Annotated in this window: 47 protein-coding genes (2 of these 47 cut by a window edge); 17 read left to right on the top strand and 30 right to left on the bottom strand. The window is 64.8% G+C overall.

Annotated features, from left to right (window positions below; translation table 11 throughout):
* Positions 1 to 1054, bottom strand: partial view of a sensor histidine kinase gene (locus MLE42_RS03835; protein ID WP_243286564.1) — the 5' portion only. 2003 nt of this gene lie to the left of the window's left edge; only the first 1054 of its 3057 coding nucleotides appear in the window; it begins with the start codon at positions 1052 to 1054; its stop codon lies off the left edge, out of view.
* Positions 1055 to 1128: 74 nt separating this feature from the next.
* On the opposite strand from MLE42_RS03835, the gene MLE42_RS03830 reads away from it, so the two are divergent.
* The 3 genes from MLE42_RS03830 (at position 1129) to MLE42_RS15990 (ending at position 4654) form a co-directional block, all read left to right on the top strand.
* Positions 1129 to 1908, top strand: a complete 780-nt coding sequence (locus tag MLE42_RS03830) for a TatD family hydrolase (RefSeq protein WP_243286563.1) — start codon at positions 1129 to 1131, stop codon at positions 1906 to 1908.
* Positions 1884 to 2579, top strand: a complete 696-nt coding sequence (locus MLE42_RS03825; protein WP_243286562.1) for a hypothetical protein — start codon at positions 1884 to 1886, stop codon at positions 2577 to 2579. Before MLE42_RS03830 ends, MLE42_RS03825 begins: the two co-directional genes overlap by 25 nt.
* 101 nt (positions 2580 to 2680) lie before the next feature.
* Complete coding sequence (locus tag MLE42_RS15990) at positions 2681 to 4654, top strand: DUF6600 domain-containing protein (protein WP_275975699.1); 1974 nt, start codon at positions 2681 to 2683, stop codon at positions 4652 to 4654.
* A gap of 73 nt (positions 4655 to 4727) precedes the next feature.
* Here MLE42_RS15990 and MLE42_RS03815 read toward each other — a convergent pair whose 3' ends face one another.
* On the bottom strand, positions 4728 to 6512 hold the full coding sequence (locus tag MLE42_RS03815) for an acyl-CoA dehydrogenase family protein (protein ID WP_243286561.1): 1785 nt from the start codon (positions 6510 to 6512) through the stop codon (positions 4728 to 4730).
* A 134-nt stretch (positions 6513 to 6646) separates the two neighbouring features.
* Between MLE42_RS03815 and MLE42_RS03810 the strand changes: the two genes are divergently transcribed.
* Positions 6647 to 7339: a class I SAM-dependent methyltransferase gene (locus MLE42_RS03810; protein ID WP_243286560.1), complete on the top strand. Its 693-nt coding sequence runs from the start codon at positions 6647 to 6649 to the stop codon at positions 7337 to 7339.
* Here the strand turns inward: MLE42_RS03810 and MLE42_RS03805 are convergent, their stop codons facing one another.
* From MLE42_RS03805 to pyrR, 7 genes are all read right to left on the bottom strand, one after another.
* Complete coding sequence (locus MLE42_RS03805; RefSeq protein ID WP_243286559.1) at positions 7340 to 9085, bottom strand: acyl-CoA dehydrogenase family protein; 1746 nt, start codon at positions 9083 to 9085, stop codon at positions 7340 to 7342.
* 90 nt (positions 9086 to 9175) lie between these two features.
* Positions 9176 to 9724 carry an AAA family ATPase gene (locus tag MLE42_RS03800; protein WP_243286558.1) on the bottom strand — a complete coding sequence of 183 codons (549 nt, stop codon included), beginning with the start codon at positions 9722 to 9724 and terminating at the stop codon, positions 9176 to 9178.
* Positions 9721 to 11334, bottom strand: coding sequence for a PAS domain S-box protein (locus tag MLE42_RS03795; RefSeq protein ID WP_243286557.1), 1614 nt, complete (start codon positions 11332 to 11334; stop codon positions 9721 to 9723). The genes MLE42_RS03800 and MLE42_RS03795 overlap by 4 nt, the downstream gene beginning before the upstream one ends.
* Positions 11335 to 11343: 9 nt before the next feature.
* The gene (gene gpmI / locus MLE42_RS03790) at positions 11344 to 12879 is read right to left on the bottom strand and encodes a 2,3-bisphosphoglycerate-independent phosphoglycerate mutase (protein ID WP_243286556.1); all 1536 of its coding nucleotides are present in this window, start codon (positions 12877 to 12879) and stop codon (positions 11344 to 11346) included.
* Positions 12876 to 13370: an ORF6N domain-containing protein gene (locus tag MLE42_RS03785; protein ID WP_243286555.1), complete on the bottom strand. Its 495-nt coding sequence runs from the start codon at positions 13368 to 13370 to the stop codon at positions 12876 to 12878. Before MLE42_RS03785 ends, gpmI begins: the two co-directional genes overlap by 4 nt.
* Positions 13370 to 14329, bottom strand: a complete 960-nt coding sequence (locus tag MLE42_RS03780) for an aspartate carbamoyltransferase catalytic subunit (RefSeq protein ID WP_243286554.1) — start codon at positions 14327 to 14329, stop codon at positions 13370 to 13372. Before MLE42_RS03780 ends, MLE42_RS03785 begins: the two co-directional genes overlap by 1 nt.
* Positions 14329 to 14871, bottom strand: a complete 543-nt coding sequence (gene pyrR, locus MLE42_RS03775; protein WP_243286553.1) for a bifunctional pyr operon transcriptional regulator/uracil phosphoribosyltransferase PyrR — start codon at positions 14869 to 14871, stop codon at positions 14329 to 14331. The genes MLE42_RS03780 and pyrR overlap by 1 nt, the downstream gene beginning before the upstream one ends.
* 168 nt (positions 14872 to 15039) lie before the next feature.
* On the opposite strand from pyrR, the gene MLE42_RS03770 reads away from it, so the two are divergent.
* Both MLE42_RS03770 and asnS read left to right on the top strand, forming a co-directional pair.
* Positions 15040 to 15396 (top strand): response regulator, encoded by a 357-nt coding sequence (locus MLE42_RS03770; protein ID WP_243286552.1) that lies wholly within the window; start codon positions 15040 to 15042, stop codon positions 15394 to 15396.
* A 58-nt stretch (positions 15397 to 15454) separates the two neighbouring features.
* Positions 15455 to 16756, top strand: coding sequence for an asparagine--tRNA ligase (gene asnS / locus MLE42_RS03765; protein ID WP_243286551.1), 1302 nt, complete (start codon positions 15455 to 15457; stop codon positions 16754 to 16756).
* Between the two features lie 540 nt (positions 16757 to 17296).
* On the opposite strand, the gene MLE42_RS03760 is transcribed toward asnS, so the two are convergent.
* Positions 17297 to 17566 (bottom strand): DUF493 family protein, encoded by a 270-nt coding sequence (locus MLE42_RS03760; RefSeq protein WP_243286550.1) that lies wholly within the window; start codon positions 17564 to 17566, stop codon positions 17297 to 17299.
* 45 nt (positions 17567 to 17611) lie between these two features.
* Between MLE42_RS03760 and MLE42_RS03755 the strand changes: the two genes are divergently transcribed.
* A complete protein-coding gene (locus tag MLE42_RS03755; protein WP_243286549.1) occupies positions 17612 to 19048 on the top strand; it encodes a pyridoxal phosphate-dependent decarboxylase family protein in 1437 nt (478 codons plus the stop codon).
* 44 nt (positions 19049 to 19092) lie between these two features.
* On the opposite strand, the gene MLE42_RS03750 is transcribed toward MLE42_RS03755, so the two are convergent.
* Positions 19093 to 19368: an HU family DNA-binding protein gene (locus MLE42_RS03750; RefSeq protein ID WP_243286548.1), complete on the bottom strand. Its 276-nt coding sequence runs from the start codon at positions 19366 to 19368 to the stop codon at positions 19093 to 19095.
* Between the two features lie 48 nt (positions 19369 to 19416).
* Positions 19417 to 20658, bottom strand: coding sequence for a type IV pilus twitching motility protein PilT (locus MLE42_RS03745; RefSeq protein ID WP_243286547.1), 1242 nt, complete (start codon positions 20656 to 20658; stop codon positions 19417 to 19419).
* A 142-nt stretch (positions 20659 to 20800) separates the two neighbouring features.
* Here MLE42_RS03745 and typA point away from each other — a divergent pair, with 142 nt between their 5' ends.
* From typA to rsmI, 5 genes are all read left to right on the top strand, one after another.
* Positions 20801 to 22627: a translational GTPase TypA gene (typA, locus tag MLE42_RS03740; protein ID WP_243286546.1), complete on the top strand. Its 1827-nt coding sequence runs from the start codon at positions 20801 to 20803 to the stop codon at positions 22625 to 22627.
* Between the two features lie 203 nt (positions 22628 to 22830).
* The gene (locus MLE42_RS03735) at positions 22831 to 24243 is read left to right on the top strand and encodes a hypothetical protein (RefSeq protein WP_243286545.1); all 1413 of its coding nucleotides are present in this window, start codon (positions 22831 to 22833) and stop codon (positions 24241 to 24243) included.
* A gap of 32 nt (positions 24244 to 24275) precedes the next feature.
* Complete coding sequence (locus MLE42_RS03730; RefSeq protein ID WP_243286544.1) at positions 24276 to 24977, top strand: YdcF family protein; 702 nt, start codon at positions 24276 to 24278, stop codon at positions 24975 to 24977.
* Positions 24978 to 25097: 120 nt separating this feature from the next.
* Positions 25098 to 25220, top strand: coding sequence for a hypothetical protein (locus MLE42_RS15985; RefSeq protein WP_275975696.1), 123 nt, complete (start codon positions 25098 to 25100; stop codon positions 25218 to 25220).
* A gap of 57 nt (positions 25221 to 25277) precedes the next feature.
* On the top strand, positions 25278 to 26126 hold the full coding sequence (gene rsmI, locus MLE42_RS03725; protein WP_243286543.1) for a 16S rRNA (cytidine(1402)-2'-O)-methyltransferase: 849 nt from the start codon (positions 25278 to 25280) through the stop codon (positions 26124 to 26126).
* A gap of 223 nt (positions 26127 to 26349) precedes the next feature.
* Here the strand turns inward: rsmI and MLE42_RS03720 are convergent, their stop codons facing one another.
* Both MLE42_RS03720 and MLE42_RS03715 read right to left on the bottom strand, forming a co-directional pair.
* Positions 26350 to 26745 carry a SprT family zinc-dependent metalloprotease gene (locus tag MLE42_RS03720; protein ID WP_243286542.1) on the bottom strand — a complete coding sequence of 132 codons (396 nt, stop codon included), beginning with the start codon at positions 26743 to 26745 and terminating at the stop codon, positions 26350 to 26352.
* A 213-nt stretch (positions 26746 to 26958) separates the two neighbouring features.
* Positions 26959 to 28191 carry a phospholipase D-like domain-containing protein gene (locus tag MLE42_RS03715; protein WP_243286541.1) on the bottom strand — a complete coding sequence of 411 codons (1233 nt, stop codon included), beginning with the start codon at positions 28189 to 28191 and terminating at the stop codon, positions 26959 to 26961.
* Between the two features lie 718 nt (positions 28192 to 28909).
* On the opposite strand from MLE42_RS03715, the gene MLE42_RS03710 reads away from it, so the two are divergent.
* The 4 genes from MLE42_RS03710 to MLE42_RS03695 all read left to right on the top strand — a co-directional run bounded on the left by MLE42_RS03710 (position 28910) and on the right by MLE42_RS03695 (position 38515).
* Positions 28910 to 33466, top strand: coding sequence for an RHS repeat domain-containing protein (locus MLE42_RS03710; RefSeq protein WP_243286540.1), 4557 nt, complete (start codon positions 28910 to 28912; stop codon positions 33464 to 33466).
* Between the two features lie 18 nt (positions 33467 to 33484).
* Complete coding sequence (locus tag MLE42_RS03705; RefSeq protein ID WP_243286539.1) at positions 33485 to 35854, top strand: RHS repeat-associated core domain-containing protein; 2370 nt, start codon at positions 33485 to 33487, stop codon at positions 35852 to 35854.
* On the top strand, positions 35851 to 36039 hold the full coding sequence (locus MLE42_RS03700; protein WP_243286538.1) for a DUF4926 domain-containing protein: 189 nt from the start codon (positions 35851 to 35853) through the stop codon (positions 36037 to 36039). Before MLE42_RS03705 ends, MLE42_RS03700 begins: the two co-directional genes overlap by 4 nt.
* 259 nt (positions 36040 to 36298) lie before the next feature.
* A complete protein-coding gene (locus MLE42_RS03695) occupies positions 36299 to 38515 on the top strand; it encodes an AAA family ATPase (protein ID WP_243286537.1) in 2217 nt (738 codons plus the stop codon).
* Between the two features lie 611 nt (positions 38516 to 39126).
* Here the strand turns inward: MLE42_RS03695 and MLE42_RS03690 are convergent.
* The 4 genes from MLE42_RS03690 to MLE42_RS03675 all read right to left on the bottom strand — a co-directional run bounded on the left by MLE42_RS03690 (position 39127) and on the right by MLE42_RS03675 (position 41020).
* Positions 39127 to 39387 carry a hypothetical protein gene (locus MLE42_RS03690; protein WP_243286536.1) on the bottom strand — a complete coding sequence of 87 codons (261 nt, stop codon included), beginning with the start codon at positions 39385 to 39387 and terminating at the stop codon, positions 39127 to 39129.
* Between the two features lie 204 nt (positions 39388 to 39591).
* Positions 39592 to 40050 (bottom strand): SRPBCC family protein, encoded by a 459-nt coding sequence (locus MLE42_RS03685; RefSeq protein ID WP_243286535.1) that lies wholly within the window; start codon positions 40048 to 40050, stop codon positions 39592 to 39594.
* 180 nt (positions 40051 to 40230) lie between these two features.
* The gene (locus MLE42_RS03680; RefSeq protein ID WP_243286534.1) at positions 40231 to 40575 is read right to left on the bottom strand and encodes an ArsR/SmtB family transcription factor; all 345 of its coding nucleotides are present in this window, start codon (positions 40573 to 40575) and stop codon (positions 40231 to 40233) included.
* Entirely contained in the window at positions 40562 to 41020 is a 459-nt protein-coding gene (locus tag MLE42_RS03675) for an SRPBCC family protein (protein ID WP_243286533.1), read from the bottom strand. Before MLE42_RS03675 ends, MLE42_RS03680 begins: the two co-directional genes overlap by 14 nt.
* Positions 41021 to 41147: 127 nt before the next feature.
* On the opposite strand from MLE42_RS03675, the gene MLE42_RS03670 reads away from it, so the two are divergent.
* Positions 41148 to 41678 carry a flavin reductase family protein gene (locus tag MLE42_RS03670; RefSeq protein ID WP_420843074.1) on the top strand — a complete coding sequence of 177 codons (531 nt, stop codon included), beginning with the start codon at positions 41148 to 41150 and terminating at the stop codon, positions 41676 to 41678.
* Between the two features lie 11 nt (positions 41679 to 41689).
* Here MLE42_RS03670 and MLE42_RS03665 read toward each other — a convergent pair whose 3' ends face one another.
* From MLE42_RS03665 to MLE42_RS03610, 12 genes are all read right to left on the bottom strand, one after another.
* Positions 41690 to 42145 (bottom strand): YbhB/YbcL family Raf kinase inhibitor-like protein, encoded by a 456-nt coding sequence (locus tag MLE42_RS03665; protein WP_243286531.1) that lies wholly within the window; start codon positions 42143 to 42145, stop codon positions 41690 to 41692.
* A gap of 108 nt (positions 42146 to 42253) precedes the next feature.
* On the bottom strand, positions 42254 to 43348 hold the full coding sequence (gene amrS / locus MLE42_RS03660; RefSeq protein ID WP_243286530.1) for an AmmeMemoRadiSam system radical SAM enzyme: 1095 nt from the start codon (positions 43346 to 43348) through the stop codon (positions 42254 to 42256).
* A gap of 4 nt (positions 43349 to 43352) precedes the next feature.
* Positions 43353 to 43934, bottom strand: a complete 582-nt coding sequence (gene amrA, locus MLE42_RS03655; protein ID WP_243286529.1) for an AmmeMemoRadiSam system protein A — start codon at positions 43932 to 43934, stop codon at positions 43353 to 43355.
* Complete coding sequence (gene amrB / locus MLE42_RS03650) at positions 43909 to 44733, bottom strand: AmmeMemoRadiSam system protein B (RefSeq protein WP_243286528.1); 825 nt, start codon at positions 44731 to 44733, stop codon at positions 43909 to 43911. The genes amrA and amrB overlap by 26 nt, the downstream gene beginning before the upstream one ends.
* Positions 44734 to 44815: 82 nt before the next feature.
* The gene (locus MLE42_RS03645; protein ID WP_243286527.1) at positions 44816 to 46141 is read right to left on the bottom strand and encodes an SMP-30/gluconolactonase/LRE family protein; all 1326 of its coding nucleotides are present in this window, start codon (positions 46139 to 46141) and stop codon (positions 44816 to 44818) included.
* Positions 46142 to 46306: 165 nt separating this feature from the next.
* Positions 46307 to 48286: an aspartate--tRNA ligase gene (gene aspS / locus MLE42_RS03640; RefSeq protein WP_243286526.1), complete on the bottom strand. Its 1980-nt coding sequence runs from the start codon at positions 48284 to 48286 to the stop codon at positions 46307 to 46309.
* Between the two features lie 103 nt (positions 48287 to 48389).
* Positions 48390 to 48923, bottom strand: a complete 534-nt coding sequence (locus tag MLE42_RS03635) for a hypothetical protein (protein WP_243286525.1) — start codon at positions 48921 to 48923, stop codon at positions 48390 to 48392.
* Positions 48924 to 48930: 7 nt separating this feature from the next.
* Entirely contained in the window at positions 48931 to 52023 is a 3093-nt protein-coding gene (locus MLE42_RS03630) for a multidrug efflux RND transporter permease subunit (RefSeq protein WP_243286524.1), read from the bottom strand.
* Positions 52020 to 55109, bottom strand: coding sequence for an MdtB/MuxB family multidrug efflux RND transporter permease subunit (locus tag MLE42_RS03625; RefSeq protein ID WP_243286523.1), 3090 nt, complete (start codon positions 55107 to 55109; stop codon positions 52020 to 52022). The genes MLE42_RS03630 and MLE42_RS03625 overlap by 4 nt, the downstream gene beginning before the upstream one ends.
* Before the next feature lie 4 nt (positions 55110 to 55113).
* Positions 55114 to 56307 carry an MdtA/MuxA family multidrug efflux RND transporter periplasmic adaptor subunit gene (locus MLE42_RS03620; protein ID WP_243286522.1) on the bottom strand — a complete coding sequence of 398 codons (1194 nt, stop codon included), beginning with the start codon at positions 56305 to 56307 and terminating at the stop codon, positions 55114 to 55116.
* A gap of 173 nt (positions 56308 to 56480) precedes the next feature.
* Positions 56481 to 56972 (bottom strand): MarR family winged helix-turn-helix transcriptional regulator, encoded by a 492-nt coding sequence (locus MLE42_RS03615; RefSeq protein WP_243286521.1) that lies wholly within the window; start codon positions 56970 to 56972, stop codon positions 56481 to 56483.
* 76 nt (positions 56973 to 57048) lie between these two features.
* On the bottom strand, positions 57049 to 57671 hold the 3' portion of the coding sequence (locus MLE42_RS03610; protein WP_243286520.1) for a DEAD/DEAH box helicase. Its footprint extends 682 nt past the window's final position; the window shows 623 of its 1305 coding nt (coding positions 683-1305); its start codon lies off the right edge, out of view — the gene reads right to left on this strand; it ends in the stop codon at positions 57049 to 57051.

Genomic DNA, 57671 nt, shown 5'->3' with positions numbered 1-57671 from the left:
GGTATCTCTGGGGATCGAGCTCGAGGATGCCCGAGACCGCGGCCAGATCCTTGCCCAGGATCACGTTGGAGCTGTCGATGGTCAGCAGCTCCGGCAGCGCCTGGGCCGCCAGCCCGTCGCCGTCGGAACCGACCCAGAGCACGCCCCGGTGGTCGCGCATGGCGACGAAGATCCGGTCCCGGGGAAGGCCGGTATCAGAGGTGAGGATACGGGTGCGCCCATCGGGTTCCCGCACCAGCACGCCATCGCCGCCCAGGGAGATCTGGAATCCCTCGCCCTGGGCATTGAACCGGAGGCTGACCATGCGGGGAACGCGGGGAAGGCCGGACAGCGGCTCGTTCACCCATCGGCCCCGGTCCATGCGGAGCAGCGCGCCGTCGAGCAGCACCCAGGCCTGTCCGTGGACATCCACCTGGAGGTCGCGGACCCGGCCGCCCGGATGCTTGGGGGACAGGGAATACATGCGGAGGCCCTGCGGGTCCCAGCGGGCCACGGCGCCGTCCTTGCCGAGGATCCAGATGCCCTTGGCGTGGTCCCGGGCCAGGCGCCGGATCGGTCCGCCGGGCCAGGGCGCCGGCAGCTGGACCGGAAGGAACCTCCCCTCCTCCAGCCGGAACAGCCCCTGGCGGTTGCCCACCAGGACGCGATCCCGGTCATCCAGGCCGAGGGCCAGACCCTCGAAGACGCCTTCTCCCTCGGCGAGGCCGTAGTTCAGGACCGTGTCGCCGCGGATCTCGGAGACCCCTTCCTGGCTGCCCACCCAGATGCTTCCGGAGGGGGACTCCATGAGGGCGTAGACGAAGAGGGCCTTGAGTCCCTGGGGCGCCGCGAAGGTCCGGAAGCCCGAAGCGCCCAGGCGGGCGACGCCGCCGGTGTTGGTGCCCACCCACAGGAATCCGTGCTGGTCCTCGATCAGCGCCGTCACCTGGCTCTGCGGCAAGCCATCCCGCAGTCCGAAACGCCGGAACGCGGGCTGCTGTCCCGCCAGGGGCAGGATGGCTCCGACCAGTCCCAGCCAGAGCCAGGCGATGAATACGAGGGGTGTTGAGCGCATGAAACCGAGGCCAAGAGAGTCATCGGCGCGGAAGCGCGCAACGTGATTCTTGGATGGCATGGGACTATGAAAGCATGCTTGTGGACGCTCACTGCCATCTCACGGGAACCCACCTGGCCGAGGGCCAGGTGGAGGCCACCCTGGCCCGGGCACGCGCGGAGGGGGTGACCGGCTTCATCGCCGTTGGCACGGAGTTGGAGGATTCCCGCGCGGTGCTCGACCTCGCGCGGCGCCTTCCAGGCGTCCAGGCCAGCCTGGGCGTGCATCCCCACGAGGCCAAGACCTGGTCTCAGGATACGGAACCAGCCCTAGCGGCCCTGGCGGCCGACCCCGCCGTGCGCTTCGTGGGTGAGACAGGCCTGGACTGGCATTACGACCTGAGCCCGAGGGACGAGCAGGAGGCGGTGTTCCGCGCCCAGATCCGCCTGGCGAAGGCTCTGCGGAAGCCCCTCATGATCCACACCCGTTCCGCCCCCGAGGCCACGCTGAGGATCCTCGAAGAAGAGGGCGCCGACGCCGTCCGGGGCATCATCCACTGCTTCAGCGAGGACCGGCCGTTCGCCGCGAAGGCCCTGGACCTGGGCTTCTACCTGAGCTTCTCGGGCATCGCCACGTTCAAGAAGGCCGAGGCGGTGCGGGACGTGGCGGCCTGGGCCCCGGAGGATCGCATCCTCGTGGAGACGGACGCGCCCTTCCTGGCGCCGGTCCCCTACCGGGGCAAGCCGAACGAACCGGGCTTCGTGCGGTACACCGCCGAGGCCGTGGCCGGCCTGCGGGGGATCTCCTCCCTGAAGCTGGCCGAACTGACCACCCGCAACCTGGAGGCCCTGTGCGGCTGGGCACCCTCTTCCTGACCGGCGCGGCGCTGGCCGCCGCCACCCCCCAGCTTCCCCCCGCTGCCGCCCTGGGAGCGCAGAGCCACCTGCGCCTGCCCTGGGAGCAGTCCTCCCCCCTTGCCTGGCAGGCGGAACCCTGGGCGCCGCCGGCGGACGTGCCGGGTGTTCCCGCGGCCTCGCAGGGGCCCATGACCGTGCACCTGAGTGGGGATGGCACCCTGCGGGTCAGTGACGCCCGGGGCCTGATCCTTCTGCAGGCGGGGCTGCCGGGGCGGCCCCTGCGGGCCTGGCGGGATGGTGGCGTGCCGCTCGCCTCGGCCTGGGGCGTCTGGGGCTTCCCCACGGATTCGCCGCTGACCCAGGGGCTGGGCGGCCTCCGCTGGGCCGCCGATGATTTCCGCCCTTTCCTGCGGGGCCTGCTCTGGGTGCTGGAGGATGGCGAAGGCTTCCTGACCGTGGTGCATCCCGCCACGGCACGGGTGGTCCACCTGCCCCTGCCGCCCGGGCGCGACCTGAGGATCCGGTTCCTCCCGGATCGCCTCGAAGTGGCCGCCGGGGACGTGGAAAAGGGTGCCCCGCGCCAGTGGTCCATCCCCTGGATGGGCCTGCTGCCGAGGTTGGCGGCCCTGGGACCCCATGCCGAAGCCCCCAAGCTGGGCACGGCCCTGGCTCCCTTCCCCAAGGATTGAAAAACTGAAAAGAGTCGGGCTTTCAAAACTGGCACGCCCCTGGCTCAGTAGTCCCCGGAACCGACCCTATGGGAGTCGGCATCCAATCCAGCGGAGGTCCCATGAACGCGTCCTTCACCCATTCCCGTTACGCCGCGGCCCTGTTGCTTCCCGCTGCCCTCCTCAGCGCCGCTCCGCAGGCGCCGGCGGACGATGAAACCTACCAGGGCGAGGCTCCTGAACGCTATGCCATGGTCCGGGCCCTGGAAGGCGAGGTCCGCATCCGCAAGGGCGATGTGGACGAGACCCTGAGCCGCGGCACGCCCGTCGGGGAGGGCGATGTCGTGGAAAGCCGCGGTCGTGGCGTTCTGCAACTGGGCGATGGCACCCGCATCGCCTTCGGGGGCGCCACCCGGTTCACCGTCGCGGCCCTCTTCACCAACCAGAAGGGCGAGAAGCAGGTCCTGCTGCGCCTGGACTACGGCCGGATGCGCGTGCTGCTGGGCGGGCAGTCCGATGCGCGCTTCCGGGTGGACACGCCTTCGGGCACGGCCACCTGCTTCGACAGCGGCTCCTTCACCATCGAGGCCGAGCGTGACAACCTGGTGCGGCTCAAGGTCCACAGCGGCCGGGTCTCCTTCGCCAACGAGCGGGACGAGAACCGGATCGCCGCCGGCGAGCGCCTGACCGTCTACAGCCCCCAGGACCGCCTGGACCGCATTCGCGACTTCAACACCTACGACGGCGACGACTTCGACCGCTGGAGTGAGCGGGCGGTGGTCATCCGGCGCGGCGAGAGCTGGGACCGGGTGCCCCCGGAGATCCGCTACTACGCCGACGAGCTGGACGACCATGGCCGCTGGGTCCACTCCGACGAGTTCGGCTGGGTCTGGCAGCCGGCGGGCGTGGCCGAGGACTGGCGCCCCTACTACGATGGCCGCTGGGCGCCCTACTCCGGCGGCATGACCTGGGTCTCCGACGAGCCCTGGGCCTATGTGGCCTACCACCACGGCCGCTGGCACTGGAGCCTCGGCGTGGGCTGGTTCTGGATCCCCGGCATCTACTACAGCCCCGCCTGGGTCGCCTGGAACTACACGCCCGGCTACTACGGCTGGGCGCCCCTGGGCTACTACAACACCCCCTGCCACTGGGACTACGGCGCCTGGGGCGGCGGCTACGCATGGAATGTGGTGTCCGTGAACTACATCAATGTCGTGAACGTCCGCGGGCGCATCTACTCCGATGCCAACGTCCTCCGGACCTTCAACGGCCCCACCGGCAGCACCACCTGGACCGGTGGCGGCCGGGACCTCCGGGCGCCCTGGCAGCGGTCTCCGCTGGTGGTGTCTCCGAACGAGTTCCGCAACCCGTCCCAGATCCAGCCGGTCTTCCAGCGCGACGTGAACCGCCAGCGCCTTGCGGCCTATGAGCGCCAGGCCCAGGCCGCCACCGGCCGGACCATCATCCGCCGGGAGCTGCCCCCCGCCGCGGCTGGTGCCCGGCCCGGCACCACCGGCGCCCCCGGGGCTCCGGGAGCGGCTGTCACCCGCGTGCCCTTCGAGGACCGCGGCCGGAGGGTCCAGCAGGGGGCCGATCGCCCCGCCGCCTCCCCCCGTGAACGGGGCTTCGAGGACCGGCCGAGGGACCGGGCGCGCGAGCTGCCCGCCACTCAGGACCGCAAGGCCGATCCCGCTCCCAGGGAGCGCGGCGCGGACCCCCGCGGACGCGTCGAGGATCGGCGCCAGGAGCCCGTCACGCGGGAGCGCCCCGCGGAGCCCAGGCCCCGCGTGGAGGAGCGGCGTCAGGACCCCCAGCCCCGAGAACGCGGCTACGAGTCCCGGCCTTCCAGCCCGGATCGTCGCCCGGAGGCCGCTCCTCGGGAGCGCCCCGTGGAACCGCGGCCGCGGATCGAGCGCGAGGAACGCCGCCCGGACCCTTCGCCTCGGCCCGCAGAGCGGGAATCCCGGCCCGCGCCGCGGGTCGATCCGCCCCGCGAAGAGCGCCGAGAGTCGGCTCCCGAGTCCCGTCCCACCCAGGCGCCCTCCCGGCCTTCCGGCGGTGAAGGACGGGGCGGCGGCCGCGAGGTCCGGCGCTGAACCGACCCCTTGAACGCAGAATGGGCCCCGGTTGGGGCCCATTCCGTGCTCGCCGCCGCGATGCAGCGCCGGTTCAGATCACTTCGACGGGATAGCAGCCCTTCTGGATCAGCTCCGAGGCGATGCGGCCCCGCAGGCGGGCGCTGCTGGTGGGGTGGAACTCGGTGAAGGCCTTCACGCCGGCCAGGGCGTGGCGCAGGGCCTCGCCTTCCACCACGTCGGCGCAGAGCATGCGGGCGTCGCCGTGGACCTTGTGCCAGCTCTCGTTCACGTAGAGCTCGGTCATGTCGCGGGCGATCTGGGCCCAGCGGTGGCCGGACTCCACCATGCGCTCGGCGCGCACCACGGCGCTCTCCATGGCGTAGATCTCCATGAGCATGTTGCTCATGCGGGCCATGACCTCCTGGTTGTCCACGAGCTTCTGGCCCAGCACCTGCACCGCCAGGCCCGCGGCCAGCATGCACTGGCGCTTGCTGAGCTCCACGCCATGCTTCAGGCGGGCGAGGGGGCCCGTGAAGCTCTCAGCCTTGATGGGGTTGGAGATCTCCTTGGCCACCTGCTGGCCGAACTGCATGAGCGGCAGCTCGCCCTTCATGGCGCGCTTGAGCAGCGTGCCGGCGATGAGGAGGCGGTTGATCTCGTTGGTGCCCTCGAAGATGCGGTTGATGCGGCAGTCGCGCTGGGCCTTCTCGGGCGGGTACTCGGCGCTGAACCCGTAGCCGCCGAAGGCCTGCACGGCCTCGTCCGCCACGGAGAACAGGGCCTCGCTCGCCCACACCTTCGAGATGCTGCACTCGATGGCGTACTCGTCGATGGCGGCCATCTTGTCGGCGCCGGCCGTGGGGCTGTCCCAGCTGGTGGCGTGGAGGGCGTCATCCAGGTAGCCGATGGTGCGGAAGTTGAGCGCTTCGGCCACGAAGATCTTGGTGGCCATGTCCGCCAGCTTCTGCTGGATGAGGCCGAAGGAGTTGATGGGCTTGCCGAACTGCTGGCGCTCGCCGGTGTACTTGATCGTGTATTCCAGGATCCGCTTCATGCCGCCCTGGCTTCCCACGCCCAGCTTGAAGCGGCCGATGTTCAGGATGCCGAAGGCGATCTTGTGGCCCTTTCCGATCTCGCCCAGCAGGCGATCCTTGGGGATGCGGCAGTTCTCCAGGATGACGGTGCGGGTGGAGCTGCCCTTGATGCCCATCTTCTTCTCTTCGGCGCCGGTGCTGACGCCGGGATCCGTCTTCTCGACGATGAAGGCGCTGAAGTCCTTGCCGTCCACCTTGGCGAAGATCACGAAGACATCGGCGAAGCCGGCGTTGGTGATCCACATCTTGGTGCCGTTCAGCACCCAAGCGTCCCCGTCCAGCACGGCGGTGGCCTTGGCGCCCAGGGCGTCGGAGCCGCTGCCGGCCTCGGTGAGGGCATAGGCGGCCAGCCACTCGCCCGTGGCCAGCTTGGGCAGGTAGGCCTTCTTCTGGGCCTCGGTGCCGAAGTAGACGATGGGCAGGGTGCCGATGCCGGTGTTGGCGCTGTAGCTCACGGCGAAGCTGCCCTGCTTGCTCATCTCCTCGAGCACGAGCATGGCGGTGCGCTTGTCCACGTCCATGCCTTCGTAGGCCTCGGGGATCTCCAGGCCCAGAAGGCCCAGCTCGCCGGCCTTCTTCATGAGCTGGATGGTGAGGGGGAGGTCGAGCTTGTCGATCTCCTCGTCCCGGGGGATGACCTCGCCCTCGATGAAGTCCCGGGCGGCCCGGGCGAACTCCTTGGCGTCATCGCCGAACTCCTCGGCGGTGAACTGGGGCAGGGCCCCGATGGGGGTCAACAGGAAACTGCCTCCCTTGACCTGCTCTGCAGCGGCGGTGCTCATCTCTGTCCTCCAGATTGGGTAGGGATCACGATGGGGGTCCGCGCGGCTCTTGACTAGCCTCTACCTCCGGTCAATGCCTGGGATACCTCAGGTAGGTCTCCTCTCTGGTTCAATGGAGGTTCCCAGGAGGTTGGATGCCGGAAGGCCGTCATGTGCAGCAGATGTTTTCGGCCATCGCCGGGAAGTACGACCTCCTGAACCACGTGCTGTCCGGAGGTGTGGACTTCTGGTGGTGGTGGCGCATGGCCCGCCGCGCCGGGGCGGCGCCCGGGAAGCGCTTCCTGGACGTGGCCGCCGGCACCGGGGATTCCAGCGTGGCCCTGGCCCGCCGCGGCGCCGAGGTGGTCAGCACGGACTTCACCCACGCCATGCTGCGCCTGGGGCCCGTCAAGTTCCAGCGCAAGGGCCTGGCGGACCGGATCTGGGCCTCCAGCGACGCGGATGCCCAGCGGCTGCCCTTCAAGGACGCCACCTTCGACGGCATCACCATCTGCTACGGCATCCGCAACGTGGAGGTCCGGCCCCTGGCCTACGCGGAATTCCTGCGGGTGCTGAAGCCTGGGGGCCAGCTCACCATCCTGGAGTTCAGCACGCCGGTGGTGCCCGGGCTGAAGGCCGTCTACGACTGGTACAGCCTCCGGGTGCTGCCGCGCATCGGCGCCTGGATCAGCGGCGACGCCTCCGCCTACACCTACCTTCCCGAGAGCATCCGGGGCTTCCCGGACCAAGGGGCCCTGGCCGCGGAACTGACTGCCGCGGGCTTCCGCCAGGTGGTGTGGACGAACCTCACGGGCGGCATCGCCGCCCTGCACACGGGGATCCGCTAGCTATCCGATGGGGTACCGCCCCTGGTCCATGAGGGCGAGGGCGATGCGGTTCCGCAGCGCGGAGAGGGGCGCAGGAGCCGGCGCGCGCATGGCGAGCAGTTCCGCCATGAGGGCGTCCAGGGCCTCGCCGGAGGCCAGCTCGCCCGCCAGCATGCGGGCCTCGGCCTGCACGCGGTTCCAGGCCTCCTGGGCATAGACCTCGGCCAGGTCCCGGGCCAAGGCGGCCCAGCGGTGGCCGGCGGTGGCCATCTTCCCTGCCCGCACCACGGCGGACTCCATGGCATAGAGTTCCAGCAGGAGATTCGCGATGTGGGCCGCGGCCTCCTGGTTGTCCAGGATCTTCGGCCCCTGCTCGGCCTGGGCCCGGGCGATGACCTTCAGGGCCCGAGCCTTGGCCAGGGCCACGGTGGCCAGGAGGGGATCGGCAGGCAGGTTCAGGGCCGCCGCCGAGGCCTCGGCCAGAGGCAGCCCATCCGTGCCGCTGCAGCGCTTGAGGAAGGTGCCGGCGACGAGGAGGCGGTTGATCTCGTTGGTGCCCTCGAAGATGCGGTTGATGCGGCAGTCGCGGTAGATCTTCTCCGCCGGGTACTCGGCGCTGAAGCCGGCGCCGCCGAAGGTCTGCAGGGCGTCGTCGGCCGTGGCGAAGAGGGCCTCGCTGCCCCAGACCTTGGCCATGGAGGCCTCCACCGAGTACTCCTCGATAGCCTTCATCTTGTCCGCGCCGCCGGTCTCGCTGTCCCAGCTGGTGTGGGCCAGGGCCTCGTCCAGGTAGCCGATGGTGCGGAAGTTCATGCTCTCGCCCACGAAGATCCGCACGGCCATGTTGGCCAGCTTCTGCTGGATGAGGCCGAAGGCGGTGAGCGGCTTGCCGAACTGGGTGCGCTCTCCGGCGTATTTGAGCGTGTACTCCAGCACGCGCTTGCCGGCCCCGGCGGAGCTGGCGCCCAGCTTGAAGCGGCCCACGTTCAGGATGCCGAAGGCGATGCGGGCGCCCTTACCCTTGCCTCCCAGCAGCCGGTCCTCGGGGATGCGGCAGTTGTCGAGGATGACCGTGCGGGTGGAGCTGCCCTTGATGCCGAGCTTCTTCTCCTCGGCGCCGGTGCTCACGCCGGGATCGGTCTTCTCGACGATGAAGGCGCTGAGGTGGGTGCCGTTGACCTTCGCGAAGACCACGAAGACATCGGCGAAGCCCGCGTTGGTGATCCAGGCCTTGGTGCCGTTCAACACCCAGTGGCCGTCCTCCAGCACCGCGGTGGCCTTGGCGCCGAGCGCGTCGGAGCCGCTGCCGGCCTCGGTCAGCGCGTAGGCCGCCACCCATTCGCCGCTGGCCAGCCTGGGCAGGTACTTCGCCTTCTGCGCGTGGTTCCCGAAGTAGACGATGGGCAGGGTGCCGATGCTGGTGTGGGCGCCGTAGCTGGTGGAGAAGCTGGCCTGCTTGGCCATCTCCTCCAGCACCAGGAGGGCGGTTTTCTTGTCCAGATCCAGGCCGCCGTAGGCCTCGGGGATCTCGATGCCGAGGATGCCCAGCTCGCCGGCCTTGCGCAGCAGCTCGCGGTTCAGCTCCAGGTCCAGGTGGTCGATCTCTTCGTCCCGGGGCATGACCTCGCCGCTGACGAAGTCGCGGGCGGCCTCGGCGATGGCGAGAGCCTCCTCGCTGCTCTCCTCGGCAGTGAACTGGGGCAGGGTGCCCGCGGGGTGGAACATGAAACTGCCGCCGCGCACGAGCTGAGTGTCATTCAGGGCCATGGACGCCTCCCGGTCCATGGATGATCTACCCGGAGTCAGGAGCGGCTCCAGTCCAATCGGGGCGATCTGGATCACAAATGACCAAATGGTCTATAACAACCGCTTCTGCCCCTTGGGGTGGTGCAGGACCACGTCCTTCACCCGGTGGATCCAGCCCGGCCGGTCCTCGGGGTCCAGGCGCTCGTGGACCAGGCTCCGCTCGTCCAGGAGCTTGTCCACGAGCTTGTCGATGGACTCGGCGAAGAACGTGTCCGTGTCGCGCACGCCATCCGCCGCCAGGTGGCCGGAGAAGGGCACCTTGAACAGCAGGTCGTAGCTCTTCATCCAGTGGTGCATGAAGCGCTCGATGGGCAGCTGCCGGCCGAAGGCCAGCATCATGTAGGCGTAGTTGTCCAGCACGCTGCGGTCGCACACCACGACATCATGCTGGCTGCCGGACCGGATCTCCTCGGCCATCTGCGTGAAGAAGATCCAGGTCTGGGCTTCCAGCGAGGTCTTCTGATTGATGGGCAGGGGCGAGAGCCGCGCGACCTCCTTCACGATGTCCACATGGACGCCCTCCCGCTTGAGGGCCGCGGCCAGCTCATAGCAGAGCGTGGTCTTCCCCACGCCATGCGTGCCGATGAAGGCGATCTTCACGCTTCCCCCTCGGTTCTCTGGGCGCGGCGCGCCTGGATCTCTTCCCGGAACTTCTGGGCGCAATCGGGGCAGACGCCGTGGGTGAAGGTGGCTTCCGTGTGCTCGGACAGGTAGGTCTCGATCTGGCTCCAGTAGCCGTGGTCGTCGCGCACCTTCTTGCAGTTGCTGCAGATGGGAAGCATGCCGCTGAGCTGCTTCACGTCGGCCAGCGCATGGGTGAGGTCCTGGATCAGGCGCTCGCGCTCCACCTCCATGCGCTTGCGTTCGGTGATGTCCCGGGTGACGCCCTGGAAGCCGAGCAGGCTGCCCCCCTCGCCCCAGACGATGCGCCACTGGGCCTCCACCTGGATCTCCCGGCCATCCTTGCGCTTCACGGTCGTCTGGAGCAGGTCGTGCTCGAACGGCTGGGAGCCGGGAGGAAGCTGACGCGCCTTGTCCATCCGTTCCCGGAACACCTCGCTCCCCTTCCGGGACAGCGCCCGTTCCTCGGAGCTGAGGGCCATGAACTCCTCGGCGGTCCATCCGCGCTGGCGGAAGATGGAAGGGCTGATGTAGGTGAGCCGGCCATCCGGATCCATGGACCAGATGACATCCGTGGCGTTCTCCGCCAGCAGGCGGTATCGGGCTTCCTGGGCGGCCAGGCGCTCCTGGTCCGCCAGCTGCCGGGTCCAGGAGGCCCGCGCCTGCCAGCCCAGCGCCAGCGTGAGGGAGGCCAGTCCCAGGATCGCCAGGACGGCGAAGGCGACCTGGTGGCGCCAGGTGCGGAGGTACTCGACCTGGGCCAGTCCCACCAGAATGTAGAACCGTGGATCATCAGTCTTGCGCAAGGTATAGGTGCGTAGGGCCCCATCGAGGCTCGACCGTTCCGTGAAATGGGTGGAGGGGCTCTCGGAACGCACCGCCTCCAGGTAGCCGCCCTGGATCCGGGTGTCGCCCGTCATCTTCTGCTGGCCCTCGAAATCGGGGTACCTGGCGAGCAGGCTGAGGTCCGTTCCCCTCAGGGACACGGATCCCTTCATGCCCACGTCCAGGCGGGACATGGTCCGGGCCAGTTGTTCAGTGGGCAGGACGGCCAGGACCGCGCCGGCGAAACCGCCACCCTTCCTTTCGAGAGGGCGGGCCAGGATGATGCCCCAGGTCCCCCCCTGATCCTGCACCGGGCGAGAAATGGAGAGGGTGTCCAGGGGCGCTTCCCTGAGTTGCAGAAAGAAGGCTGGGTCGACCGTATTGACCGCGAGTCCGGATGGAGCCGCGTGGATGATGCGCCCACCGGCATCGACGATCTGGATGGAGGCGAGGATGCCCATCCGGCGGAGCTGGGTCTGGGCGAGGGCGTTCACCCTCCGGCCGGTGGGGTCGTGGCGGGCCTCATCCTGGATGGACCTGATGGCCAGGTCGATTCTCTGGATGGTGTCCTCCACGTTGTCTTCCAGTACCTGGGCCAGGTTCTGGGTGGTGGATTCCGCCCGTTCCACCTGGTGCCGGTGGCTCAGGGCCAGCACCCAGATGGCAAGGGCCAGGGCCAGCAGGTTGAACAGGGCCAGCAGCGCGCCCATCACCTTGATGAAGGTCGAAGGCGTGATCCGTGATGGGGGTGACGTGTGGCTCATGCGGCCTCGTCAGAACAGGCTCTTCCCGTCCATGACCTCGGGCTGGGGGAGGCCGAACAGCTTCAGCAGGGTGGGCGCCACATCGTTGAGGGCGCCGCCGCTGCGGAGCTGCCGGGCCTCGAAGCCCCGGGCCACGAGGACCGCGGGGACCGGGTTCAGGGTGTGCGAGGTGTGGGGATTGCCGCCTTCGTCGCGCATGCACTCGCAGTTGCCGTGGTCGGCGGTGATGAAGAGGGCGCCGCCCGCAGCCAGGGTGGCGTCCACGATGCGGCCCACGGCCGCGTCCACGGCCTCGCAGGCCGTGATGGCCGCCTTCAGGTCACCCGTGTGGCCGATCATGTCCGGATTGGCCAGGTTGCAGACCAGGAGCCGGTACTGGCCGGAGCGGATGGCGGCCTCGAGGCCCTGGCTCACGTCCGGCAGGCTCATCTCGGGCTGGAGGTCGTAGGTGGCCACCTTGGGGGAGGGCACCAGACGGCGCTCCTCGCCTTCGAAAGGCGCCTCCCGCCCGCCGTTGAAGAAGTAGGTGACATGGGCGTATTTCTCGGTTTCGGCCGTGCGGAACTGGCGCCAGCCCTGCGCGCTGACGAGCTCGCCCAGGATGTGCTCCAGGCTCTGGGGCGGGTAGGCCACGGACACGTACGGGGCCAGCTCGATGTCGTAGGCGGTGAAGGTGACGAGCTCCACCTTGGGGCGATGGTCCGGGGCGAAGCCCTTGAAGTCCGGATGCACCAGAGCGTGGCACATCTGGCGCGCGCGGTCGGCGCGGAAGTTGAACCAAAGCACACCGTCGCCGTCGGCGATCGGGTGGAAGGCGTCGAGCTTCGTGGGGGCCACGAACTCGTCCGTCTCGCCCCGGGCGTAGGCCGCGGCGATGGCGGCCAGGGCGTCCGGCGCGGCCTGAGGGGCGTTGCCGTCCACGTAGAGCTTCCAGGCCTGCTCCGTGCGTTCCCAGCGCTTGTCGCGATCCATGGCCGTGTATCGCCCGCATACCGATCCGATGGTCACCAGCGGTGTGTTGCGCAGCTGAAAGGTCAGCCACTGGAGGTAGCCGTCGGAGCTCTTCTGACCCGTGTCGCGTCCGTCCGTGATGGCGTGGATGGTGGTGGGCACGCCCTCGGCCTGGGCCCACTGGGCCAGGGCCACGAGGTGGTTCTGGTGGCTGTGGACGCCGCCGTCGCTCACGAGGCCCATGAGGTGGAGACGCTTGCCCGAGGCCTTGAGGCTGGCCAGCAGGGCACTCATGGCGGGGTTCTCCCGGAAGGTGCCCCGCCGGATGGCGGCATCGATGCGGGTGAGCTCCTGCCAGACCACCCGGCCGGCGCCCAGGTTCATGTGCCCCACTTCCGAGTTGCCGAACTGCCCATCCGGCAGGCCCACGGCCTCGCCGCTGGTGAAGAGCTGCGTGGTGGCGTAGGTCTTCCGCAGCGCATTGAAGCGCGGCATGGCCGCCACGAACGTGGCGTCAAAGGCGTTCCGCGGCCCGTCGCCAAAGCCGTCGAGGATGAGGAGCGTGATGGGGCCGGGGATCATGGAGGGCGTCATCTCTTTTTGTCGTTGCGTTGCTGGGTCTTCAGCCCGTGGGGCAGGTCCTCCTCGGTGACGAACCCGATGGGTCGCACCTTGGGGGCGCCCTCGACCTCCTCGCCCTGGATGATCTTGATGAGCGTGTCCAGCTTCTGCTCCAGGGCCGTCACGCGCAGGGACAGCTCCGCCTGGGCGGTGATCACGTGCCGGGCCTCGGCGAAAGCAGGCAGGAGCTTGAGCAGGGCGGGCTCGTGGCCGGGCACCAGGCCCGCCAGCAGGGCGGCTCCGGCCTCGGTGAAGGCCAGCACCGGCGCGTCGGGGATGCGCTGGCGCTCCTCGGCGGTCAGGTGGAAGACGAGGGCCTCGGGGAACCGGTCGGCGTGCGAGGTCACCAGGGCGGCGAGGGCCTTGGGCTCCAGCCCCAGCTGGTCCGCCAGGGCCTGGTCCGGCAGGGCCGCGGCGTCGCGGACCCAGAGCAGGCGGGAGAGGATTTCGACGGGGGCGGCCATCAGGGCACCTGCTCGCCATGGGGATGGGACAGCAGGTAGAGGACGGCCATGCGGACGGGTACGCCGTTGGTGACCTGGTCGAGGATGAGGTTGTTGGGGCCGTCGGCCACGTCGCTGGTGATCTCCAGGCCGCGGTTGATGGGGCCCGGGTGCAGGACCACCACATCCTTCTTCGCGCGCGTCATGCGGGCGGGGTTGAGCTGGAAGAAGCGGCTGTACTCGCCCTGGCCGGGGATGTAGGCGCCGGTGCCGCGCTCGAACTGGGCGCGGAGCATCATGATGGCGTTCTGCTCGGGGATCACGGCGTCGAAATCATGGCTGATCTTGATGCCGGGCCAGGTGGCGGCCATCTCCTGGGGCACCAGCGTGGGAGGTCCCACCAGGGTGACCTTGGCGCCCATGCGGGTGAGCAGCCAGAGGTTGGAGCGCACCACGCGGCTGTTGCGGATGTCGCCCACGATGGCCACCCGCAGGCCCTCCAGGCTGCCGAAGTGCTTGCGCAGGGTGTAGGCGTCCAGCAGGGCCTGAGTGGGGTGCTCGTGGGCGCCGTCGCCAGCGTTCACGATGCTGGCCTTCATGTGCCGGGCCAGGAGGGCGTGGGCCCCGGGGGCGCTGTGGCGCATGACGATCAGGTCCGGGTGCATGGCCTCCAGGTTCATGGCCGTGTCGATGAGCGTCTCGCCCTTGTTCAGGCTGCTGGTGTCGGCGTCGAAGTTGATGATCTCGGCCGACAACCGCTTTTCGGCGATCTCGAAGCTGTTGCGGGTGCGGGTGCTGTTCTCGAAGAAGAGGTTCACCACCAGCTTCTTGCGGAGGGCCGGCACGATCTTGATGCTGGGGCGCTCGCAGACCTCCTCGAAGGCCCGGGCCTGGTCCAGGATCGCTGTGATGTCCTGGGGGCTGAGGGGCTCGATGCCCAGCAGGTGCTTGTGGGGAAAGACGTAGCGCTCGGACGTCATCAGCAGGCCTCCACGGTCACGCCGTCTTCACCATCGATTTCCTTCAGCCGCACTGCCACCCGGTGGCCCGGCGGCACCTCCACCCGCAGGCCGGCGAGGTCCGCCTGGATGGGCAGCTCCCGCCCGCTGCGGTCCGCCAGCACCAGCAGCATCACCCGGCGGGGCCGGCCATGGTCCAGCAGGGCGTCCAGCGCCGCCCGGACTGTCCGGCCCGTGTAGAGCACGTCGTCCACCAGCACCACCGTGCGCTCCTTCAGGGTGAAGGGGATCTCCGTGGGCCGGACGATGGGGCTGCCCACCATCTCGGTGAGGTCGTCCCGGTAGAGGGTGATGTCCAGGGCGCCCACGGGGACGTGCGCCCCGGTGGCGGCGCGGAGGTGAGCGGCCAGACGCTCGGCCAGGGGCAGGCCCCGGGAGCGGATGCCCAGGAGGACGACCTCCTCCTCGGGCCGCAGGCGGGCCAGCAGATCCTCGGCCAGGCGCCGGAGGGTGGCTTCCATCTGGCCGGGGTCCATGGGGCAGGGGCCTTGGGCTTCGGGCATGGAACCTCCGGGGTGCGCCCCCGCGGGGCGCGCGCACGGGACCCAGTCTATCCCAGCCCGGTCCCGGACCGGGGGCCGCCGGGGCCAGATTTGACGACGTTCCAAACCGCCCTGGTTGGGAGACAATGCCGGGAGCGCCCCGGGCGCCTCCCCTTCCCTGGAGCCTCCGTGAAGATCCTCGTGGTGGACGACTCCCCGACCATGCGGCGCATCATCATCGGCAACCTCGTCCGCATGGGCCACGCGGAGGTGCTGGAGGCCGAGGACGGCCTCGCCGGCCTGGAAAAGCTCGACCAGGGGGGCGTGGACCTCATCATCACCGACTGGGACATGCCGGAGATGGACGGGATCGCGTTCGCCCGGGCCGTGCGGAGCCGGGGCGCCACCATGCCCATCCTCATGGTCACCACCCACGCCGCCACCCAGGACATCGTCCAGGCCCTCGAGGCCGGCGTGAACACCTACGTGGTGAAGCCGTTCACCCAGGAGTCGCTCAGGGAGAAGATCGACTCCCTTCTGGGCTAGGACCCTGGAGCCGGCACCTTTCCCCGGGCACAATAGAGGTTTAGGCCCAGGAGCCCCCGTGACCAGCCAGCCCTTCACCGAAGTCCGATTCCTCGCCGGCCAGGTCGGCGAGACCGTCCGGCTGCGGGGCTGGGTCCGCAATGCCCGCACCAGCAAGACCCGCTTCATCGAGCTGCGGGACGGCTCCGGTTTCGTCCAGTGCGTGGTCGGCGCCGCCGAGGCGGACCCCGAGAGCTACGAGCTGGCCGGGAAGCTCACACAGGAATCGGCCATCACGGTGACGGGCATTGTCCAGCAACACCCCAAGACCGGCCAGCCGGAGCTGCTGGTGAAGTCGCTGGAGCTGGTGGGCGGAAGCACGGACTTCCCCATCACGCCCAAGGAGCACGGCACCGAGTTCCTGATGGAGAACCGCCACCTCTGGCTGCGCAGCAAGCGCCAGTGGGCCATCCTCCGCATCCGCCACACGCTGGTGAAGGCCATCCGCGACTTCTTCGACGGCGACGGCTTCACCCTGCTGGATGCGCCCATCCTCACGCCGAGCGCCTGCGAGGGCACCAGCACGCTGTTCGGCACCGAGTACTTCCACGAGGGCATGGCCTTTCTCAGCCAGTCGGGCCAGCTCTACCAGGAGCCCGGCATCGCCGCCTTCGGCAAGACCTACTGCTTCGGCCCCACCTTCCGCGCCGAGAAGAGCAAGACCCGCCGCCACCTCACGGAATTCTGGATGGTGGAGCCCGAAGTGGCCTTCGCCCACCTGGACGACGTGATGGCCCTGGGCGAGCGCATGACCAAGTTCCTGATCCAGCGCGTGCTGGAGACCCGCCAGGAGGAGCTGAAGATCCTCGAGCGCGACCTCGCACCCCTGGAGACGGCCCTGACCACCACCTTCGACCGCATGACCTACACCGAGGCCGTGGAGAAGCTGAAGACGCTGGGCAGCGACATCAACTGGGGCGAGGACTTCGGCAACGACGACGAGACCATGCTCATGAACGCCACGGACAAGCCGCTGTGGGTGCATCGGTTCCCGAAAGCCTTCAAGGCCTTCTACATGGAGCCCGATCCCCAGGACCCCCGGCTGGCCCTGGGCGCCGACCTGCTGGCCCCCGAGGGCTACGGCGAGGTCATCGGCGGTGGCGAGCGCGCCTCCAGCCTCCAGTACCTCCTGGACCAGATCGAGCACGAGGGCCTCAGCCGCGCCGACTACGAGTGGTACCTGGACGTCCGCAAGTACGGCAGCGTCCCCCACGCCGGCTTCGGCATGGGCCTCGAGCGCGCCGTGGCGTGGATCTGCAAGCTGCCGCACGTTCGCGAAACCATTCCGTATCCCCGCATGATGGGGACGCTCAGGCCGTAGCGCTCGGCCACGAGTCCGCTCCCGCTGCGCGATCGCGGGCGGCAGCCTCCGCAGGGCTGCGCCCTGCTCCGACTCGGGCCGGCGGGTCCCCGCGCCGCGGGCTGCCGATACAGCCCGCTCTGCGACCCGCTTCGTCCCTCGCCGCACGTTCGCGAAACCTCCGTATCCCCGCATGATGGGGACGCTCAGGCCGTAGCACTCGGCCACGAGTCCGCTCCCGCTGCGCGATCGCGGGCGGCAGCCTCCGCAGGGCTGCGCCCTGCTCCGACTCGGGCCGGCGGGGCCCCGCGCCGCGGACTGCCGATGCAGCCCGCTCTGCGACCCGCTTCGTCCCTCGCCGCATGTCCGCGAAACCATCCCGTACCCCCGCATGATGGGAACCTTGAGGCCGTGGGGTTCGGGCGGGGAAAAACTCTCGCGGAGGGCCGCGGAGAAAGCGGAGGTTTGCAGAGGAAAGCTTCTCTATGGCTTTGCTCTGCATTCTCTGTGGCCTCTGCGTCCCTCTGCGAGAGTCGTGTCTTTCGACCAGCCTCGCGGGCCCTACAGCTGCATCACCACCCCCGGCAGCTTCTGAATCGCCTCCCGCAGGGGCGTTTCGGCCTGGCCGTGGGGCAGGGTGACCCAGAAGGTGTAGCTGATGAAGGCGCCCTTGCAGGCGGCGGTGTGCTGCTCGTCGCCGTCGGCCTGGGGGCCCAGGTGGGCGAGGATCAGCTCCATGACCATGTCGGGGCGCAGTTCCTCCTGGCGCCCGATGATCTTCATGGGGATGCGGGTGGGGTAGGTGACTTCGGGGCGACGGCAGGCTTCCATGGCCTCCATTCTACCGTTTGCTAGGCTGAAGGGTCGGAGGGACCCGTGCTGGAGCGTCTGAAGGACCTGGAAACGCAGTCCCGGAGACTGGATCCCGGCCCGGAAGGCCGGGCGGCCCTGTGGGAGGCCACCCGGGCCTACGGCGAGACCTACCTTGAAGCCCTGCCGGAGGCTCCCGCGTTCGTGCAGAAGGACCGGCCCGGGGCGGGCCTGGCGGACTTCCCCATCCCCGAGGCGGGGCGGCCCTTCCCCCAGGTGCTGGGCGCCTTGGGTGAGCATGTGGATGGCGTGGGGGCCAACGGGGCCTCCGGCCGCCACCTGGCCTTCATCCCGCCCTCCTCCCTCTTCACGGGGGCCCTGGGCGACCTGCTGGCAGCCCTCACCAACCGCTATGCGGCCTACTTCTTCGCGGGGCCCGGCGCCGTGCGGATGGAGAACCAGGTCCTCGGCTGGCTGGCCCGGGAGATGGGCCTGCCCGAGGGCAGCTCGGGGAACCTGGCCGCGGGCGGCAGCATGGCCCACCTGGTGGGCCTCTGCACGGCCCGGGAGGCCGCGGGCCTCAAGGCGGCGGATTATCCGAACGCCTGCGTGTACCTGTCGGACCAGGCCCACCACTGCCTCGTGAAGGCCCTCCGGGTGGCGGGCATGGGCGAGACGCCCGTGCGGGAGATCCCCACGGACGCCGACTTCCGCCTGCGGCCCGAGGCCCTGGAGGCCGCCATCCAGGCGGATCTCCGCGCGGGCCTGCGCCCCTGGCTGCTGGTGCCCACCGCCGGCACCACCAACACCGGGGCGGTGGACCCCCTGGAGGCCTGTGCCGACCTGGCCGCCCGCCATGGCCTCTGGATGCACACGGACGGGGCCTACGGGGCTTCCTTCGCCCTGACGGGCCTGGGGAAGGCCGCGCTCCGGGGCCTGGACCGCAGTGACAGCCTGGTGCTGGACCCCCACAAGGGCCTCTTCGCGCCCTTGGGCCTGGGAGCCCTGCTGACGCGCCACCTGGAGCCCCTGCGGAAGGCCCACGCCTTCCAGGCCGACTACCTGCCCTCGCCGCCGGAGGACCTGGAGGAGCTGAGCCCCTCGGAGACCACCCTGGAGTTCAGCAAGCACGCCCGGGCCCTGCGCCTGTGGCTGCCCTTGCAGGTCCACGGCGTGGCGGCCTTCCGCGCCGCTCTGGAGGAGAAGCTCCTGCTGGCCCGGTACGCCCACGGGCGGCTCCAGGAGATGCCGAGCGTGGATCCGGGCCCCGCGCCCCAACTGAGCGTCCTGGCCTTCCGCTTCCTGCCCAGGGCCGGCGACGCGGACGCCTTCAACCAGGCCGTGCTCCAGCGCCTCACGGCCGAGGGCCGCATCTTCCTCAGCGGCACGAAGCTGAACGGCGCCTTCCACCTGCGCCTGGCCATCCTCGCCGCCCGCACCCACAAGGACCAGGTGGACGAAGCCCTGGACCGGCTCCAGGCCGCGGCAACCTCGCTGACCTGAGGCCCTGACCTTTTCTCATGCTCTCGGCGTGCCAGCGTCGAGAGCTACCCGACCTCGATCTCCCGCAGGTCCTTCCCCGGCTTGAAGCGGATGCTCTTGCCCTTGGGGATCTGGACGCTGGCGCCGGTCTTGATGTTCCGGCCCATGCCCCGCTTGCGGGGGCGGGGTTCGAAGACGCCGAAGCCCCGGATCTCGATGCGGTGGCCGTTCAGGAGGGCATCCTTGAGGCGCTCCGTGAGGAGGTCCACCACCTGGAGGGCGGTGGCGCGGGAGCAGGGGTGAACCTTCATCAGCGAATTGGCGATGTCGATCTTGATCATCGGCGACCTCGGTTCAGGGTGGGAGGGCCAGGATAAGGGGAAGGGCGGTCAGCGTGCCAGGGTGATTTTCACGTCCGTGCCCGGAGGCATGGCCATGGGCATGCCCGGGGCGGGGGGCTGGATCTGGGGCGGGGCCGACGGTGTGCCGGATTCCCGGCCTCCGCCCTGGGCGATGGACATGCCGCGCTCCATGTTGGCCCGGGCCATGTCGGCGGTGGCCATGACGCCTTCGAGCCGCAGCTTGAACTCGCCCACGTTGGTGGCGCGGAGCAGGGCCTCCTCCTCGGTGATGAGACCCTGGCGCAGCAGGAAGTAGAGGCTCTGGTCGAAGGTCTGCATGCCGTACTGGGCCGTGCCCGCGGCGATGACGTCCTTCAGCATCTTGGTTTTGTCCTTGTCCTCGATGCAGGTGCGCACGGTCTCCGTGGCCACCATGACCTCCACGGCGGGCACGCGGCCCTGGCCGTCGGCGCGGGGCACGAGGCGCTGGGAGATGATGCCCTTGAGCACCGCCGCCATCTGGAGGCGGATCTGCTTCTGGTGGTGGGGCGGGAACACGGAGATGACGCGGTTGATGGTCTCCGTGGCGTCCAGGGTGTGCAGGGTGCTGAAGACCAGGTGGCCGGTCTCGGCGGCGTGCAGGGCCGTCTCGATGGTCTCCAGGTCGCGCATCTCACCCACGAGGATCACGTCCGGGTCCTGGCGGAGGGCGGCGCGCAGGGCCGTGGCGAAGGTCTTGCAGTCCGCCTCCACCTCGCGCTGGTTCACGATGCTGAGGTTGTCCCGGTGCAGGTACTCGATGGGGTCCTCGATGGTGAGGATGTGCTCGGACCGGGTGGCGTTGATCAGGTCGATCATGGCGGCGAGGGTCGTGGATTTGCCGGAGCCGGTGGTGCCCGTCACCAGCACCAGGCCGCGCTGCTCCTGGCAGATGGTCTTGAGGACCTTGGGGAGCATCAGGTCGTCGATGGTGTAGATCTTCCGGGGGATCACGCGGAGCACGAGGCCCACGGTGCCGCGCTGGTTGAAGATGTTGCAGCGGAACCGCCCGAGGCTCGGCACGGAATAGGCGATGTCGAGGTCGAGGTTCTCCTTGAACTTCGCCTTCTGCTTGTCGCTGGCCATGATGGCGTAGGCCATGGCGATGGTGTCCTCCTGCACCAGCCGCTTGAACTGCGTCATGGGCGTGAGTTTCCCCTTGATGCGGGCGATGGGGTGGTTGCCGACCTTGAGGTGGAGGTCGCTGGCGCCCTGCTCGCAGACCACGGTGAGCAGTTCGTTGATATGCATGGGGTTCTCCCGGTGTGGGTCCGCTTATCTTAGACCCCTGGCGCGACAATGGAAGGGGTTGCAATCAAGGCTCGGAAATCGGCCTCGCGTCTGGTAAAATCGAAGGTTCTGCCTGGCTTGTGCCCGGGCTGCCGGGAGCCAGATGACCTCGCTCGAGAAGATCCGCAACATCGCCATCATCGCCCACGTCGACCATGGCAAGACCACCCTCGTGGACGCCCTGTTCAAGGGCGCCCATATGTTCCGGGACAACCAGCGCGTCCAGGAACGGGCCATGGACAGCAACGACCAGGAGCGTGAGCGTGGCATCACCATCCTGGCCAAGACGACCTCCCTGCACTGGGGCGGCTACCGCTTCAACATCGTGGACACCCCCGGCCACGCCGACTTCGGCGGCGAGGTGGAGCGGGTGCTCTCCATGGTGGATTCGGTCCTGCTGGTGGTGGACGCCTTCGACGGCCCCATGCCCCAGACCAAGTTCGTCACCCGCAAGGCCCTGGCCCTGGGCCTGCGGCCCATCGTGGTCATCAACAAGGTGGACCGCCCCGGCGCCCGCCCCCTCTGGTCCCAGGACCAGGTCTTCGACCTGCTCATCGAGCTGGGCGCCACGGAGGAGCAGCTGGATTTCCCCTGCGTCTTCGCCAGCGCCAAGATGGGCTACGCCATGCTGGACATGAACGACGCCAGCGAGAACCTGGACCCCCTCTTCGACACCATCGTCAAGCACTGCCCCCATCCCAAGGGCAGCCCCGACGCGCCCCTGCAGATGCTCGTCACCCTCATGGACTGGAGCGACTTCGTCGGCCAGATCGGAATCGGCCGCATCGTGAACGGCCGCATCAAGGTGGGCGAGACCGTGGCCGTCGTGAAGCGCGACGGCAGCGTCCAGCAGCACAAGGTCACCCAGCTCTACGGTTTCGAGGGCCTGTCCCGCATCCAGCAGACGGAGGCCAGCGCTGGCGAGATCGTGGCCCTGGCGGGCATCCCCGACATCCGCGTGGGAGAGACCATCGCCGACGCCGCGAGCCCCGTGGCGCTGACCTATGTCGACATCGACGAGCCCACCATCTCCATGATGTTCATGGTGAACGCCGGGCCCTTCGCCGGCCAGGACGGCAAGCATGTGCAGAGCCGCCGCATCCGTGAGCGCCTCCAGAAGGAGCTGCAGCACAATGTCGCCCTTCGGGTGGAGGACACGGATAGCCCCGATTCCTTCAAGGTGAGCGGCCGCGGCGAGCTGCACCTCTCCGTGCTCATCGAGACCATGCGCCGCGAGGGTTTCGAGCTCTGCGTGAGCCGCCCCGAGGTGATCCTCCACACCGATCCCGAGACCGGCGAGAAGCTGGAACCCTACGAGGACGTGACCATCGACATCCCCGAGGCCTTCATGGGCGTGGTGATGGAGCACATGGGCAACCGCAAGGCCGAGATGCAGGACATGGGCAACGAAGGCGGCCGCCTGCGCCTGCACTTCAAGATCCCCTCAAGGGGCCTCATCGGCTTCCGCAGCGAGTTCATGACCGACACCCGCGGCGAGGGCATCCTCCACAGCCTCTTCAGCCACTACGGCCCCTACAAGGGCGAGCTGCCGGGCCGCAAGAACGGCGTGCTCATCAGCATGGAGCAGTGCGAGGCCGTGGGCTTCGCTCTCATGAACCTGGAGGAGCGCGGCGTCATCTTCATCCACCCGAATACCCGCTGCTACGAGGGCATGATTGTGGGCGAGCACGCCCGCGAGAACGACCTGGTGGTGAACGTGGCCAAGGGCAAGAAGCTGTCGAACATGCGCGCCAGCGGCAGCGACGAGGCCACCCGCCTCACCCCGCCCCGGGAGCACACCCTGGAGCAGGCCCTGGAGTACATCGAGGCCGACGAGCTGGTGGAGGTCACCCCCAACTTCATCCGCATGCGCAAGCGCGTGCTCGACACCAACGAGCGGAAGAAGTCGGAAAAGCGGGCGGAAGGTTGAGCCGCAGCCGTGGGATGTGACGGTCGGAGAGGTTGAGCCGGGCGTCTGAGCATCCGCAGGATGCGAAGAAGAAGTCGGAAAAGCGCCCCGGGGCTTGAGTCCCGGGGCGCTTCCCGTATATGCTCCAGGGCTCATCCCTTTTTTCCTGGAGCGTGGCTGAGGGGCAAACCCCTTCCGGCGCGTTCTGGCCCGGAGGTCCCCCCATGCGCCTCGCCGCCGCTTTCCTCGGTCTGGCCCTCTCCACCCTGGGCTTTGCCCAGGGGCTGCCCATGCCCATCCTGGCCAAGGCCGATCCCCAGATGGTCTACCCTCAGTCCGCCGGCTGGCTGGACGCCTACGGCCGCGTGGTGATCACCCTCACGGGCGCCAACCTTGCGCCGCCGGATGGCGACCTCGGCCATCCCGCCGGGCCCGAGGGCGGCTACCAGCACATCTACGTGCGGGGCCTCTCGCCCGGCGGCGACCGGGCCACGGCCTGGGTGCCCGCGGTCTGGGACAACGGTGCCCGGGTGCTGGGCGCCTGCGCGAGCACGGTCATCCTGCTGGCGGTGGATCCCGGGCGCTTCCTCAGCGAGCCGGGCAGCCACCTCCAGGTGAAGCTCTGGGTGTCGGCCGGCGCGGACGGAGCGGACGACCCCAGCGGGTCCCACCAGCTGAGCAGCCCCTGGTCCCCCATCAAGACCATCGACGTGGCGCCCGCCGGCGCCGTGAAGCCGGTGACGACGCCTCCGCCCAGCGCGCCGGCGGCGCTCACGCGCATCGTCCCCTCCGACATCCAGATCGGAGTTCCCCAGCCCTCCTTCCGGCTGAAGATCTACGGCACCCACCTGAGCCCCAACGCGCTGAAGGTGGTCTTCAACGGCGACCGTGACGGCGCGGTGCCGGCGGAGGACCGCGTCCACTACTACGACGATGACGGCAGCTTCACGAAGGGAGGCGAAGGCCTCATCCACGTGACCATCCCGGAGCGTTACCGCCTGGCCAAGCCCGGCCAGCTCCGGATCGCCGTGATGGATGACAGCGGCGCCACGCCGGAGAAGGTGGTCACCTTCAGCCTTCCGGTCCGCACCTCGGCCCGGCCCGCGATTCCCGCCCTCTCCCAGGCGGCCGCGGCGACCGCCGCCCGGACAGCGGCCCCCGGAGCCCAGGCCGGGGCCGCGATCCCAGGGGCCACGATTTCCGGGATAACCGGCCCTGGCCCGCAGATCACGCGCCTGAACCCGACGGAGCTGAAGGTGGGCGACCGCGCGGCGGCCTTCCGCATCCGGATCTACGCCAGGCACCTTGGGCAGGAGGTGCCGAAGGTGGCGTTCAACGGGGAGGAGGCCATGGCCATCCCCGCCGAGGATGCGGGCCGGACCGCGGATGACGATGGCGCCAGCCTCCAGACGGGCGAGAAGGTGCTGCACGTCACGATTCCGGACCGCTACCGCCGCGCCACGCCCGGTCCTCTGTCCGTGAGCCTGTTGGTGGGGAAGGCGAAGAGCGCCCCAGCCCAGATCCTGTTCAAGGGGCCGGAGCCGGTCCAGGCCGTGCGTCCCCTGGCCCCGGCGCTGCGTCCCACCACACCACCTACCGCGCCGGCCCCCGTGGTGGCGCCCACCATCCGCCGCTGATCCCGGCGCCGGCCGGGATGGCATCCTGAAGCATGGCGCTGGACCCTCCCTACACCGCTCCGCCCCGGTCCACCTTCCTGCAGAAGCTGGGACCGGGCGGATTGGCGTCCTTCCTCCTGGCCTCGGGTTCGGCCGTGCTGCTGCTGGGCCTGCCGGTCTGGTGGCGGATGCGGCGCGTGCTCCGGGTGGCGGGCGGCGATCCCATGGAGCCCTCGGATCTCATCCTGGTGCTGGGCCGGCGCCTGGAACGGGACCGTCCCACGCGGGTCTTCGAGGCCCGGCTGGCGCACGCCGCGGACCTGTGGCGACGGGGCCTCGCTCCGCGGATCCTCGTGGCGGGCGGGCTGACGGGACGCGCGCAGATCAGCGAGGCCGAAGCGGGCTGCGCGTGGCTGCGCGGCCAGGGAATCCCGGATGAGGTGCTCCGGACCGAGGACCAGAGCCAGCACACCCTCGAGAACCTTTTCCAGGTGCGGGAGGCGCTGCGGGCCGAGAGCTGGGGGAGCCTCCTCCTGGTCTCCGACGGCCTGCATCTGGCCCGGGCGGGGGCTCTGGCCCGGGGGCTGGGCCTGACGGTGCGCTGCAGCCCCGCCCCCGGCTGTCCCCCGTCGCCCGGAAGCCCGGCCTGGTGGCGGCGGGCGGCCGTCGAGGCCTTCTTCCTGCACTGGTACCACACCGGCATGCTCTACAGCCGCCTGATCCGCAGCGAACGGCAGCTCGAGCGGGTGACCTGAAGACTGCGGTGATGGGGACACGGCTGGTCATCTGATCCTCGCCCCCACCCCCATCGGCAACCGGGGCCCCTCTCCGCGAAGCTGAGCGGAAGCGCCGGCTGAGTGGGAGGACGCGACTGAATGTCGCGCCCGATCGAGGGCTGCCAGACTGGATGGATCATGACCGGCCATCTCATCCTCGTCCCCACGCCCATCGGCAACCGGGGGCCCCTCTCCGCGAAGCCAAGCGGAAGCGCCGGCTGAGTGGGAGGACGCGACTGAATGTCGCGTCCGATCGAGGGCTGCCAGACTGGATGGATCATGACCGGCCATCTCATCCTCGTCCCCACGCCCATCGGCAACCTCGGCGACCTCACGGACCGCGCGAAGGAGGCCCTGGCGGAGGCCGACCTGGTGGCCTGTGAGGACACCCGCCGCACCGGCGGCCTGCTCAAGCACCTGGGATTGGACAAACCCCTGCTGCGCTTCGACGACCACGCCGGCGCCGCGGCCTACGAGCGCATCGGCCTGGAGCTGGCCTCGGGCCGCACCGTGGCCTACTGCAGCGACGCGGGCATGCCGGGCATCAACGATCCCGGCTTCGAGATCGCGCGGGCGGCCCGGGCCGCGGGAGCCAAGGTCACCGTGCTGCCGGGCGCGTCCGCCGTGCTGCTGGCGGTGGTGGCTTCGGGCCTGCCCAGCCACGCCTTCAGCTTCTGGGGCTACCTGCCCAACCGCAGCGAGCCGCGTCGCACCCTGCTGAAGAAGCTGGGCACCGAGGAGGAGACGGTGGTGGTCTTCGAGACGCCCCACCGCATCCACGAGACCCTGTCCGATCTGGCGGAGCTGCTGCCGGACCGCGAGATGGCCCTGGGCCGGGAGCTGACCAAGCTGCACGAGACCTGGTACCGCGGCACGCCGGACCAGGTGAAGGCCCAGCTGGGCCGGGAGGATCGCGGCGAGATGGTGCTGGTGCTGGCGGGAGCCGGGGCCAAGCGGCTCGTCAACGAGGGGCCGGCGGCGTTCGATGGCACCCTGCCGGACTGGGCCAAGGCCTACCTTGCCGCCGCCCGCGAAGGCGGCATGACCCTCCGCGAAGCCGTGAAGCCCCTGGCCAAGCACCTGGGCGTGTCCGCTTCCGAGCTGTACCGCCTGGCGGCTGACCTCTAGGGGCCGCCGGATCGCCTGGCGGACCGGCCCCAACCCTCACTCTGGCTCGTGCCCGATGCCGTGGGTCGCGACCATGTGGGTCGCGGAGCAGGCTCCAGGGGAGCCTGCGGAGCGGGGCCCCACAGGGAGCGAGTTTGACCATGTGGGTCGCGGAGCAGGCTCCGGGGGAGCCTGCGGAGCGGGGCCCCACAGTGAGCGAATCATGTCAAACTCGCGCGCCGGGCTAATCGGGCTCCGAGCCGATGCCGTGGGTGATGCTCTGGTGCCCGAACACCTCCCAGGCCAGCTGCCGGAACCGCTCCGTATGGCCCCAGTCCTTCTGCCGGTCCATCCAGAGCTTGAAGTGGATCAACTCGTGCTCGAGGATGCGCCGCTGGATGTCGTCGGGCGTGTGGCAGTTCATCCCGCACACCTGCTGGGGCCAGGGCCAGTCCCGGCGGCGCAGCAGGGGGATGCTGAGGCGGATCTCCGGGTGCCACTTGCCGCGGGAGTCTTTCTCGATCACGAAGAGCCCCGCGCACCGCGCCATGCGGGGCGACCAGATGACGGGGGGAGGCGTGAGGCCCCATCCCGCCTCGCGGAGAATGGCCTGGGCCTTGTGGCGAAGCGTGAGGTTCATGCCTCTGATCTTGGCGGAATCTGGGTCCGGTTGGGTCATGGCCGGGCCGTGCGTCAGCAGGTGAGCCTGTAATGGAATCTGTCCGAGGTGTCCTGGGTGGGGTCGCCGTTGACCTTTTCGGGTGGATCCGCTCCGCCACGATCTGCGCAATTTGCCCCTAGCCGGATCATCACCCAGGGGAAGGTCCGTGGACCTTCCCCTGGGTTTTACACCTTAGTGATGTTGCCTGCCGTGGCTTTTGGCCGAGGCCTTGGGAGCCGGGGTTTCTGCCATGGCCAGATTGGCTGCGCTCATCCAGAAATTCAGTTCCTTCTTGGCGAGACTGTCCTTCATGAAGTACTTGTCCTGCCAGGAATCATCTATCGCCAAACCGCTCCAAGCACTGCCGCCCTTCTGCTGAAGTGTGTAGCGCCACCGGTAGTGGTCGTAGATGTCCATGATGTGGGTGGCGTAGGCGGCAGCTAGGAGTTGGTTCCCCTTGATGATGAGCAGGTTCTCATCATTGTTGTACGAGGCACGATAGCCGAGGTTGTGGCTTCCTGTAATTACCACGCAGTCCTGAGAGAAGGGGTCCACTACTACGATCTTGTCGTGGATGATCGCGTGGGCACCTGGGGAGGCCTTCAGGAGTTCCTTCTCCCACCAGCCGAATTGGTCGTTGATGGCGGCAGCCGCCACGACTTCCGAGGTGCCGGGTGAAGCTGAACGGTGGAAGAGGCTCGTGGCGAAGTCCTCAGCAGCTTTGGGGTCCGTGGCAGCACCACGAATGAATAGGTCGCTGTTCTGGTTCTCCGCCTCCGCCGCGTGGTCTACGACACTGGGTGAACCGGGCTGAAAAACGAGGAACAGGACGGCTTCCTTGGCTTTATCCATCACCTCGAAGACGGCCGTCACGTCTTCAGGAGCGTCAGAGTTTGACGTCTTGTTCTTCTGCTTCGTGTTGGAGGAGAACCAGGCGGTGACACCTGTGGATCCATGATCGGCCTTCACGTCGTGGGCTTGGCAGTTCTCCTTCCTGAAGGCTGCACTCTGCTCGCCGGCATCCTCTTTCAGTCGATCCCAGTAGTCCTTGTAAATGGCAGCCAACTCCGGAGATTCGATCAGGATCCCGTTGTTGCTCTGGGCGCAGAGCCCCGTGTCGGTCCAGTTTGTGCTGCCGGACCAAACGGCCTTCGGTGTGCCCGAGCGGTCTGCGTAGATGACAAACTTGTTGTGGCCGATGTGTCCGTTTGGAACTGTACGATCTGTGATGTCGATACCTGCCTCATGGAGAGCTTGGCGAGCAGGCTGATTCTCGGCGTCATCTGCACCAGTATTGGAAAGGATGAGGTGGACGTAATCTTTCCCCTGCAAGAGTCGCTGCTCGAGTTCAGGATCGGTGAGCTCGTACAGGGCCACGAATAGTTCCCCCCCTTCCTGATCTACCTGATCGAAGAGGCCGAGCATGGCTTCGGGCGAAGGCCGCTCACGTAGAAGTCCAGGATCTTCGGCAGAAGATCCGCGAACCGGTTCTCAACCTGGTGACGTCCGCTCTGGTCCACGCGCCGCTTCAACTGGGCGATCTCGTTGCGGTGCTGGGTCGAGGCCCGCTTGAGGCTCTCGATCTCGCTCCGGGCTTCGGTGCGGGCGAGCTGAAGGATTTCAGACTTCAGAACGGGTGCAATGTCGGGTAGGTCGCACCATAGGTGAGATCTCTGCAATTGAAACACATTCGCTAAATATAGCCTGAGGTGAGAATGACACTACCGTTCGGCCCCCAAAATCTACCGTTCGGCGAAGAAGAGAATGATTGCTCGTAATTGGTTGTAGTCTAAGCGAGAATGCGCATTCCAAAAAGGAATCGATATGGCTGACTTCCAAGCTTTTTGCATCCCCAAAATCCACTCCCCAGATTACCCATGGGTACATCACCCATTTCTGGATCCGTCGGGGGAAAGAGAAGAATAAAGGATCGCCCAAATTGCTTGTCCTACCAGGTAAATGCTTCAATCGATCGCTAGATGAATGCAATACAATATAATCTTAATAAACATATTATAGACTTGTCTTAAATGATCTATCAAGTAATTACATTAGATTGATATTTGGGTTTAAGCCCATTCAATATTTTTCGGTCTTTTATTTAATATGCACGATCGATTGCTCAATTTATTGGGAGTATTTAATGTCGGTTAAAAAGAATGATATAATTCAAAAATATTTTCATGCTTGTACCTGCTTGCTGGTTATAGGTATGACTACTGTCTTGCACGGGCAAGAGAATTTTTTCTCACCATTGGGTCTCAATAAAGAAGTGTCAAAAAGTTATAAACACGACTTCGTATCTGTCATTCATGGACCAGGACAAATCAAATTTGAAATGCCTCTCGGTCCGGGAATAGGCATGAGGGGCTTATTTTTTAGGCCAAAAATACTGATTCACCTTGCACAAAAAACAAGTTCTGTGCAAACGGGTAGTTGTGGTTATGGTGTTTATTCTGATTGCACTGGGAACGATCATTTATATACTTGGGTCGATGGTGATGGTCCAGTGGTGCTAGCGTATAATGCTAATGATATAGAACCGGGATCACCCGTATCAGGGCCATCAGATCAAATTATTAGTTCCGGTTCTCAAAAAAGATACGATACTTGGGAAATCGCAGATTTTGGTCAGGATACAGGAACTCTTACACAGGTTATGGCCACCGGGCGCCTGACCATGGTTCCAAATACCACTCAATGTTCCATTATTTTACCTGATGGAACGGAGTGCTCAACAACGAACATAGCAGAAAACAGGATTGACCCTAATGCATATTCAAATTTGCTTACGCAATTTGGCTATATAATAAGTAATATTTCCACTTACGGATCAACAAAAAGTACTAACAATGGCCTCTTGTTTTCTTTGTTGGGTCAAAATGAGCTAGATGTGTCAATTTACCAGGACTCGGCTTCCCCGGCAAGAGGGCCAGGGCGATATCTATTGATAAAAGATGATGTTGCATATGAATATGATTACTTTACTTATTCTCAAGTGCCGGCTCCTCCGGAGTATGACAGCTGCGGAATGCCAACCGGAACATCACGATACTGGATCTCTGGCTTTGGCTATAGGTTAACGTCGATGAAAAATCGATTTGGGGATTCTATTTTATTTTCATATGGAGCGAACAACTTCGATTATGAAGCTGAGTTATGTGCCAATAATTTGAAAACCAATAGAAAAGTAGTTGGGAGTCTGATTTTTTTAAATTCAAATTTAAATCTTCCAGATGCTGGTGCACCAACCGAAGTGCATTCATCTATTGGCAACAATGCGATAAGTATTAGTTGTACCACCATTGATAATGGTGCGACAATCAGCTCTATTTCTATTGATGGAGCGATTCGTAGTGGTATGAATTCGAATTATCGAAATAAAAATCTACCCGCATGTCCAGTATATGAAGTTCTGAACGAGCTGATTCAACCTAGCCTAATTCGAGATCAAATGAGTGGATACAATATCGAAATACATTATGCTTGGCAACATGGAACCCTCCCTTACCTTCCAAGTGGATTGAATGTTTCAGCAGTAGCCATCGATGAAATTATTTTTCCTGGGGGTGAATCGTTTAAGTTTACATATGAGCCTATGATTTATCACGCTACAGATGATGAGAACGCTGATTGGGAGCCCATGGCTTGGCCAGTTAAGTCAATTAGTCATAAAGATTCATCGTCTGGGGTAGAAAGATTGACTACATATTCAAGGCGAGTTCCAATTGCAACAAATGTAATTCTTAATCCAGAAGATACACAAGGAAACTATATATACCAGTATGACCGACAATGGATTAACCGAGATTCATACGAGGCAGAAACTTTACCTGATGGAAGAATAGTTTTGAGAAAGTTTGTTCCACCTCAATCCTCAGCTAGAATCGGTGCGATCGCCCTCATGAATGAGCCTGATCGAGCAAAGTACGAATCCTTTTATTCCGGAACTTTATTTGAAGAAAGAGTTTATTCTCCAGGAGCTAATTGGGAACCAGGAGTATTGGTTCCCGATCTGCAGGTGCTTTCGGTAAAATTCTATGATGAGTGGGATGCTTCAGATAATTCGAAAATTGATACTCACCCTTATGGTGTAGCCCCCGATCCATTGGTCGGAAAATCAATTTATTCTCGCTACTATCCAACCCGTATCACCAGCTGGAACGCGGCAACAAAAATTGCTAACATAGAGAGGAAACTTAAATGGGACAAGCCTTCTAGTCAATGGACGGAAGGCCATCAAATATCCATTCCGAATGTATCTGACCCATGGACATCGCTTGAGTTGGATGTTAATAGGCTAAGTAGCTCTCTTGCTGGAAGAAGCGAAACCATGACTGGATTTTATGGAATGGTGGACCGCAATGTTAAGACCACATTCAAAACTCTTGATGGTTATTTCAATTTAGGTGACTGGACTGAAAAGAACTTTTTTGAAAACAGTACGACTCGACTCCCATCCATATATCGAATGTCTAACATAAAGAATGGCATAACGATTTCTGAAGAAACTCGAGCTGTGGACGGCATTCATATTCGCAAAGATTATACCTATGATACCGATACAATTGGTGTGCCAAAAAAGATTTCACTTGCTTCAGATGGTCAATTCGGAACAGATGGAACGGTCGGAGTAAATCTTGGTTACGACGAATTATTCCGTCTAAACAAAGTTCAAAAGTTAGGTGCCGGCTATTTTTCTACCAGGATAATTAATCTTGACGGAACACCTAACTCAATTACAGATATTAATAAATTTACTTATTCTTACACATGGGACTCCCTTGGAAGGCTCACTTCCGAACGTCGCCCAAATCCTGAAATTGGAAGTACTGTGGTATATTCAGACGACACTTCTTCCTTCACAATTACCCATGGTGACCAAGAAGAAGCTTCGTTCCGCAATGCGTTTGGTGAGGTAATAAGGGCGACTCGAAAGGACACGGCGAGCCACTCTAGTTATAAAAAGTTCGGATATGACCCATCTGGACGAAAAATATGGGAAACCATCTGGTTGGATGGTGTCGGTGTTAATCAGGGGTGGGACCAGTCGCTTCCTGCGCTGGGAACCCAGTTGGCGTATGACCTGTATGATCGAGTAATCAACCATGTGGACCCGAACGGCATTCAAACGACCACCAATTTTCAGGGATTGGCGAAAGTTATTACGGTCGCACCAGGAACCACACAGAGTGCAACGACCGCATATGTGTACGATGTTTTGAATCGGTTGGTGAAGGTTGTGGATGCCCTCAATCAGGTGACAACCTATGATTACGATTCGGCTGATAGAATTACTGCCGTCCACCAATATTCGACCAGTTCAGGGGTGGGCAAGGATGCGGTTGGAACTGGGTTGGTTCAGACCCGGAATTGGATTTACGATGGGTTAGGCCGTCTGGTTGCTCTCGACCAACCCGAGAGTGGTGTGACCTATTACACGAACTTCGACGTAATCGGTAATCCAGCTAATACCGTATATGGATTACCACGAGGATGGAGACCAGCAACGCTTTCTGGAACAGATAGTTCTGCTTATTCAGTTGCTGGGGTCAGGGCCATCACCTCCAGTTTCGACACTCAGGGACGATTGCTCTCGACTGATTCCAACGATGGCAGCATTAATAATGTATTTAGGTATGATGAGTCGAGCCGCGGATATTCCAATGGCAGGCTCACGACAGCCGTTTCAGGCGGGGTAACTAAGGCGATCGGTTATGGTGGCTTAAATGGCAGAATTTCAGATTATAATTTATATTTGAGCGATCAAACATCGTTTATTCAGTCGCTTACCTACAATGAATATGGAAATATTAAAACTCGAGTTTACCCCAGTGGACAAACGCAAACCAATCTATATCATTCAATGATGAATTTACCGAATGGCACGACTTTCAACAATTCAAGCCTGGTAAATATTTCGTACGATCCCGTACATTGGGGAATGAGCTCAATCGCATATTCCAATAGTGCCAATAGTTTTTTCGGTTACGACAGAGACCAAACACGTCTACTTCGAATGACTCATACCCAAGGGGTGAACACTCTGAAGGCCTGGACCTATTCCTACGATCCTCAAGGTCATATTCTCTCTGATACGGAGGATTGGTACGGCTACGATCCCTTGGGGCGACTGACGACTATACTAACAAGAGATTTGGATCCTTCTACTGGGAAAACAAACAATTCGTCTAGCGCCATAGGTCAGCTTATCGGGTATGACAGCTTTGGAAACCGATCGAATTTGGATTCAAAGGCTGTCCTCAATTGGCCAGCAGGGGGAGCCCCACCCATACCCGGTTCCTGGGTGACGACGCCGACCGCCAAAGGTTCAACCTATATCTTCAATACGTCTGATGCGGCTTTGATTGGAAGAAATCAACTTCCAGGTACAACGACCACTGGTGCATTTACTGGAGCTGGTTACGATGTGCAGGGCAATCTGATAAGAATTTACGGAGCCTTGGGGGATTCCAGCAAGCAACTCTCCATGACGTACGATGCCCTGGGACGCGTAAAGACCATGGCAGATGCTTCTCGGAATATCGTCGAAGTTTATACGTACGACGATCAAGGATTGCGTGTGCTGACGGAAGTCTATCAAGGGAGTGTCGCCTCGCAAAACCTACAGAAAAAACAGTACCGGATTTACAACGAAATACGCCAGTTGGTGTCCGAGTACGAACTGGTGAAGGAGTAGATCATGAGGGCTCGAACCGTGATCAAGGCCATCCGAAGTGCAGGTGCTCTGCTGGTTGGATTTCTTCTGCTCATGGTCGCTGGACTCCTGCGGGCAGATCCTGCGGAAGCGACGATCACTTCACCCTCTAGCGCGATTACAGTGGCTACCACACAAGTGATAAATTTTACGGCAACAAGCACAGATTCATTAGGTCGGGATTCCTATTATGTAACAAGTTATAGTTGGGATTTTGGAGATGGAACAAGCGGCTCAGGAGTATCTACAACACATGCATATTCTAGTCCTGGGGCCTTCACTGCCACCCTAACAGTTTCCTTTTCTTACAGAATTTGCAAGTCCTATGATTATGATGGTAATTGCCTTTCTTGGGCAAACAAAGCAGTTTATGCTACTGCGACTCGCACCATAACAGTTATTGCTCCTCCTACCATCAACAGCTTTTCAGCAAGCTCAACTACAGTTGGAACTGGGAAACCCGTCACCCTTAGTTGGTCCGTCTCTGGCGCTGACAGTTTGTCCGTATCGAGTGTTGGTTCTGTAACTGGAACCTCCATCGTGGTATATCCTGCTTCTACAACCACCTACACATTAGTTGCTCAAAATTGGGCAGGGAGCCGTTCTTCATCAGTGACAGTCACGATCTATACCGTAGGTGTCAGCATCACTCCCGGTTCTGCAGGGCTAAAATTCGGTGAAACAAGGTCCTTCAGCGCGACAGTGACGCCAGCTAACCAGGGCGTTAGTTGGTCTGCAACGGGTGGTCTACTAAGCGGAAGCTCCGCGACAGATACCCTTTTTACTGGGACGGCTTCCGGTCCATTTACGGTAAAAGCTACAAGTATAGAGGATGGCACTAAGAGCGCAATTGCAACTGGAGTTGTGGCCACGGTGACTATAGGAACCCCTGTGCCAAATCCTTCATCGGGCCAAACCTTTGTGGGGGGAGCAATTACCCTCAGTGCAGTCGTCTCTAATGCGATTGATTCAACAGTGGCCTGGTCTGTGAATGGTGGAGGAACTATCAATTCTGCTGGAGTATTTACGGCAAGCGCACAAGGTACATATGTCGTGACCGCGAAGAGTGTCGCGGATCCAACTAAAAGCGCGACGACCACTATCGCCGTCGTTCCGGTAATAGTGACGGTCACCCCAAATAGCACGACCGTAAGCGGTGGGAGTACCAAGCAATTCAGTGCCGCGGTAACTGGGTCTGGGGCCCCCAACCAATCTGTTACTTGGAGTGTGGTAAGCGCCGGAGGAGGAACAATCACGCCAAACGGCCTTTATACCGCCCCGGCCACCCCAGGGGACTACGTAGTGAGGGCTATCAGTTCGCAAGATCCAAGTTGCTACGGTAACGCCATGGTTCATGTACCTGGATGGGTGCTGAGGTGGAGGAAAGATATTGTTTACGTAGGAACCAAAGAAGTCACTGAGGTAGATGCTCAGGGGGTGCACGTGATCCTGGTGGATCATTTGGGGAGTCCGAGATTTCTGGTGGGACCCACAGGTCTTGTTGAGTCCGAACAGAAGTTCTTACCTTTTGGAGAGCAACTTGCCGATCCTGTCTCGGTAGCCAAGTTTACCAAAGGTTTCACCAACCATGAGCAAACTGACCCCTCAGGGCTCATATACATGCAGGCGCGGTTCTACGCGCCCATGTATGGCAGGTTCCTGAGTCCGGACCCGGCGAGGGATCAGCATTTTGAGGAGACGCAGAGCTGGAATATTTATAGCTATGTGCGTAATCAGCCAACGATGCTGATGGACCCGAATGGTCAGCAGGCTGTGCCCCACCAGGAGACGCAGTGGAAGATCGAGGGCATGAGACGGGCTGGTATGACCGAGCCCCAGATCAGAGAGGCACTACGGGCAGAAGCTGGCAGAGGGGTCGTCCTCGCTGGTGCTGGGCTAACCTTGGGCGCAGCCTCGGAACTTGGAGCAGGCGCTGCCCTAATGAACGCAGGAAGGTCTGGGCTTGGATGGTTAACAACCACTGGGGCGGCTCTCTGGAATGGAGCCAAGGACCTGATGTCGCGAGGATCGCAGGCATTGCAGACAGAACAGAGCGTGTCGGACAAGCTATCTCGCTACCTTTTGAATCCGGATCATCCAGTCGGCGGATCAAAGGCAGAATGGTTCAAGCAGGCGCTTGGTTTCACCAAGGACAACATGGCGGATCTGGCGAAACAGATCAAGTTTGACCCCAGCACCGCCACTCAAACGGGGGTTACTGAGTTCGGGACCAAGTTCAATCAGACCATCAGCATCACCGGTGCGAATGGAAAGACGATTGATATGACCTTTGCTTGGATTAAAAACAAGGACGGTGTTGTTCGATTGGTGACAGCCATCCCTGAGAAATTGAAGGAGGTAGCGAAATGAAAGAACTCGATGTTGTGAAATTGCGAAAGTCGATTCCTGAGCATGGGTTGGATTCAGGAAGTGTCGGGGCAATTGTTCATGTTTGGAAGGAATCAGAGGGTCCTTTCGAGGTCGAATTCCTCGATCCAACAGGGAACACAATCGCGTTGTTGACATTGAAATTAGAGCAACTAGAACCCGCATGAGACCTTCTGTTCCCTGGTTTTAACCCTTCCGAGCCTCACCAGGAAGCGAAGTGATGCAAGCAAGCCCACCGAGATGGTGGGCTTTGCTTTGTGTGGTGGTGATGGCTGAGAGCGTTTTGTTAGATCGATGCCAAGTCACTGCCGTTCAACGGTCAATACACTACCGTTCGGGTGGTTTTGATGGACATAGGAACCCATCCGCACTTTGATGGTCCTATCCATGTGGTTCTTGCCGATGCATCTGGTAGGGAGAAGGGCAATGATTGAGACGATCTCCATTTCCACCATTGCTACTTACAGTGGGGCTCCTGAGGTTCTGGGTGGTCTGAAGAAGGTCAATTTCTTGTTCGGAGCGAATGGCTCCGGCAAGACCACCATTAGTCGAATCATCGCTGACGAAGGCTACTCGCCCCAAAGCAGGGTGATCTGGAAGGCTGGCGCGAAGCTGAAGTCACTTGTCTACAATCAAGACTTCATCGAGAAGAATTTTGACCAAAGTAAAGAGCTGACAGGCATTTTTACCCTCGGCTCTGCGAGCAAGGTCTTGTTAGAGCAAATTCAGAAAACTAAGGACGAACAAGGAGATCTTGAGAGCCGAATCACGGTTCTGAGGCGAACTCTGAGTGGGGAAGATGGAACTAAGGGAAAGAAGGGGGAACTGTCTTCCCTAGAAGATGAGTTCAAAGAAAGGTTCTGGGTAAGCAAACAGGGTCATGAAGAGGAGTTCAAGGTTGCCCTTAAGGGGACCTTAAACAACCGGGAGACCTTCAAGACCAAGCTCCTCGATGAGGAAGCGAAAAATAAGTCAGAAGTTCTTAAGTTGGAACAGCTCCAGGCAAAGGCTGAGACATTGTTCGGGTCAGAGCCCATGATAATCGCTGAACTTGTCTCATTCACTGGCGATGAGTTGAGGGCAAGCGAAGAAGATCCGATATTGAGCAAGGTCGTCGTCGGCAGGGAAGATGTTGATATTGCGGCGATGATCAAGCGGCTAGGGAATAGCGATTGGGTCCAGGAAGGGCGGGGATATTTCAATTCAAATGAGGGATACTGCCCTTTCTGTCAGCAGCTAGCTCCATCAACCCTAGCCCAGGACCTGAATGATTACTTCGATGAGTCCTTCAAGGCAGATCTGAATGCTATTGAGACCCTAGCAAAGCAATACACCGCTCAAGGCTCGCGTGTGCAGGCAATTCTAGAGGCTGCCGCACAGCTTCGCCACTCTGCCTTAGATTCCGAGAGGCTCAAGGCTGTCCAGATTGCCCTAGATACACTTATCGCCTCAAATTTGATGCTTCTCAATGAGAAAATCAGAATCCCCAGTCAGGTCGTGAGCCTTAAGTCTACAAGCGAGATACTGACTGAAGCGAAGACCATAATCGATCAAGCCAATTCTACGATCCGTCAGCAAAACCAGATGGTGGCGAATTTGCCAAAGGAGCGCGCTACCCTCGTCTCGCAGATCTGGAAATTCCTCGTCGAGGTCGAGCTGAAAGCAGATCTAGAGATCTACCACGAGCGTAAGACTGGATTGACCAATGGCATTTCTGCACTCGAATTGAAGTTGAAGGAGACCCAGGAGGAGTTACGAGTAAAGACCTCCGAACTCCTTGAATTGGAGAAGCAGACCACAAGCGTCAAACCAACGGTAGACGGTATCAACAGAGTTCTAAATAATTTCGGGTTCAACGCATTTCGGCTAGCAATTGCTCCTGGAGGGACCGCTTATCAGCTTCTCAGAGAGGATGGGACTGAAGCGAAGAAGACGCTAAGCGAGGGGGAGAAGTCCTTCGTGTGCTTCCTCTACTTCTACTTCTCAATTGCCGGAAGCTCAACCAACTCTGGGATCACGGAGGACCGGGTGGTTGTTATTGATGACCCGGTATCCAGTCTTGATAGTGAAGTGCTGTTTGTCGTGAGCACCCTGATCAAGGATCTTTTCGCTCAGGCATGGAAAGGAGATGGACCCCTCAAACAAATTTTCTTATTAACACACAATGCATACTTCCATAAGGAAATAACGCATAAATCACCAAAAGCTAAGGGAGCTAGAGAGGAGACTTTCTGGGTCGTCCGAAAACGGAAAGGTCGCTCGAATGTGGTCTGCTTTAAGCAGAACCCCGTGAAGTCTTCATATGACCTCTTGTGGGAAGAAATTCGCAGTTCGAGCCCTTCCATGCATACAATCCAAAACACCATGCGACGAATTCTTGAGCACTACTTCAAGATTCTTGGTGGGATCGATTTTGACGAAATCTGTAGCAAGTTCGAGGGCTCAGACAAGTTGATTTGCCAATCCCTTGTCTCCTGGACTCATGACGGTTCGCATTCAATTCAAGATGACCTCTCAATTACTGTGGATGACGATGCGGCACTTGAGGCAAACCTTCGGGTGTTCAAGGCGATTTTTGACCAACTAGGGCATGACGCTCACTACAGGATGATGATGGGCGAAGCCATGGAAGAGCCTGCGTAATAAACCCCAGGGAGATGACTCCTCCTGGGGCTGTAAGGGCTATCTGAGGGTTGCTAGGAAGCGAAGCGCCACATGCCAGGGCTCATAATGAACCGAACATCACCAACGATTTCTGCATCAGTAATCCCAAGTTTCCGACATGCCATAACCTGGGCGCGAAGTGCTTTCAGTGCTGCATTCCTCGCTGGAGCTAAAGCACGGTGCTTTTCGATCACTCGACGCCATAGCTTGCGCCAGTGCGCGTATTCGCCCACTTCATCTTTCACTCCTTGGTAGGCTCCTTCCCCGAAATGAGCGTCAACTGCTTCAGGGGTGCGAAGCCATTTGAGCATCGCCTTACCTTACCCTTTGTGGAGAGTATTCAACTCTGGGGCTGTTGTCTTCTGCGCAGTCGTGAGCTGACTACCCAGCCGTGGGCAGGAGATCATACGTGCTACCCGGCTGGAGTACGTGCGTTGTCCATCAGCCCCATCAAACCGACCCTCCCTGGCGCACGTCTTCGCTCAAATGTAGGAACCCCGATGAAATCTCTTCTTTCTACCCCAGCCCGGAAACGCCGGTCATCGGTGGGGTTCCTCCTGGCGGTTTGGCCTGAAGGTTGCACCTGTCATCTAGACTGTCCGGGCTGTTCCTTGTGCGGCTGAACTAGCTGATTCAAGGGCGGTTCGGACGAGGCTGAGCTTGAAGTGGATCAACTCGTGCTCGAGGATGCGCCGCTGAACGTCGTCGGGTGTGTGGCAGTTCATCCCGCACACCTGCTGGGGCCAGGGCCAGTCCCGGCGGCGCAGGAGGGGGATGCTGAGGCGGATCTCCGGGTGCCACTTGCCGCGGAAATCCTTCTCGATGACGAAGAGCCCTGCGCACCGCGCCATGCGGGGCGACCAGACCACCGGAGGCGGCGTCAGGTCCCAGCTGCCTCTCGGAGAATGGCCTGGGCCTTGTGGCGGAGCGTGAGGTTCAGGTTTCTGCTCTCCAGATGGTTCGACGGCTTGGTTGTGATTGTAGGGCCGATCAAGAGATTGGGCCCTGGTTCCGCGGCACCGGATTCCAGGGCCTCAACGCCGTACTCGCAGCCCTCAATTCCAGTTATCGATCTTCAGGTCGCCGGGGGATGGCTTTCCGGCGCCGGTCTCCACGTAGGCGCGAAGGCTCAGGAGGAAGGTCGCCCACTTCATGCTGCAGTGGGCCATGAACTCGGTCGACTCAGCCCAGTTCCGGTGACCGAACAGGACGATGGTCTGGTTGTCCTGCCGGGAAAGCTGGAAGGTGATCGACGTTCCCACCCAATCCGAGGGGCCCTCGGTGCAGAGCCATCGCACCTCGTCGGGAGCCTTGAGCTCCTGGACCGTCATCGCCATCTTCCCGATAAAATCCCCGGCGGGCGACCGGAAGGAGAACCTGATGGTCCCGCCAAGCGCGGCATTCCCTTCCGTGTCTTCAGTCCACCAGTGCGCCAGGCCTTCGAGGGTCGTCAATGCGGAGTACACCTTTTCCGGTGAAGCCTTGATTCCCACGCGATGAATGATGTCGACCATAGAACCTCCGTTGTGTTTTCGGGGCACAGCCCGCTTCACCTGCACTTGCAGGCGATAAATCGGTTTTGAGTTCGTTTCAGTACACGAAAAAGGGAATGACGCCAGGCACGATCGGCGAGTTCTTCGAGCCCGAAGTGGGCTTCACAGGGTCAGGACTGGGGCATGGGCCTCCTCTGGATGTCAGGTTTCGACGAAGGCCTTGAGCCGCCCCAGGGCGACGTCCCACTCCCTGGACAGGCGCTCCAGATACTGGTGGGCATCCTCGAGGCGCTTGGGCTCAAAGGTCCAGATGCGCTCTCGTCCGTGGCGGGCGCTCTTGACGAGGCCCGCTTCGGCCAGCACGTCGAGATGCTTGGTGATGGCCTGCCGGGAGACGTCGAACTGGCCGCTGAGGCGCGTGACCGTGAGCGGTCCGCCGGAGCAGAGGCTGACAAGCAGGCCCAAGCGCGTCGCATCCCCCAGGGCGGCGAAGAGGGGCGCGGCGTCCTTCAGCCGCGCGGGGGAGAGGGCCTCAGCTCGTGACATGGCGTTCGATCCGGGGCAGCTGGCCCGCCCACCCGGCATCGTTCATGCGAAAGGCCTCGTCGCGCCGATCGGGCGGCAACTGGTCGAAGCCGGACTCCATCACCTTGAGCAGGGTGCCACCCTCGGCCGCCTCGAGGTGAAACTCCACGAGGGTCATGGGTTCGACCGAGTAGTCCCGTTTCACGTCCATGGGGTAGGGGTGCCAGCGGTAGGAGAAGAGGCGCTCCGGTTCCATGCGCTCGATCCTCATCTCCAGGTGGATGTGCGAGTAGTTGGGATGGGTGATCCGTCCGAAGACCGGCTGGCCGGGCACGAAGCGCCCCTCCAGCTTCATCCCGAACCAGGTTCCGAACTCCTCGGCGTCCGACAGCGCCTTCCAGACCCGTGTCCGGGGCGCGCGGAGATGGATCTCCTTCCTGATGCAGTCGGTGCTCGATGCCGTCATGTGTAACCTCCTGGTTGCATGTTAGACGGATTGGGGATTGATGCAACCCATTGGTTGCATTTTTTGCTTTTGGAGCTGATTCGGGGCTTCCGGCTCGGCGTAGGCTTGGAGAGAGGGGGCGCCCATGATGAAGGCCCTTCCACTCTCGGAGGTGTACACCCTGCTGGAGCCGGGGCCGGTGGTGCTGCTGGCCACGGCGCAGCGGGGCCGCGCCAACGTCATGGCCATGTCCTGGCACATGATGATGGAGTTCAACCCGCCCCTGGTGGGCTGCCTGGTGAGTGGCGCCAACCACAGCTTCGAGGCCCTGCGGAAGACGCGGGAATGCGTGATCGCGATCCCCGCGGCCGGGCTGGCGAAGCAGGTGGTGAAGGTGGGCAACGCCTCGGGCCGCGACGTGGACAAGTTCGCGGCCTTCGGCCTCACGCCCCTGCCGGCGAAGAAGGTGGCCGCGCCGCTGGTGGCCGAGTGCTTCGCGAACCTGGAGTGCCGGGTCGCGGACACGCGCTTCGTGAACCGCTACAACCTCTTCGTGCTGGAGGTGGTGCAGGCCTGGATCGACCCCGCGCAGAAGAAGCCGAAGACCCTCCACCACCAGGGATACGGCGTCTTCGTGGTGGATGGCGAGACGATCCGGTTGAAGTCCGGCAAGCCCTGAGGCTCGGCCGCTCAGCGCCCGTAGGTGCCCATCCAGGTGCCCTCGGCCAGGACCTTGCCCTTCATCGCGGCGTCCACCTGGGCCCGGCTGGCGCTGGCGGGGAGGCCCAGCGGGGCCGAGAGGGCCAGGAGGCGGAAGAAGTAGCGGTGGGGCTTTCCAGGTGGGGGCGAGGGGCCATTCCAGCCCAGGCGGCCCCAGCTGTTCTTGCCCTGGCGGCCCCCGCCTGGGAGATCGGCCGTGCGGGGCTGGTTCTCCGCGAGGAACCGGGCCGTGCCCGGCAGATCATAGAGGACCCAGTGGACCCAGGTGCCGACGGGGGCATCGGGGTCGTCCACGATCAGGGCGAAGGCGGCGGTGCCTGCGGGCGGCTCGCCCCACTGGAGAACCGGGGAGCGGTCGGCGCCATCGGCGGTGTGGACCCGAGGAACGGTGCCGCCATTGGGAAAGGCTGGGATCCGGAGTTCCATGCGGGCCTCCTTTCGGGGCGCTGGGCCGCCTGATGAGGGGGCGAGCAGGATGGGAAGCAGCAGCGCGGAGAGCATGGCTTCAAGGTACGCCTGCGGGGGAGGGGCGCCTCAATCGTCCGGGGGGATCGTGACCGGGATGCGGCGGTTGCCGAAGGGCAGGGCGGTCGTTTCGAAATGCCCGGGGATCTTGGTCCCGCAATCCGGGCAGCGACCGGCGGCGGTCAGGCGGTTCCGCTCGATCCGGTACCAGTCCCGGACGATGAGGGCGGCCTGGCAGCCGGGACAATGGGTCGTCCCCCCGGTGGCATCATGCACGTTGCCGGTGTAGACGTAGCGGAGGCCTGCGGCCCGGGCGATCTCCCGCGCGCGGGTGAGGGTGGACGTCGGCGTCCGGGGCAGGTCCGTCATCTTGTAGTCCGGGTGGAAGGCGGTGAAGTGCAGGGGCACATCCGGGCCCAGCTCCCGGGCGATCCAGGCGGACAGGGCCGCGAGCTCCTCGCTCGAATCGTTCTGTCCCGGGATGAGGAGGGTGGTGATCTCCAGCCAGGTGTCCGTCTCGTGCCGGAGGTACTGGAGCGTGTCCAGCACCGGCTGGAGGTGGGCTGCGGAGAGCCGCGCGTAGAACCCCTCCGTGAAGGCCTTGAGGTCCACGTTGGCGGCATCCATCTTGGCGTAGAAGGCCCGCCGGGGCCCGGCGTGCATGTAGCCGGCCGTCACGGCGACGGTGCGGAGGCCCCGCTCGTGGCAGGCGTCGGCCACGTCCATGGCGTACTCCGCGAAGATCACCGGGTCGTTGTAGGTGAAGGCAACGCTCCGGCATCCGGAGGCGGCCGCGGCCCCCGCGATGCCATCCGGAGAGGCCCGGTCCGTGAGGCGGTCCATGTCCCTCGCCTTGCTGATGTCCCAGTTCTGGCAGAACTTGCACATGAGGTTGCAGCCCGCGGTGCCGAAGGACAGCACCCGCGAGCCCGGGAGGAAATGATTCAGAGGCTTCTTCTCGATGGGATCGACGCAGAAGCCCGACGAGCGGCCGTAGGTGGTGAGCACCATCCCGCCGCCCAGATTCTGCCGAACGAAGCAGGCGCCGCGCTGGCCTTCGCCCAGCTTGCAGTCGCGGGGGCAGAGGTCGCACTGGAGCCGCCCATCGTCCAGGCGATGCCACCAGCGGGCGCGGTGGGGGGCGAGATGGGTGGCGGAATCCATGGCGCTACCCGGGGCTGCCCACCTCGGCCTCCTCGTGGAAGCGCGTCACCGTGAACCGGGCGATCCGGATGCCGTCATCCCAGAACGCCATGGGCAGGCCGGCCTTCCGCTTCAGATGGGCCAGGAAGTCCGCGGGTTCGGGCAGCTGATCCCAGACCTGGGGCAGGAAGGCGCCCCGCAGCCCCTGCCATTCCAGCACCAGGCCGTCTTCCTCCGGCCGCAGCAGGGTCAGCAGATGGGCCTGGCTGTTGAAGGGGAGCGGTTCGAGGTCGGAGAGAAGGGACACCTCCACCCTGAGGTCGGTGAATTCGCTGCGGGCCAGGGGCGGGAAGCGGGGATCGTGGAAGGCCGCCTGCCGGGCATTCTCGGCCACATCCTCGCCGAGGGGCCGCCGCGGCTCCAGGGTGCCCATGCAGCCCCGGAGCTGGCCCAGGCGGTGGAGGGTGACGAAGGTGGCGGCGGGTTCCTCAAGCCAGCCGGCGGTCGGAACCGGCGACGCCGCCATGCCCAGTTTTTCCGCGATGGCGCCGCGGGCGATCCGCAGCAGGGGGGGACCCCAGTCAATGCTCGCGTGCGGATGGGTCATGGGCGCCCTCCTGGACGAACGCGAAGGCGGCATAGCCCACCACGTGGTCGCGGTCCCCGGCCGTGTCTCCGGAGTTGCGCAGGTCCATCAGATGAGGTGTCAACCGGTGGTGCCGGGCGGTCAGCAGCAGCCCGTTCACCGCCGTGGCGCCGCAGGCCTGGTCGTGGCTGGCCAGCAGGTCCAGGTCCGAAATGCTGGCGCAGGTGCGGCGGTCCAGGGCCTGCGCCCGCTCGTAGGGCAGGTAGTGGGATAGATCTGAGCTCACCACGATCAGGGTCTCCATCCCTCCCCAGACGGCCTCGATGGTCTCCGCCACGCGCTCGGCGGTGGCATGGCCCACGGCTAGGGGCACCAGCTGGAAGGTGCCCAGGGCCTGCTGGAGGAAGGGCAGCTGGACTTCGATCGAATGCTCCCTCGCATGGGCGGCCGGGCTTGTCGTCACGCCGGCCAGGGGCCGGAGGGTCTCCGCGGCCGCGGCATCCACGGGAATCCGCCCGAGGGGGGTGTCGAAGGCGGAGACGCCGGGCAGGGCCAGGCCCACCACGGGCACGTGATGGGCCGGGCCCAGCAGGACCACCCGCCGGATGATGCCCCGCAGGCGGTTCAGGGACGCGTAGGCGCTGGCGGCGATGGGCCCGGAGTAGACATAGCCCGCGTGCGGGACGATCAGGGCCTTGGGGGGCCCCAGCCAGGGATTGGCCCCGGTGGCGTCCGCGAACATCGCCTGGATGGCCTGGCTCAGCTCGCTGCTCTCCCGCGGGTAGAAAATCCCGGCCACCGCGGCCGCACGGACATCCATCGTCGTGTCCATGCCGCAAAAATAACCCCTGGACCGGACCGGGCCAGGGGTTGCGGAGAGAAAGGGTGGGAAGGGACCCCGCTCAGGGGGCGAGGAAGGTCGTGGCGACGCCGGCGGGGGTCACGGTCCTCAGGAGGTGGTTGGCCGTGTCGGCCACCGCCAGGTTGCCCGCGGGGGTGACGGCGATGCCGCAGGGCCGGTAGAAGAGGGCCGCGGTGCCGGTCCCGTCCGCGTTGCCGGCCGTGCCGCCCGTCCCGGCGGGGGTGCTGACCGTGCCGTCGGTCCCGATGCGCCGGATCGCGTGGTTCTGGGTGTCGGCGACCCACAGGACCCCGGCGGCATCCAGCGCGATTCCCACGGGGGAATTGAACTTGGCGGCGGAGAGGCCGTTGCCGTCGGCGAAGCCGTAGGTGCTGGCCTGCCCGGCCAGTCGGGTCACGACGGCGCCCGGCGCGATGGCCCGGATGCAGGAATTGCCGTAATCCGCCACGTACAGGGTCCCGTTCGGCGCCAGGGTGATCCCGTTGGGCTGGTTGAACTGGGCGGCCGTGGCGGTCCCATCCACGAGCCCCGGCGCGCCGGCCTTGCCGGCGTAGGTGGAGACCGTTCCGTCCGCGGCCAGGTAGCGGATGGTGTGGTTCTGGGCATCGGCGATGTAGGCCCCGCCGGTGGCGTCCGCGGCCAGGCCGAAAGGGGCGTTGAAGCGGGCCTGGGCGCCGGGGCCGTCCGCGGTCCCGGGCAGTCCCGCGGCGCCGGCCAGGGTGGTCACGGTGCCGTCGGGCGCGATCCGCCGGATGGTGTGGTTGCCCGTGTCGGCCACCAGCAGGTTCCCCGCGGGATCGATGGCGAGGCCGCCCGGATGGCTGAACCGCGCGTCCGTGCCCAGGCCGTCGGCGGAACCGGCCAGTCCGGAGCTGCCCGCCAGGAGAGTCTTGTGGTTCGTGGCGTCCACCTTCCAGATGGTGTGATCGTCCATGTCGGACACGAAGAGGCTGCCCGAGGCGTCATAGGCCAGGCCCACCGGCGCCGGGAACACCACGGCGGCGGCCACGGTCAGCGTGGCGATGCCGCTGGTGATGGTGCCGTTGGGATTGGTGATGGTCACGGTGTAGTTGCCCGCGTCCTCGACCCTGGGCTGGAAGAGGGTGAAGCTGGAGCTGATGGCGCCCAGGATGCTCTGGCCATCCTTGGCCCACTGGTAGGACAGCGTGGCGGCTCCGGTGGCGGTGACCGTGAAGGTGACCGGGCGGCCGGTGACGGTGCTGGCGCTCGCCGGGGCGGTGGTGATGGCCGGTGGCGTGCCCGGTGCGGAGGCGTCGGCGGACTTGTGGCCGGAACAGGCCGTCCCCAGTGCCAGGCCCAGCGCCAGGAGGAGGATCACCGATAGGGATAGGAGCCGGGCCCGCATCGAACCGGCGGCCCCGACCGGGCTAGGACATCCCTGGATCATCGAATCTCTCCGAAAAACTAGACCCCGTGGGCCGAAGCGTGATGGAAGGGTGGACCGGGTCTCGCCGAATGGGAGGATCCCATGAATGGTGGCCGCTCGACCGGTAAGGTTCCACGGAGGGCCTCAGAACTCGAAGGTCGGCCCGCTGAGGGTCTGGGCATCGAGGATCTGGCCCTGGGCGTCGAGGGTGACGAGGCCCTGGGCCTGGCGGGGGGTCATCTGGCTGATCTGCTGGAGCGCCTGGCCGCGCAATTCGGGGCTGCCTCCTTCGGCGCTCTCGAAGAACACGGCGCCCACCCGGTAGGTCTGGTGGGCTTCCGTGACCAGGTGCAGTTCGCGGAGCTGCCGTTCGTCCACGGGGCTGGGGGCGTCCGTCATGAGGCAGCGGGCCTGGGCGGTCTTGGGGAAGGCGATGACCTCGCGGATGTTGTCCACGCCCGCCAGCAGCATGACGAGACGGTCCAGGCCCAGGGCCAGGCCGCCGTGGGGCGGGGCGCCGTAGCTGAGGGCGTCCAGCAGGAAGCCGAACTTCGCGCGGGCCTCCTCGGGGCCGATGCCGATGGCCCGGAACATCCGGCTTTGCGTCTCGGCATCGTGGATGCGGATGCTTCCGCCGCCCACCTCGAAGCCGTTGAGCACCAGGTCGTAGGCCACGGCGCGGCAGCGGGCGGGATCCGTCTCCAGCAGGTCCAGGTCCTCCGGATGCGGGCTGGTGAAAGGATGGTGGCAGGCCACGAAGCGGCCCTCACCGTCATCCTCGCCGCTCCACTCCAGCAGGGGGAAGTCCACGACCCAGAGGAAGTCGAACCGGGACTCGTCCAGCATCCCGAACTGGCGGGCGAGGCGGAGGCGCAGCTCGCCCAGCACGCGGCTGGTCTGGGCGTCGGGTCCCACGGCGAAGATGGCCAGGCCATCCCCGGCCGCGCTGAGACGTTGCCGGAGGGCGGCTTCATCCGCGGGCTCGAGGAACTTCTTGAAGCTGCTGGAGAGCCCGTCCTTGCCCCACTTGGCGTAGGGCAGGCCGCCGGCGCCCAGCTGCTTGGCCGTTTCGCCCAGCTCGTCCAGCTGCTTGCGGCTGAGGGAACCCGCGGCCTCGCCGGGGAAGAACAGGGCCCGCACCCGGCGGTGGCCCTGGCTCTCGGAGGCGGCGCGGAAGAGGTTGAATCCGCTTGTTGCGAAAAGGCCGGTGACGTCCTGGATCTTGATGGCGCAGCGGAGGTCGGGCTTGTCGGATCCGTACCACTCCATGGCATCCCGGTAGGGGAGGCGGGGGAAGGGCGCGGTCACGTCCTTGCCGACCATCTTGGCCAGCTTCACCATCAGCGGCTCGATGACGCCCTGGACGTCCTCCTGGCGCACGAAGCTCATCTCGATGTCGATCTGGGTGAACTCGGGCTGGCGGTCGGCGCGCAGGTCCTCGTCGCGGAAGCAGCGGCAGATCTGGACGTAGCGCTCGAAGCCGCTCACCTGGAGCAGCTGCTTGAAGAGCTGGGGGCTCTGGGGCAGCGCGAAGAACTCGCCGGCGTGGACGCGGCTGGGCACCAGGTAGTCGCGGGCGCCTTCCGGCGTGGACTTGGTGAGGATGGGCGTCTCGACCTCGATGAAGTCCAGCTCCCGGAAGTGGTTCCGGGTGAGGTTCGCCACCTCGCTGCGGAGCACCAGATTGCGCTGGAGCTGCTCGCGACGCAGGTCCAGGAAGCGGTAGGTGAGGCGCAGATCCTCGCCCACGCCCTCGTCCTCCAGGGGGAAGGGAAGTGGAGCGGCGGTGTTGAGGATCTTCAGGCCCGTGAGGCGGATCTCGATGTCGCCGGTGGCCATGTTCGGGTTCTTGCTCTCCCGCTCGGCCACCACGCCTTCGACGGCCAGCACGAACTCGCTGCGCACGGCCTTGAGCCGGGCCAGCAGCTCGGGATCGGCGGTCTCCTCGTTGGCCACCAGCTGCACCAGCCCCCAGCGGTCGCGCAGGTCCAGGAACACGAGGGAGCCCAGGTTGCGCACGCGCCGGCACCAGCCGAGCAGGCGCACGGCCTGTCCCGCGTGGTCGAGGCGCAGGTCGCCGTTGCGGTGGGTGCGTTGGAAGTCGCCGAGCCGATCGAGTTTCATAGCCTTACAGGATCGCACCCCGAGGGGGCCGGCTCAAGCGGCGGGGCCGTAGGCCGGGCGCCACGGGGCCTGCGGCATAAGGATGCGGCTTCCAGCCCGGCCCTCAGTCCGGTCCGCCCCTGGCTTTCCGGAGGGCCCGCCGCTTGGGGCCGCTGGGCTCCCGGGCCGGCGAGAACGCCAGCCGGAGGAGGCCTTCCCCCGGCACTTTCTCGAGGAGGATGTCCTGCCTCACCTCGAAGGTGGCCCAGGACCCGCCGGAGCCCTGCACGGAGGCCCGGAACCCGTTGGGTCCCGCATGGCATTCGTAGCGGTCGGCCTTGGGTTGCTGGTCCGGCAGGCTGGCGAACTGGAACCGGTAGGCCCGCACCTGCTCGAGGAACGCCTCCTCGGTGGGGTAGGTCCTCGCCAGCGCCGGGTTGGCCCGGTAGAGCCGCCCCGCCTCGGCGTCGGTCTGCAGCCGGAGGGCGACCCGGCGGATCACGGGCCAGGCCTGGGCTTCGACCGCCTTCGACTGGCCGAGGAGGAACAGCACCAGGACGGCGGGGATGGCCAGAATCCCCAGCACCACCTTCAGGCCCAGGGAAGCGCCCCGGAAGGATGGCTGGGGTGCTTCCCTGGACCAGCCGCCCGAGGCCAAGGCGTCCTCAGCTTTCGATGACGGGGGCGAGGGCGCGGCGGGCAGCCCGGTACCGCGCCCACCGCAGCCGGGCCCGGTCCATGTAGAGGTAGATGACCGGAGTGGTGTAGAGGGTCAGGAGCTGGCTGAAGAGGAGGCCGCCCACGATGGCGATGCCCAGGGGGCGGCGCAGTTCGGAGCCGGTGCCCATGCCGATGGCCAGGGGCAGGCCGCCCAGCATGGCCGCCATGGTGGTCATGGTGATGGGCCGGAACCGCAGCAGGCAGGCCTGGAAGATGGACTCCTCCGGGGTCTTGCCCTCCCGCCGCTCGACTTCGATGGCGAAGTCGATCATGAGGATGGCGTTCTTCTTCACGATGCCGATGAGCAGGATGATGCCGATGAAGGCGATGACGCTCAGCTCCGTGCGGAAGGCCAGCAGGGCCAGCAGGGCCCCCACGCCAGCGGAAGGCAGGGTGGACAGGATGGTCAGCGGATGGATGAGGCTTTCGTACAGCACGCCCAGGACGATGTAGACCACCAGCAGCGCCGCCGCCAGGAGCAGCGGCTGGTTCGCCAGGGAGGCCTTGAAGGCCTGGGCCGTGCCCATGAAGCTGCCGCGGATCGATCCGGGCAGGCGGATCTCCTGCTGGGCCGCGTCGATGGCCGCCACCGCGTCACCCAGGGCCACACCGGGCGGCAGGTTGAAGGAGAGGGTCACCGAGGGCTGCTGGCCCTGGTGGTTCACCGAGAGGGCCGTGTTCCGCCGCTCCAGCCGGGTGAAGGCGCTGAGGGGCACCAGGTCGCCCGAGGTGGCGCGCACGTAGGTGTGGCGCAGGCCGTCGGGGGTCTGCATGAAGGGCGTGTCCACCTCCATGACCACGTGGTACTGGTTCAGGGTGGTGTAGATGGTCGAGACGAAGCGCTGGCCGAAGGCGTCGTAGAGGGTGCTGTCGATGGACTGGGGCGTGATGCCCAGGCGCGAGGCGCTGGTGCGGTCGATGACCAGCGAGGCTTCCAGGCCCTTGTTCTGGAGGTCCGTGTTGACGTCGGCCAGCTGGGGCACCGTGCGGAGCTTCTGGAGCACCCTCGGGGCCCAGTCGAACAGCTCCCGGGCGTCATCGCCCTGGAGCGTGTACTGGTACTGGGAGCTGGAAGGCCGGCCGCCGATGCGGATGTCCTGTACCGGCTGCATGTAGAGCGTGCCGCCGGGCAGGTGGGCAGTCTTCCCCCGCAGGCGGGCGATGACCTGGTCGGCGGTCTCCTTCCGCTGGTCGTTGGGCTTCAGCGAGCAGAACATGCGGCCCGTGTTGCCTCCGCCGATGAAGGCGGTGACGTTCTCCACGGCGGGATCCGCCTGGACGATGGCCACATAGCCCGTCATCAGCTTCTCCATGCCCGCGAAGGAGATGTCCTGGGCGGCCTGGATGGAGCCGGTGAGGCGGCCCGTGTCCTGCTGGGGGAAGAAACCCTTGGGGATGACCACGTAGAGGCCCACGGTGGCGAGCATGGTGCCCAGGGCCAGGCCGAGGGTGAAGCGCTGGTGTCGAAGCACCCAGGCCAGCGAGGTCTCATAGTGGTGCATGACCCACTGGAAGGCCCGCTCCGTGGCCATGAAGACGCGGCCGTGCCGCTCCTCGGCGTGGGGGCGCAGCAGGCGCGAGCACATCATGGGGGTGGTGGTGAGGGAGACCACCATGGACACCAGGATGGCCACGGAGAGGGTCACGGCGAACTCGCGGAAGAGCCGGCCCACGATGCCGCCCATGAGCAGGATGGGGATGAACACGGCGATCAGCGAGATGCTGATGGAGACCACCGTGAAGCCGATTTCCTTGGCGCCGTAGAGAGCGGCCTCCATGGGCTGCATGCCGTCCTCGAGGTGGCGCGTGATGTTCTCCACCACCACGATGGCGTCGTCCACCACGAAACCCGTGGCCACGGTGAGCGCCATGAGCGACAGGTTGTCGATGGTGTAGCCCAGCATGTACATGGCGCCGAAGGTGCCGATGAGGGAGATGGGCACCGCCACGCTGGGGATGAGGGTGGACCGTACGCTGCGCAGGAAGATGAACACCACCAGGATCACCAGGCCGATGGAGATGCTCATGGCCAGCTGCACATCCTTCACCGAGGCGCGGATGGTGCGGGTGGCGTCGATGAGCACCTTCAGCTCGATGGTGGGCGGCAGCGAGGCCTGGAGCTGGGGGAGGATGGCCCGCACCCGGTCCACGGTGTCGATGATGTTGGCGTCCGGCTGGCGGAAGATGGGGATGATGATGGCGGGGACGCCGTTCGAGAGGCCGCGGTTGCGGACGTTCTCCACGGAATCCGTGACCTGGGCCACGTCCGACAGGCGCACGGCGTTGCCGTTCCGGTACCTCACGATGAGGGGCTGGTAGTCCGCGGCCTTCATCAGCTGGTCCGTGGTGGACAGGGACCAGGTGGTGGTGGGGCTGGCGATGTCCCCCTTCGGCCGGTTGATGTTGGCGGCCGCGATGGCGAGGCGGACGTCCTCCAGGGCCATGCCCTGGGCGTTCAGAGCCGCGGGGTTCACGTCCACCCGCACCGCCGGCAGCGCGCCGCCCCACACGAAGACCTGGCCCACGCCCTGGACCTGGGACAGCTTCTGCTGGAGGACCGAGGAGGCCACGTCGTACATGCGCTCCCGGGGAATCATGTTCGACGTCAGCGCCAGCATGAGGATGGGCGAATCGGCCGGGTTCACCTTCCGGTACCAGGGGTTGTTCGGCAGGTTCGAGGGCAGGTCGCCGCGGGCGGCGTTGATGGCCGCCTGCACGTCCCGGCCGGCCGCGTCGATGTTGCGGCTCAGGTCGAACTGGAGCGTGATGTTCGTGGATCCCAGCGAGCTGGCGGAAGTCATCTCCGTGATGCCCGCGATGCGGCCGAACTGGCGTTCCAGGGGTGTCGCCACGGAGGAGGCCATGGTCTCGGGGCTCGCGCCGGGCAGGCCTGCCGAGACCTGGATGGTGGGGAACTCCACCTGGGGCAGGGGCGAGACCGGCAGGAACTGGTAGGCGATGGCGCCCAGCAGGGCGAGGGCCACCGTCAGCAGCGTGGTGGCCACCGGGCGATGGATGAAGGGGGTGGAGATGCTCATTCGGCTGAGGTCCGGCGCGCGCCGCGCACGCGGCGCGCGAGGCGGTCAAACGCCAGGTAGATCACGGGGGTCGTGTAAAGCGTGAGGATCTGGCTGAAGATGAGGCCGCCCACGATGGCGATGCCCAGGGGCCGGCGCAGCTCGGCGCCGACGCCGGTGCCCAGGGCCAGGGGCACGCCCCCGAGCAGGGCCGCCATGGTGGTCATGATGATGGGCCGGAAGCGCAGCAGGGAGGCCTGGTAGATGGCATCTTCCGGCGGCAGGCCGTCCTTGCGCTCGGCCTCCAGCGCGAAGTCGATCATCATGATGGCGTTCTTCTCCACGATGCCGATGAGCAGGATGATGCCGATCAGCGCGATGACGCTGAAGTCCGTCCGGCAGATCATGAGCGAGAGCAGGGCGCCCACGCCGGCGGAGGGGAGGGTCGAGAGGATCGTGACGGGGTGGATGTAGCTTTCGTACAGCACGCCCAGCAGGATGTAGACCGTCAGGACCGCGGCGAGGATGAGGAAGGGCGTGTTCGTGAGCGAGGCGCCGAACGCCTGTGCCGTGCCCTGGAAACCCGTCTTGATGCTGGCGGGCATGTCGAGCTCGTTCCGGGCGCGCTGGATGGCCTTCACCGCGTCGCCGAGGGAAGCGCCGGGGGCCAGGTTGAAGGAGACAGTGGTGGTCGGGAACTGCCCCTGGTGGTTCACGGCCAGGGGCGCCGTGACGGTCTCGATGCGGGTGAAGGCGCTGAGGGGCACGGACCCGCCGGAGGCCGAGCGGACGTAGATGTTCTGCAGATCCTCGGGCCTCTGGTACTGGCCGGGAGGCGCCTCCAGCACCACGCGGTATTGGTTCAGCTGGGTGAACATGGTGGAGACCTGCCGCTGGCCGAAGGCATCGTAGAGCGCGTCGTCCAGCATCTGGGGCGTGATGCCCAGGCGCGAGGCGGTGGCACGGTCCAGGACGATGCGCACCTGGAGGCCGGCGTTCTGCTGGTCGCTGGCCACATCCCTGAGCTCCGGCAGCGACGAGATGCGCTCCACGAAGCGGGGGACCCACGTGCCCAGCTCCTTCGGGTCCGCGTCCTCGAGGGTGTACTGGTACTGGGTGCGGCTGACCCGGTCCTCCACGGTGAGATCCTGGATGGGCTGGAGGTACAGGCGGATGCCCTGGATCTTCGCCAGCTCGGGCTGGAGGCGGTGGATGACTTCCATGGCGCTGAGGCCGCGTTCCTCGAGGGGCTTGAGGTTGATCTGGATGCGCCCGCTGTTGAGGGTGGTGTTCGTGCCGTCGATGCCGATGAAGGAGGACAGGCTCTCCACGGCCGGATCCTTGAGGATCTCCGCGGCGAGGGCCTGCTGCCGCTCGGCCATGGCGGAGAACGACACGGTCTGGGAGGCCTCGGAGATGCCCAGGAGCACGCCGGTGTCCTGCACCGGGAAGAAGCCCTTGGGGATGGCGATGTAGAGCAGCACCGTGGACGCGAGGGTGGCCACGGCCACCACGAGGGTGCCGGTCTGGTGCTTGAGCACCCAGGAGAGGGTGCGGCCGTAGAAGGCGATGATCCGCTGGAAGATCCGCTCCGAGGACTGGTAGAAGCGGCCCTGCTCCGAGGGGGGCGTGTGCTTCAGCAGCTTGGCGCACATCATGGGCGTGAGGGTGAGCGACACCACCGCGGACACCAGGATGGTGACGCTGAGCGTGACGGCGAACTCGCGGAAGAGGCGGCCCACGATGTCGCCCATGAAGAGCAGGGGGATGAGCACCGCGATGAGCGACACCGTCAGGGAGAGGATGGTGAAGCCGATCTGGCCCGAGCCCTTCAGCGCCGCCTGGAGGGGCGGCTCGCCCTCCTCGATGTAGCGCATGATGTTCTCGATCATCACGATGGCGTCGTCCACCACGAAGCCCGTGGAGATCGTGAGGGCCATGAGCGTGAGGTTGTTCAGGCTGTAGCCCAGCAGGTACATCACGCCGAAGGTGCCCACCAGCGAGAGCGGGACGGCCACGCTGGGGATGACCGTCGCGGCCAGGGTGCGCAGGAACAGGAAGATCACCATGACCACCAGGGCGATGGTGAGCATCAGCTCGAACTCCACGTCCGCCACCGAGGCCCGGATGGTGACCGTGCGGTCCGTGAGGATGTTGAGCTCCACGGCGGCGGGCAGGGAGGCCCGGAGCTGGGGCATCAGGTCCTTCACCCGGTCCACCACGGCGATGATGTTGGCGCCGGGCTGCCGCTGGATGTTGAGGATGACGGCGGGCGTGCGGTTCATCCAGGCCGCAAGCCGCGCGTTCTCCACGTCGTCGGCGACGGTGGCCACCTCGGACAGGATCACGGGCGCGCCGTTCTTGTAGGCCACGATGAGGGGCCGGTAGTCCTCGCTGGAGAGCAGCTGGTCGTTGGCGCCGATGGCGTAGGCCTGCCGCAGGCCGTCGAAGCTGCCCTTGGCCTGGTTCACGTTGCTCTGGGCCACGGCGGTGCGCACGTCGCCCAGGGTGAGGCCCTTGGCCGCCAGGTCCGTGGGGTTGGCCTGGATTCGGACCGCGGGCTTCTGGCCGCCGCTGATGCTCACGAGGCCCACGCCGGGGAGCTGGGAGATCTTCTGGGCCAGGCGGGTGTCCGCGAAGTCCTCGACCTTCGACAAGGGCAGGGTCTTCGAGGTGAGGGCCAGGGTGAGGATGGGCGCGTCGGCGGGGTTGATCTTGCTGTAGATGGGCGGATTGGGGAGGTCGCGGGGGAGGTAGGTGCCCGCGGCGTTCACGGCCGCCTGCACCTGCTGCTCGGCCACGTCGATGTTCAGGTCCAGCACGAACTGGAGGGTGATGATCGAGCTGCCGCCGGAGCTGGAGGAGGACATGCGGTTCAGGCCCGGGAGCTGGCCGAATTGGCGCTCCAGGGGGGCGGTGATGGCGGAGGCCATCACGTCCGGGCTGGCGCCGGGATAGAAGGTGACCACCTGGATGGTGGGGTAGTCCACCTGGGGCAGGGCCGAGACCGGGAGCTGGCGGAAGGCCAGCAGGCCCACCAGGAGCAGCCCGGCCATCAGCAGCGAGGTCGCGATCGGCCGGAGGATGAAGGGCCGGGATGGGTTCATCGGGTCAGCCCTTCGCGGCCGGGGGTTTCGGCAGGACGACCTTGCTGCCCGGACGGAGCTTGTCGAGGCCGTCGGTGATGACGATCTCTCCTCCCGCCACGCCCTGCTTGAGGGCGGTGTCGTCGCCATCGGTGGCGAGCACCTCGACCGGACGCATGTCCGCGGTGCCGTCCGCCTTCACCACGTACACGAAGGCTCCCTGGGGGCTGCGCTGCACCGCGGCCGTGGGCACGATCACCACGCCGCGCAGGGTGTCGACCAGCAGCCGGGCGTTCACGAACTGGTTGGGGAAGAGGGTGCGGTCATCATTGGTGAAGAGGGCCTTGAGGCGGACGGTGCCCGTGGCGGAGTCCACCTGGTTGTCGATGGCCGAGAGGGAGCCCGTGGCGAGACGGGCCTTGAGGTCCCGGTCCCAGGCTTCGACGGGCAGCTTCGCGCCCTTGGCGGTCTGCCGCAGCACGTTCTGGATGTTGTCCGCGGGCACCGCGAACACGACGTTGATGGGCTGGATCGGCGCGATGACCGCCAGGCCGTTGGCGTCGCTGGCCCGCACCATGTTGCCGGCGTCCACCTGGCGGAGCCCCACCCGGCCGGAGATCGGCGCGGTGATCCTGCTGTAGGTGAGGTTCAGCTTGGCGCTCTCCACCTGGGCCTGGTCCGCCTTGAGGGTGGCCTCGTACTGGGCCACGGAGGAACTCTGGGTGTCCAGCTGCTGCCGGGAGATGATGCCCTGCTGGACCAGCCCCTGGAGCCGGTTCAAGTCCGCGAGCGCGTTCTGGTACGCGGCCCGGTCCTTGGCCAGCTGGCCCTCGGCCTGCATGAGCTGGACCTGGAACGGCCGGGGATCGATCTCCGCCAGCAGGTCGCCCTGGCGCACCATCTGGCCCTCGGTGAAGGCCACGCGCACCAGCTGGCCGTCCACGCGGCTCTTCACGGTGACGGTGTTCAGGGCGGTGACCGTGCCCAGGCCGGTGAGGCTCACGGGCATGTCGCCCTGCCGGGCCGGGACCGCCACCACGGGCACGGGGCGTCCCGCCGCGGCGTTCTTGCCGGCGTCCTTCTTCGCCCCGCCGCGGAAGAAGACCGCCCAGACGAGGATCGCGGCTGCTCCCAGGACAGCCCAGAGGCGCCAACCGCTCAGAAGGGCGGGGCGGGCGGCGCTGGATTCATACGACGGGATGGGATCGGTGGCGTCCATGCGGGAATCAAAGCCTTTTCAAGGAGGGGGCGGAGGGCGGGCTCAGCTCCGGACCAGCGATAGGTCCAATGGTTGGACCATCCAGCCGGACATCCGGTTGGCCGTGAAAGAAGAAAACATGCGCCCGGTGGGCCGGGAACGACCCCAACCAGGTGGGGCAGGCCGGGGGCCGGTCATGGCACCGGAGCCTGATCCGCGCCCTGGGCGACCGTGGCGGCATGCATGGCCTCCAGGTTGCCGACCATGGTCCGCAGGCTGCTGGTCAGGACCCGCTGGTCTTCCGGAGACAGGCCGGCTGTCATGGACTCCCGGATCTCCGTGGCCAGATCCCGGAGCTCGTGGGCCAGGGGCAGAGCGCCCGGGGCGAGCTCGATGAGGATGCGGCGCCCGTGCCGGGGATCCGGTTTGGCGGTGAGCCAGCCCTGCTTCACCATGGCCTTCACCACCCGGCTGGCGGTGGGATCGTCCATCCAGACCTGCTGGGCCAGCGGGTGGAGTGAGGACGGGCCCTGCTCCAGGAGCACCAGCATCACCCAGAACTGCTGGGGGCTGAGGCCATAGGGGGCCAGCCGCGCCCAGACCACCTGCTTGAGGACCCGCCGGACGGCGGCGGCCAGGGTGCCGGGATTGGCCTCGGAAAGGGAGATGGAAACAGGATCTTGCATAAGCAACAAGGCTGCGCCCCATCTACCCTCGTGTCAAGGGGTATAAGCGCCTTTGTCGGCCAGGCAAGTCGCCTGATTACTTGCCTCGGGTGCTGGGCCGGGCCGGATGGCGGCCGCGTTCGCCCCGGGGAGGCTGGCCCTGGTCGGGGCGGGGGTTGGAGCGGGGGCTGCGCGCAGGGCCGCGACCCCGGCCACCTCCCTGCCGCCCGGTCTGGATGGGCTCCGCCGGGATGCTGGGATCCGGGGCGTAGCCCGTCACCACCTGTTTCGTCAGCTCCTTGCGGAGCAGCTTCTCGATGTCGCGAAGGAGCTTGTGCTCGTCCACGCAGACCAGGGACAGGGCCTCCCCTTCCGCGCCCGCACGGCCCGTGCGGCCGATGCGGTGGATGTAATCCTCCGGCACCTGGGGCAGCTCGTAGTTCACGACATTGGGAAGCTGGTCGATGTCCAGGCCGCGGGCGGCGATGTCCGTGGCCACGAGGACGCGGACCGCGCCCTTCTTGAAGTCCTCCAGCGCCTTGATGCGCTGAGGCTGGCTCTTGTTGCCGTGGATGGCCATGGAGCTGATGCCGTCCTTGTCCAGCTGCTCGGAAAGCCGGTTGGCGCCGTGCTTGGTGCGGGTGAAGACCAGCACCTGCTCGAGGTTGCGGCTCTGGATGAGGTGGGCCAGCAGGGCGCGCTTGCGCTCCCGGTCCACAG

Origin of the sequence: Geothrix terrae, from assembly GCF_022808775.1 — a bacterium.
Lineage (GTDB): Bacteria > Acidobacteriota > Holophagae > Holophagales > Holophagaceae > Geothrix > Geothrix terrae.
Note: the sequence above shows the minus strand (reverse complement) of the source record. Positions and strands in the feature narration are given on the sequence as shown.

Bases quoted from the DNA above. Each gene is read 5' to 3' on its own strand.
- typA (WP_243286546.1), top strand. From the start codon at position 20,801: ATGACCTCGCTCGAGAAGATCCGCAACATCGCCATCATCGCCCACGTC.
- gpmI (WP_243286556.1), bottom strand. From the start codon at position 12,879: ATGACGCCCTCCATGATCCCCGGCCCCATCACGCTCCTCATCCTCGAC.
- MLE42_RS03625 (WP_243286523.1), bottom strand. From the start codon at position 55,109: ATGAACCCATCCCGGCCCTTCATCCTCCGGCCGATCGCGACCTCGCTG.
- amrA (WP_243286529.1), bottom strand. From the start codon at position 43,934: ATGACCCATCCGCACGCGAGCATTGACTGGGGTCCCCCCCTGCTGCGG.
- MLE42_RS03720 (WP_243286542.1), bottom strand. From the start codon at position 26,745: ATGAACCTCACGCTTCGCCACAAGGCCCAGGCCATTCTCCGCGAGGCG.
- MLE42_RS03830 (WP_243286563.1), top strand. From the start codon at position 1,129: ATGCTTGTGGACGCTCACTGCCATCTCACGGGAACCCACCTGGCCGAG.
- MLE42_RS03730 (WP_243286544.1), top strand. From the start codon at position 24,276: ATGGCGCTGGACCCTCCCTACACCGCTCCGCCCCGGTCCACCTTCCTG.
- MLE42_RS03700 (WP_243286538.1), top strand. From the start codon at position 35,851: ATGAAAGAACTCGATGTTGTGAAATTGCGAAAGTCGATTCCTGAGCAT.
- rsmI (WP_243286543.1), top strand. From the start codon at position 25,278: ATGACCGGCCATCTCATCCTCGTCCCCACGCCCATCGGCAACCTCGGC.
- MLE42_RS03715 (WP_243286541.1), bottom strand. From the start codon at position 28,191: ATGCTCGGCCTCTTCGATCAGGTAGATCAGGAAGGGGGGGAACTATTC.
- MLE42_RS15985 (WP_275975696.1), top strand. From the start codon at position 25,098: ATGTCGCGCCCGATCGAGGGCTGCCAGACTGGATGGATCATGACCGGC.
- MLE42_RS03810 (WP_243286560.1), top strand. From the start codon at position 6,647: ATGCCGGAAGGCCGTCATGTGCAGCAGATGTTTTCGGCCATCGCCGGG.
- MLE42_RS03680 (WP_243286534.1), bottom strand. From the start codon at position 40,575: ATGTCACGAGCTGAGGCCCTCTCCCCCGCGCGGCTGAAGGACGCCGCG.
- MLE42_RS03665 (WP_243286531.1), bottom strand. From the start codon at position 42,145: ATGGAACTCCGGATCCCAGCCTTTCCCAATGGCGGCACCGTTCCTCGG.
- MLE42_RS03630 (WP_243286524.1), bottom strand. From the start codon at position 52,023: ATGAGCATCTCCACCCCCTTCATCCATCGCCCGGTGGCCACCACGCTG.
- MLE42_RS15990 (WP_275975699.1), top strand. From the start codon at position 2,681: ATGAACGCGTCCTTCACCCATTCCCGTTACGCCGCGGCCCTGTTGCTT.
- MLE42_RS03620 (WP_243286522.1), bottom strand. From the start codon at position 56,307: ATGGACGCCACCGATCCCATCCCGTCGTATGAATCCAGCGCCGCCCGC.
- MLE42_RS03710 (WP_243286540.1), top strand. From the start codon at position 28,910: ATGTCGGTTAAAAAGAATGATATAATTCAAAAATATTTTCATGCTTGT.
- MLE42_RS03785 (WP_243286555.1), bottom strand. From the start codon at position 13,370: ATGGCCGCCCCCGTCGAAATCCTCTCCCGCCTGCTCTGGGTCCGCGAC.
- MLE42_RS03815 (WP_243286561.1), bottom strand. From the start codon at position 6,512: ATGAGCACCGCCGCTGCAGAGCAGGTCAAGGGAGGCAGTTTCCTGTTG.
- MLE42_RS03670 (WP_420843074.1), top strand. From the start codon at position 41,148: ATGAAGGCCCTTCCACTCTCGGAGGTGTACACCCTGCTGGAGCCGGGG.
- MLE42_RS03795 (WP_243286557.1), bottom strand. From the start codon at position 11,334: ATGAGCCACACGTCACCCCCATCACGGATCACGCCTTCGACCTTCATC.
- pyrR (WP_243286553.1), bottom strand. From the start codon at position 14,871: ATGCCCGAAGCCCAAGGCCCCTGCCCCATGGACCCCGGCCAGATGGAA.
- amrS (WP_243286530.1), bottom strand. From the start codon at position 43,348: ATGGATTCCGCCACCCATCTCGCCCCCCACCGCGCCCGCTGGTGGCAT.
- MLE42_RS03735 (WP_243286545.1), top strand. From the start codon at position 22,831: ATGCGCCTCGCCGCCGCTTTCCTCGGTCTGGCCCTCTCCACCCTGGGC.
- MLE42_RS03645 (WP_243286527.1), bottom strand. From the start codon at position 46,141: ATGCGGGCCCGGCTCCTATCCCTATCGGTGATCCTCCTCCTGGCGCTG.
- MLE42_RS03760 (WP_243286550.1), bottom strand. From the start codon at position 17,566: ATGGAAGCCTGCCGTCGCCCCGAAGTCACCTACCCCACCCGCATCCCC.
- aspS (WP_243286526.1), bottom strand. From the start codon at position 48,286: ATGAAACTCGATCGGCTCGGCGACTTCCAACGCACCCACCGCAACGGC.
- MLE42_RS03690 (WP_243286536.1), bottom strand. From the start codon at position 39,387: ATGGCGCGGTGCGCAGGGCTCTTCGTCATCGAGAAGGATTTCCGCGGC.
- MLE42_RS03615 (WP_243286521.1), bottom strand. From the start codon at position 56,972: ATGCAAGATCCTGTTTCCATCTCCCTTTCCGAGGCCAATCCCGGCACC.
- MLE42_RS03685 (WP_243286535.1), bottom strand. From the start codon at position 40,050: ATGGTCGACATCATTCATCGCGTGGGAATCAAGGCTTCACCGGAAAAG.
- MLE42_RS03745 (WP_243286547.1), bottom strand. From the start codon at position 20,658: ATGCATATCAACGAACTGCTCACCGTGGTCTGCGAGCAGGGCGCCAGC.
- amrB (WP_243286528.1), bottom strand. From the start codon at position 44,733: ATGGATGTCCGTGCGGCCGCGGTGGCCGGGATTTTCTACCCGCGGGAG.
- MLE42_RS03695 (WP_243286537.1), top strand. From the start codon at position 36,299: ATGATTGAGACGATCTCCATTTCCACCATTGCTACTTACAGTGGGGCT.
- MLE42_RS03750 (WP_243286548.1), bottom strand. From the start codon at position 19,368: ATGATCAAGATCGACATCGCCAATTCGCTGATGAAGGTTCACCCCTGC.
- MLE42_RS03675 (WP_243286533.1), bottom strand. From the start codon at position 41,020: ATGACGGCATCGAGCACCGACTGCATCAGGAAGGAGATCCATCTCCGC.
- MLE42_RS03805 (WP_243286559.1), bottom strand. From the start codon at position 9,085: ATGGCCCTGAATGACACTCAGCTCGTGCGCGGCGGCAGTTTCATGTTC.
- MLE42_RS03780 (WP_243286554.1), bottom strand. From the start codon at position 14,329: ATGACGTCCGAGCGCTACGTCTTTCCCCACAAGCACCTGCTGGGCATC.